This is a genomic window from Negadavirga shengliensis, assembly GCF_042652345.1.
GTDB lineage: Bacteria > Bacteroidota > Bacteroidia > Cytophagales > Cyclobacteriaceae > Negadavirga > Negadavirga shengliensis.
In genome coordinates, this window is sequence record NZ_JBHSJJ010000014.1 from 57,672 (window position 1) to 115,342 (window position 57,671).

At 44.7% G+C, this 57,671-nt stretch carries 50 protein-coding genes (2 of these 50 cut by a window edge); 14 read left to right on the plus strand and 36 right to left on the minus strand.

Translation table 11 applies throughout. From position 1 onward, the window contains the following. Positions 1-441, minus strand: the 5' portion of a protein-coding gene (locus tag ACFPFU_RS19730; RefSeq protein WP_377067318.1) for a class I SAM-dependent methyltransferase. The gene continues 105 nt to the left of window position 1, outside the view; 441 of the gene's 546 nt are visible here — the first part of the coding sequence; the start codon lies at positions 439-441; its stop codon lies off the left edge, out of view. 271 nt (positions 442-712) lie between these two features. Here ACFPFU_RS19730 and ACFPFU_RS19735 point away from each other — a divergent pair, with 271 nt between their 5' ends. The 5 genes from ACFPFU_RS19735 (at position 713) to ACFPFU_RS19755 (ending at position 7,716) form a co-directional block, all read left to right on the plus strand. After that, on the plus strand, positions 713-2,389 hold the full coding sequence (locus ACFPFU_RS19735; protein WP_377067320.1) for an amidohydrolase family protein: 1,677 nt from the start codon (positions 713-715) through the stop codon (positions 2,387-2,389). 2 nt (positions 2,390-2,391) lie between these two features. Continuing rightward, complete coding sequence (locus ACFPFU_RS19740; protein WP_377067322.1) at positions 2,392-3,774, plus strand: amidohydrolase; 1,383 nt, start codon at positions 2,392-2,394, stop codon at positions 3,772-3,774. A 45-nt stretch (positions 3,775-3,819) separates the two neighbouring features. Then, a complete protein-coding gene (locus ACFPFU_RS19745) occupies positions 3,820-5,115 on the plus strand; it encodes an amidohydrolase family protein (protein WP_377067324.1) in 1,296 nt (431 codons plus the stop codon). 61 nt (positions 5,116-5,176) lie between these two features. Continuing rightward, entirely contained in the window at positions 5,177-6,349 is a 1,173-nt protein-coding gene (locus ACFPFU_RS19750) for a C40 family peptidase (RefSeq protein ID WP_377067326.1), read from the plus strand. 170 nt (positions 6,350-6,519) lie between these two features. Then, on the plus strand, positions 6,520-7,716 hold the full coding sequence (locus ACFPFU_RS19755; RefSeq protein ID WP_377067328.1) for a DEAD/DEAH box helicase: 1,197 nt from the start codon (positions 6,520-6,522) through the stop codon (positions 7,714-7,716). A gap of 15 nt (positions 7,717-7,731) precedes the next feature. On the opposite strand, the gene ACFPFU_RS19760 is transcribed toward ACFPFU_RS19755, so the two are convergent. Further along, positions 7,732-8,598: a serine hydrolase gene (locus ACFPFU_RS19760; RefSeq protein ID WP_377067330.1), complete on the minus strand. Its 867-nt coding sequence runs from the start codon at positions 8,596-8,598 to the stop codon at positions 7,732-7,734. Positions 8,599-8,774: 176 nt separating this feature from the next. Here ACFPFU_RS19760 and ACFPFU_RS19765 point away from each other — a divergent pair, with 176 nt between their 5' ends. Then, complete coding sequence (locus ACFPFU_RS19765; RefSeq protein ID WP_377067332.1) at positions 8,775-9,773, plus strand: nucleoside hydrolase-like domain-containing protein; 999 nt, start codon at positions 8,775-8,777, stop codon at positions 9,771-9,773. 406 nt (positions 9,774-10,179) lie between these two features. Here ACFPFU_RS19765 and ACFPFU_RS19770 read toward each other — a convergent pair whose 3' ends face one another. Further along, entirely contained in the window at positions 10,180-12,333 is a 2,154-nt protein-coding gene (locus ACFPFU_RS19770; RefSeq protein WP_377067334.1) for a xanthine dehydrogenase family protein molybdopterin-binding subunit, read from the minus strand. Between the two features lie 2 nt (positions 12,334-12,335). Continuing rightward, on the minus strand, positions 12,336-12,791 hold the full coding sequence (locus tag ACFPFU_RS19775; protein ID WP_377067336.1) for a (2Fe-2S)-binding protein: 456 nt from the start codon (positions 12,789-12,791) through the stop codon (positions 12,336-12,338). Between the two features lie 352 nt (positions 12,792-13,143). Between ACFPFU_RS19775 and ACFPFU_RS19780 the strand changes: the two genes are divergently transcribed. The 5 genes from ACFPFU_RS19780 to ACFPFU_RS19800 all read left to right on the plus strand — a co-directional run bounded on the left by ACFPFU_RS19780 (position 13,144) and on the right by ACFPFU_RS19800 (position 18,973). Continuing rightward, the gene (locus ACFPFU_RS19780) at positions 13,144-14,136 is read left to right on the plus strand and encodes a GlxA family transcriptional regulator (RefSeq protein ID WP_377067338.1); all 993 of its coding nucleotides are present in this window, start codon (positions 13,144-13,146) and stop codon (positions 14,134-14,136) included. A gap of 263 nt (positions 14,137-14,399) precedes the next feature. Further along, positions 14,400-15,509 (plus strand): hypothetical protein, encoded by a 1,110-nt coding sequence (locus ACFPFU_RS19785; RefSeq protein WP_377067340.1) that lies wholly within the window; start codon positions 14,400-14,402, stop codon positions 15,507-15,509. A gap of 301 nt (positions 15,510-15,810) precedes the next feature. Next, on the plus strand, positions 15,811-16,974 hold the full coding sequence (locus ACFPFU_RS19790; protein WP_377067342.1) for a COG1470 family protein: 1,164 nt from the start codon (positions 15,811-15,813) through the stop codon (positions 16,972-16,974). A gap of 3 nt (positions 16,975-16,977) precedes the next feature. After that, entirely contained in the window at positions 16,978-17,967 is a 990-nt protein-coding gene (locus ACFPFU_RS19795; protein ID WP_377067344.1) for an ABC transporter ATP-binding protein, read from the plus strand. Then, on the plus strand, positions 17,930-18,973 hold the full coding sequence (locus ACFPFU_RS19800) for an ABC transporter permease (protein ID WP_377067346.1): 1,044 nt from the start codon (positions 17,930-17,932) through the stop codon (positions 18,971-18,973). Before ACFPFU_RS19795 ends, ACFPFU_RS19800 begins: the two co-directional genes overlap by 38 nt. Positions 18,974-19,024: 51 nt before the next feature. On the opposite strand, the gene gndA is transcribed toward ACFPFU_RS19800, so the two are convergent. From gndA to ACFPFU_RS19845, 9 genes are all read right to left on the minus strand, one after another. Then, positions 19,025-20,923 carry an NADP-dependent phosphogluconate dehydrogenase gene (gndA, locus tag ACFPFU_RS19805; protein ID WP_377067348.1) on the minus strand — a complete coding sequence of 633 codons (1,899 nt, stop codon included), beginning with the start codon at positions 20,921-20,923 and terminating at the stop codon, positions 19,025-19,027. A gap of 319 nt (positions 20,924-21,242) precedes the next feature. Then, a complete protein-coding gene (locus tag ACFPFU_RS19810) occupies positions 21,243-23,588 on the minus strand; it encodes a GMC family oxidoreductase N-terminal domain-containing protein (protein ID WP_377067350.1) in 2,346 nt (781 codons plus the stop codon). Beyond that, positions 23,572-25,308, minus strand: coding sequence for a metallophosphoesterase (locus ACFPFU_RS19815; protein WP_377067352.1), 1,737 nt, complete (start codon positions 25,306-25,308; stop codon positions 23,572-23,574). The genes ACFPFU_RS19810 and ACFPFU_RS19815 overlap by 17 nt, the downstream gene beginning before the upstream one ends. Then, complete coding sequence (locus ACFPFU_RS19820; RefSeq protein WP_377067354.1) at positions 25,298-26,740, minus strand: patatin-like phospholipase family protein; 1,443 nt, start codon at positions 26,738-26,740, stop codon at positions 25,298-25,300. The genes ACFPFU_RS19815 and ACFPFU_RS19820 overlap by 11 nt, the downstream gene beginning before the upstream one ends. Next, the gene (locus ACFPFU_RS19825) at positions 26,727-27,134 is read right to left on the minus strand and encodes a DUF4345 family protein (protein WP_377067356.1); all 408 of its coding nucleotides are present in this window, start codon (positions 27,132-27,134) and stop codon (positions 26,727-26,729) included. The genes ACFPFU_RS19820 and ACFPFU_RS19825 overlap by 14 nt, the downstream gene beginning before the upstream one ends. Further along, entirely contained in the window at positions 27,134-27,544 is a 411-nt protein-coding gene (locus tag ACFPFU_RS19830) for a patatin (protein WP_377067358.1), read from the minus strand. Before ACFPFU_RS19830 ends, ACFPFU_RS19825 begins: the two co-directional genes overlap by 1 nt. A 1-nt stretch (position 27,545) precedes the next feature. Further along, positions 27,546-28,040, minus strand: a complete 495-nt coding sequence (locus ACFPFU_RS19835) for a hypothetical protein (RefSeq protein ID WP_377067360.1) — start codon at positions 28,038-28,040, stop codon at positions 27,546-27,548. Between the two features lie 33 nt (positions 28,041-28,073). Then, entirely contained in the window at positions 28,074-28,958 is an 885-nt protein-coding gene (locus tag ACFPFU_RS19840; RefSeq protein ID WP_377067362.1) for an acetoacetate decarboxylase family protein, read from the minus strand. A gap of 7 nt (positions 28,959-28,965) precedes the next feature. Next, positions 28,966-29,976 carry an alpha/beta fold hydrolase gene (locus ACFPFU_RS19845; protein ID WP_377067364.1) on the minus strand — a complete coding sequence of 337 codons (1,011 nt, stop codon included), beginning with the start codon at positions 29,974-29,976 and terminating at the stop codon, positions 28,966-28,968. A gap of 169 nt (positions 29,977-30,145) precedes the next feature. Between ACFPFU_RS19845 and ACFPFU_RS19850 the strand changes: the two genes are divergently transcribed. Continuing rightward, the gene (locus ACFPFU_RS19850; protein WP_377067366.1) at positions 30,146-30,613 is read left to right on the plus strand and encodes a YybH family protein; all 468 of its coding nucleotides are present in this window, start codon (positions 30,146-30,148) and stop codon (positions 30,611-30,613) included. A gap of 10 nt (positions 30,614-30,623) precedes the next feature. Here ACFPFU_RS19850 and priA read toward each other — a convergent pair whose 3' ends face one another. The 3 genes from priA to ACFPFU_RS19865 are packed head-to-tail and all read right to left on the minus strand — an operon-like array spanning position 30,624 to position 36,199. Further along, positions 30,624-33,143: a replication restart helicase PriA gene (priA, locus tag ACFPFU_RS19855; RefSeq protein ID WP_377067368.1), complete on the minus strand. Its 2,520-nt coding sequence runs from the start codon at positions 33,141-33,143 to the stop codon at positions 30,624-30,626. A 39-nt stretch (positions 33,144-33,182) separates the two neighbouring features. After that, positions 33,183-35,207: a thioredoxin domain-containing protein gene (locus ACFPFU_RS19860; protein WP_377067370.1), complete on the minus strand. Its 2,025-nt coding sequence runs from the start codon at positions 35,205-35,207 to the stop codon at positions 33,183-33,185. 5 nt (positions 35,208-35,212) lie between these two features. Beyond that, positions 35,213-36,199: a GSCFA domain-containing protein gene (locus ACFPFU_RS19865; protein ID WP_377067372.1), complete on the minus strand. Its 987-nt coding sequence runs from the start codon at positions 36,197-36,199 to the stop codon at positions 35,213-35,215. A 229-nt stretch (positions 36,200-36,428) separates the two neighbouring features. Here ACFPFU_RS19865 and ACFPFU_RS19870 point away from each other — a divergent pair, with 229 nt between their 5' ends. Further along, on the plus strand, positions 36,429-36,677 hold the full coding sequence (locus tag ACFPFU_RS19870; protein ID WP_377067374.1) for a hypothetical protein: 249 nt from the start codon (positions 36,429-36,431) through the stop codon (positions 36,675-36,677). A gap of 46 nt (positions 36,678-36,723) precedes the next feature. On the opposite strand, the gene rplI is transcribed toward ACFPFU_RS19870, so the two are convergent. The 6 genes from rplI to apaG all read right to left on the minus strand — a co-directional run bounded on the left by rplI (position 36,724) and on the right by apaG (position 40,254). After that, a complete protein-coding gene (rplI, locus tag ACFPFU_RS19875; RefSeq protein ID WP_377067376.1) occupies positions 36,724-37,167 on the minus strand; it encodes a 50S ribosomal protein L9 in 444 nt (147 codons plus the stop codon). Between the two features lie 41 nt (positions 37,168-37,208). Next, positions 37,209-37,460: a 30S ribosomal protein S18 gene (rpsR, locus tag ACFPFU_RS19880; protein ID WP_377067378.1), complete on the minus strand. Its 252-nt coding sequence runs from the start codon at positions 37,458-37,460 to the stop codon at positions 37,209-37,211. Next, on the minus strand, positions 37,457-37,828 hold the full coding sequence (gene rpsF, locus ACFPFU_RS19885; protein ID WP_377067380.1) for a 30S ribosomal protein S6: 372 nt from the start codon (positions 37,826-37,828) through the stop codon (positions 37,457-37,459). Before rpsF ends, rpsR begins: the two co-directional genes overlap by 4 nt. Before the next feature lie 82 nt (positions 37,829-37,910). Then, positions 37,911-38,831, minus strand: coding sequence for a hypothetical protein (locus ACFPFU_RS19890; protein WP_377067382.1), 921 nt, complete (start codon positions 38,829-38,831; stop codon positions 37,911-37,913). 252 nt (positions 38,832-39,083) lie between these two features. Then, complete coding sequence (locus ACFPFU_RS19895; protein ID WP_377067384.1) at positions 39,084-39,857, minus strand: O-methyltransferase; 774 nt, start codon at positions 39,855-39,857, stop codon at positions 39,084-39,086. 10 nt (positions 39,858-39,867) lie between these two features. Next, positions 39,868-40,254, minus strand: a complete 387-nt coding sequence (apaG, locus tag ACFPFU_RS19900; protein ID WP_377067386.1) for a Co2+/Mg2+ efflux protein ApaG — start codon at positions 40,252-40,254, stop codon at positions 39,868-39,870. 73 nt (positions 40,255-40,327) lie between these two features. Here apaG and ung point away from each other — a divergent pair, with 73 nt between their 5' ends. Beyond that, on the plus strand, positions 40,328-40,990 hold the full coding sequence (gene ung / locus ACFPFU_RS19905; RefSeq protein WP_377067388.1) for a uracil-DNA glycosylase: 663 nt from the start codon (positions 40,328-40,330) through the stop codon (positions 40,988-40,990). Positions 40,991-41,667: 677 nt separating this feature from the next. Here ung and lepB read toward each other — a convergent pair. The 14 genes from lepB to ACFPFU_RS19975 all read right to left on the minus strand — a co-directional run. Then, positions 41,668-42,744: a signal peptidase I gene (lepB, locus tag ACFPFU_RS19910; protein ID WP_377067390.1), complete on the minus strand. Its 1,077-nt coding sequence runs from the start codon at positions 42,742-42,744 to the stop codon at positions 41,668-41,670. 12 nt (positions 42,745-42,756) lie between these two features. Further along, positions 42,757-43,479 (minus strand): 4-hydroxy-tetrahydrodipicolinate reductase, encoded by a 723-nt coding sequence (gene dapB / locus ACFPFU_RS19915; RefSeq protein ID WP_377067490.1) that lies wholly within the window; start codon positions 43,477-43,479, stop codon positions 42,757-42,759. A gap of 2 nt (positions 43,480-43,481) precedes the next feature. Then, complete coding sequence (locus tag ACFPFU_RS19920; RefSeq protein ID WP_377067392.1) at positions 43,482-44,066, minus strand: DUF5683 domain-containing protein; 585 nt, start codon at positions 44,064-44,066, stop codon at positions 43,482-43,484. Positions 44,067-44,110: 44 nt separating this feature from the next. Continuing rightward, positions 44,111-45,049: a ParB/RepB/Spo0J family partition protein gene (locus ACFPFU_RS19925; protein ID WP_377067394.1), complete on the minus strand. Its 939-nt coding sequence runs from the start codon at positions 45,047-45,049 to the stop codon at positions 44,111-44,113. 15 nt (positions 45,050-45,064) lie between these two features. Continuing rightward, entirely contained in the window at positions 45,065-45,844 is a 780-nt protein-coding gene (locus ACFPFU_RS19930; RefSeq protein ID WP_377067396.1) for a ParA family protein, read from the minus strand. A 6-nt stretch (positions 45,845-45,850) separates the two neighbouring features. Then, positions 45,851-46,534, minus strand: a complete 684-nt coding sequence (locus ACFPFU_RS19935) for a metal-dependent hydrolase (protein WP_377067398.1) — start codon at positions 46,532-46,534, stop codon at positions 45,851-45,853. Between the two features lie 220 nt (positions 46,535-46,754). Further along, positions 46,755-48,569, minus strand: coding sequence for a membrane protein insertase YidC (gene yidC, locus ACFPFU_RS19940; RefSeq protein WP_377067400.1), 1,815 nt, complete (start codon positions 48,567-48,569; stop codon positions 46,755-46,757). Positions 48,570-48,626: 57 nt separating this feature from the next. Then, a complete protein-coding gene (locus ACFPFU_RS19945) occupies positions 48,627-50,246 on the minus strand; it encodes a CTP synthase (protein ID WP_377067402.1) in 1,620 nt (539 codons plus the stop codon). A 275-nt stretch (positions 50,247-50,521) separates the two neighbouring features. After that, the gene (locus tag ACFPFU_RS19950; protein WP_377067404.1) at positions 50,522-51,841 is read right to left on the minus strand and encodes an enolase C-terminal domain-like protein; all 1,320 of its coding nucleotides are present in this window, start codon (positions 51,839-51,841) and stop codon (positions 50,522-50,524) included. Between the two features lie 21 nt (positions 51,842-51,862). Continuing rightward, positions 51,863-52,738 (minus strand): 2-hydroxy-3-oxopropionate reductase, encoded by an 876-nt coding sequence (locus ACFPFU_RS19955; RefSeq protein ID WP_377067406.1) that lies wholly within the window; start codon positions 52,736-52,738, stop codon positions 51,863-51,865. A gap of 175 nt (positions 52,739-52,913) precedes the next feature. Continuing rightward, positions 52,914-54,077 (minus strand): mannonate dehydratase, encoded by a 1,164-nt coding sequence (locus tag ACFPFU_RS19960; protein WP_377067408.1) that lies wholly within the window; start codon positions 54,075-54,077, stop codon positions 52,914-52,916. A gap of 43 nt (positions 54,078-54,120) precedes the next feature. Then, a complete protein-coding gene (locus ACFPFU_RS19965) occupies positions 54,121-55,551 on the minus strand; it encodes a GntP family permease (RefSeq protein ID WP_377067410.1) in 1,431 nt (476 codons plus the stop codon). Between the two features lie 4 nt (positions 55,552-55,555). Then, positions 55,556-56,341 (minus strand): HpcH/HpaI aldolase family protein, encoded by a 786-nt coding sequence (locus ACFPFU_RS19970; RefSeq protein WP_377067412.1) that lies wholly within the window; start codon positions 56,339-56,341, stop codon positions 55,556-55,558. Between the two features lie 61 nt (positions 56,342-56,402). Next, positions 56,403-57,671, minus strand: partial view of a SusD/RagB family nutrient-binding outer membrane lipoprotein gene (locus ACFPFU_RS19975; protein WP_377067414.1) — the 3' portion only. The gene runs 255 nt beyond the window's last position; only the last 1,269 of its 1,524 coding nucleotides appear in the window; its start codon lies off the right edge, out of view; it ends in the stop codon at positions 56,403-56,405.

Below are 57,671 nucleotides of genomic sequence, written 5' to 3' on the forward strand. Positions count from 1 at the left end.
ATAACAAATTTGGATAAAGAAGCCGTGGGGTTTTAAAAATTGGCTGCTCTTTTTATAGATCATGCTTCTGGTCTCCTTAGGAATAAGGCTAAAGGGAAGAGAAGAAAGGATCAGGTCTATGGTTCTTCCTTCCAGGTATTTGTCCATGTTTTCAGCCGAATCACAGATGATTTTAACATTTTCCCCTCTGAATTGTTTTTTTAGATTTTTGCAGAAATTTTCACTGATTTCAAAAACCAGAAGCGTGGCGTCATCATCCATTCTATCTATAATCCCCTTCGTAATGCTCCCATCTCCTCCCCCCAACTCCACTATGGTTTTGGCACCTCTGAAATTTGCAAAAGATAACATTTTGTTGACCAAAGATTTAGAACTAAAAGTAATGGCACCTGTGGTCTTTATGTTGGTAAACAGCTCCTTGAAGAGAGAACTTTTATTCATTGGGATATTTAAAATTAACTGCCAATATAACTATTTTTTTTTACAAAATTTAAGTAAAAATCCAAATTTGCACCGAGTAAAATAAATCCTTTCAGGCCGCTACTTATATTCTTTTCAGCGGAATAGAGAAAATTTTTCTCCCTTACAGCGTCAGGTATCAAAATGAAGATAATTACCATTCTTCTACCAAAAGCAGACTTTTGAAGAAGAAAGTTTACATATCATTCCTTGATTCATTATTTTGCCCCCCAGTTTCTAAAAGCCTATTTGAATGCCATCAGTCATCTGGAGACCTTTTGTGGTGATCTTACTTTTGACCCTTCCGTTATCCGGAACGATATCATTTGCCCAAAGCGACAAAACCGGAGAGAGAAGGGTAAGCGATACCTATGTAATCACCAATGCCACGATAATTCCTGAACCCGGGAAAATCCTTACCAGGCAACACCTGCTCTTTTCAGAGGGGGTAATCAAAGATATTGGTGATGACATTCATATCCCTGCCCATGCACAAAAAATAAAAGGGGACACGCTTTTTTTATATCCCGGGTTTATCGATATGGCCAACAAAATAGGGGTAAGTAAGCCTAACATCCCGGAAAAACCGGCCGATTTTGACCCGTCAAACCCTCTACCTGAAATTGCCGGCATCCATCCGCATTTCAGCGTACTGGATCATTACTCCCAAAATAACGACCAGGATGCTGATTGGCGAAAACTGGGGTTTACCATAGCACAAAAACTGCCGATGGGCAATGGTATGCTTCCGGGAACCACAGCGGTGGTCCTTTATGGCCATAAAGACAAAAACAATATACTGGATGAGAAGCATTCCCTATACGCCAAATTCAGTACGGTCGGAGGAGTGTATCCCAATACTACCTTAGGTGTCATGGCCAAATGGAGGGATTTATACCATAATGCCGGTCTTCACAGCACGCACACAAGCCACTATTCCAGTAACCGTATCTCCATACGACCTGAACAGAATAAAATATTGGAGGCCCTATCCCCCATATGGGAAAAGCAACTTCCGGTTCTTTTTGAAGTCTCCAATGAATTGGAAATGAGGAGGGCTATCAAGCTTAGGGATGAAGCTCCGTTTCATCTGGTACTGAACGGTGTGAATGAGGGAGAACAACTCCTTCCTATCATCAGGAAAGAAAAAATCGACGTTGTCCTTACCCTGAATCTGCCGAAGGATAAACATGGGTCAAATGAAGATCAAAGTCCGGAAGAAACGCATGCTGATTATGAAGCAAGATTGAAAAGATCGAAAGAGGCCTATCATAAAGCGCTGTCGCTGGCGGGTGAATACGAAAAGGCTGGGATTCCGTTTTCATTTACGACCAAGCATCTGGCCAAAAATGACTTTTTTGACAATCTTAAATTAATGATAGAAAAAGGTCTGTCAAAAGACGGTGCTTTGGCAGCGCTGACCATTAATCCTGCCGGTTTGCTTGGACTGGAATCAAGGGCAGGCACCTTGGAAAAAGGAAAGATGGCCAATCTCATTGCCCTGACTGACACGTTATTTCATGAAGATGCAGAAATATCCTTTGTGGTAGTAGACGGTTATCTTTTCAAATATGAGACAAATAACGGGAAGAATGGGAAGAAAGATGAATCCCAATATTGGACTTATACTGCCGAGACAGATGCCGGTACTTCCCAAGGCCACTGGAAACTGAATAAAACAGCTGATGGTTACGAAGGGACCGTTACTTATGATGACCCGGACGGCGGCGGCGAAAAGAGCGTGCCCATGCAGAATATAAAGGTAGATGCTACCCGTATGAGGTTTGAATTTCATGTAGATGCCGGTGGAAACAAATTGTTTATCAAAATAGACGGAGATATAAGCGGCGATGAATTGACGGGAAAATTAAACATCATTGATTTCGGCAGTTTTCCCATAAAGGCCAAAAAAACGGAAAAACCTGATTGAGAATGAGAATAGGATTGATAGTCGGTATATTTTTACTGTTTGGGGCGTTACCCGGCTTTTCTCAAACAGAAAACGGAGACGTTTTGATAAAAAATGGCACCGTAATGACCATTACCCATGGCGTATTGGAAAATACGGATATCCTGGTGGAAAAAGGCACCATTACAAAAATCGGCCGGAACCTTAATGTTAAAAAAGATATCCAAATCGTAGATGCTTCAGGCAAGTACGTGATGCCTGGGATTATTGATGCCCATTCGCATATTGCCCTGGATGCGGTTAATGAGGCAAGCAGCCCAATCACCGCGGAGGTAAAAATGGAAGATGTAGTCAATCCTTTCGATGTCGGCATCTATAGGGCTTTGGCGGGCGGAGTGACCATCTCCCACGCCATGCACGGATCGGCCAATGTCATTGGCGGTCAAAACATTACGCTAAAGCACCGTTATGGCACGTTTGATCCTGCAGCGTTGTTGATGGAGGAAGCACCAAGGACTATCAAATTTGCCTTGGGGGAAAATCCAACCCGCGTGCATGGGAGGGGAAAAAACCTCCAACCAAAAACAAGAATGGGGGTAGAAGCCGTCATCCGGAACGGCTTTGAGGAAGCGATTGAATACAAGAAAAAATGGAATAAATACCACAATGCCGTTGCCAAAAAGTCCAATGGTGTCCCCCCACCGGTTTACAGTTATAGACTGGAGACCCTGGCAGATATCCTTGAAGGTAAAATCATCATCCATTGTCATTCATACCGGGCCGATGAAATATACATGTTGATAAAGCTGTGCAGGGAATACAATATTGATAAGATCGTGTTTTCACATGTTAACGAAGGTTTTAAAGTGGCTCCGGAACTCGCCAAATACACGATGGGAGCATCCATCTTTTCCGATTGGTGGGCCTATAAATTTGAAGTGTACTATTCCACAGCCTTCAACGCCGCTGTGCTTACCCGCAATGGCGTGATCACCTCCATTAATTCTGATTCGGGGGAAGTGATCCGCCACCTTTACCATGAAGCCGCCAAATCACAGCGCTACGGGGACCTGAGTGATGAAGAGGCCCTGGCCCTGATCACCATCAATCCTGCCAGGCAGCTGGGAATAGACCGGTTTGTAGGTTCTATAGAAGAAGGAAAGCACGGTGACCTGGTTATATTTGACCAGCATCCCCTTTCTATCTATGCCGTACCGCAAATGACCTTTATAGACGGCATTGCTTATTTTGATATAGAAAAAGACAAAGATGATCAAAGACTTAAAATAAATCCCAATGAAACCGTAGAACCGGTATATATCAAAGAGCATCAGCATAATTGCATGCAGAATGTAGATTTCTATTTCACAAACTTCGGCAGAAGCCTGTTCGAACATAGGCATTAAACCTTCAATAAATCCACCGGTATTGACGATAGAAAATAGCAACATATGAATAAAGCAAGGTTTGTTTTCATCATCCTTTTTTTTGTACTGGCCTTTCAAGGTTTTTCCCAAATTGAGGGAGAGGTCGTGAAGCCCGTTAAAGGGCATTTTTTACTCCGAAATGCCACCCTGTTTACCGTTACCCAGGGCATCAAGGAAAACACCGATCTTGAAATAGCCCATGGAAAAATCGTAGCCATTGGGCAATCCCTGCCTATCGGAGAGGCTACGGTGATCGACTGCGGGGGCAAATATATTTACCCTGGGTTTATTGACGGGGGGAGCCGGCTGGGCTTGGTGGAAGTAGGGTCACTGGCGGAAACCCAGGATTACCTGGAAATAGGTAACGTAACCCCCCATATGATGGCCCTGACCGCCATCAATCCCAACTCTGTAGCCATTCCTGTTACAAGGGTCAGTGGGGTTACCAATACGCTTACGGTCCCTCAGGGGGGGTATTTTCCGGGAACTGCCGCATTGATCAGCCTGAATGGTTACACTCCGGACCAGATGTATGCAGGATACCAGGGTGTGGTACTGAGGTTTCCCTCCACTGCCAAAAGAAGTACGTATGACAACCGAAGCGACGAAACCATTAGAACCGAAGCTGAAAAAGCTTTAAAAAACCTGAATGAAATATGGGAGCGGGCAGAAACCTACCATACACTCAAACAAGCCGGTGGCGAGCTTCCTTATTACCCCGAGATGGAGCAATTGTCCAAGGCCGTTTCAGGGGAATTGCCCCTACTCTTGGAAGTAAATTCAGCTAAAGACATTGTGGCTGCTTTGGCTTGGCTCAAAGACAAGAATTTAGATGTTATCCTTACAGGGGTTTCCGAAGGCTGGAGGGTTGCTGATAAAATAGCTTCCGCTAAGCTCCCGGTGATAACAGGTCCTGTGCTATCCCTACCCAGCCGGAATTCGGACCGGTATGACGCCGCATACACCAATGCGGCCAAGCTGCATAAAGCGGGGGTAAAAGTAGCCTTAAGAACGGATGGTGCAGAAAATGTAAGGAACCTGCCCTTCAATGCAGGCTTTGCCGCGGCCTATGGAATGGGCAGAGAGGAAGCGCTCAAAGCCATCACCATAAATCCCGCAGAGATGTTCAAAGTGAGTGACCAACTCGGTTCGCTGGAAACCGGCAAAAATGCTACCCTTTTTATAGCTGATGGGGATCCTTTTGAACCGAAGACCCAAATTATCCACGTTTTCATTGATGGCTACAAAATCCCGATGACCAACCGACATATCAGGTTGTACCAGGAATTTTTGGACAGGGGGTTTGACGATGCAGAATAATGGTTCAGAAACACCTTCTTTGATATTTTTTTATAATTTTAGAAGGTAAATCGTATTCAGCATGAACACTATCAGGAAAGCATGGTCTGTTTTATTGTTCCCCATTTTGGTTTCTGGCTGTGAGCCGGGAAATCAACAAGCGGAAATTAAGGAGGAAATAACTCACCTGCAAAAAAAACATGCCCCGGATAAACGGGTGGCTTTGTTTGAAGTGGAATGGAAAGATGGTAAGTTAACGGGAGAAACAGACCTTCCGGAAGCCCATTTAGAACTGCTTCAAAGGCTGGATGAGAAAAACATTGGATACAAGGATGAAATAAAGGTTTTGCCTGAACCGGGGCTTGGAAACCAAACACAGGCCTTGGTAACCCTTTCCGTAGCCAATATCCGCAGTCAGCCAAAGCACTCGGCGGAACTGGCCACACAAGCTTTAATGGGTACCGCCCTAAAAGTCCTGAAAAAGCAGGATAGCTGGTACCTTGTGCAGACACCTGATAAATACATCTCTTGGGTAGATGCAGCAGGAATCCATTTAATGACGGCAACAGAGATGCAAAGATGGGTTGATGTCCCTAAGCTGGTTTGTACTGAGATGATTGCCTATGTTTACCAAGATGACGAGTTGAACAATAAAGTCAGCGACATTACGGCTGGAAATATTCTTGAGATGCTCGGTGAAACCCCCCATTCTTATACAGTAATGTTGCCAGACGGAAGAAAGGGGCATATGAAGAAAACCGAAGGTGTAACCTATGAAAACTGGGTCCGTACAAGGCTTGCTTCTGATGAAAACCTGATCCGGACAGCCAAAGATATGATGGGAGCACCTTATCTCTGGGGAGGCACATCACCGAAAGGGGTAGATTGTAGCGGCTTTACGAAAACCATCTACTTTCTGAATGGTATGGTGATCCCGAGAGATGCGTCCCAGCAGGTAAATGAAGGGGAGGAAATTGATCACCGGAAAGATTGGAGTCAATTGCAGGTCGGGGATCTCCTTTTTTTTGGAACACCCGCTACTGAGAGCAGCCCAGAGCGGGTAGTCCACGTAGGGATGTGGATAGGAAACAAATCATTTATTCATTCCAGAGGGCGGGTGAGAATCAGCAGTTTTGATCCCGGGGATGAAAACTTTGACGAATACGAATTAAACAGGTACCTCCGTACCAAAAGAATAAGAAACCATGCCAGCAACAACATTTTTAGTGTAAAAGATTTAACATTCCTTCTATAGTCAGGGCATGGCCACCGGCTATTATGATACCTGGCTTTTTAAGCTCGGTAAATTCCCCTACCTTTGCACGACATTTCAAAAATTTCAAGGCGGGTTGTAAGCCGATATAGAACTTTAGCCTACTGATAGAGAACCTAAACCTTTGTCAGTCCATTTTAAGACTCAGCCACATGGCATTTAACAATTTAGGAATTATAGATTCGATCCTCAAGGCGGTTGCCGACGAAGGATATACCACTCCCACTCCCATCCAACAACAAGCTATTCCTCTGGTTCTCCAAGGCAGGGATCTTTTGGGCTGTGCCCAAACCGGCACGGGAAAAACCGCCGCTTTTTCCATTCCCATTCTCCAGCTCTTGAGCCAGCATAAACAGCGGAAACCGGGAATCAAAGCATTGATCCTTACCCCCACGCGGGAATTGGCCATACAGATCAATGAAAGTATTGCCGCCTATGGCAAATTTACAGGACTTCGCCATACGGTTATTTTCGGAGGGGTGTCCCAGCTTCATCAAACCAATGCCCTGAAAAGAGGGGTGGATATTTTGGTTGCCACGCCGGGGAGATTGCTTGACCTGATCAACCAAAAGTACATCGATCTCAGAAAACTTGAAATTTTTGTTCTGGACGAAGCGGACAGGATGTTGGACATGGGCTTTATTCATGATGTCAAGAAAATAATTGCCTTACTCCCCGCCAAAAGACAAACTTTGTTTTTCTCGGCCACCATGCCTCCGGAAATCCAAAAATTGGCGGATTCGCTTCTCACGAAGCCAGCCCTGGTGGAAGTAACACCACCCTCTTCCACAGTGGACAAAATCGAACAGCGACTTTTTCTCACCAACAAAACCGACAAAGGTAAATTGTTGCTTCATCTCTTAAAGGACCGTAAGATTGGCTCTGCTCTGGTGTTTACCCGGACCAAACATGGGGCAGACAGGGTGGTAAAACAATTGCTCCGTGAAAAGGTCAAAGCCGCCGCCATACATGGCAACAAAAGCCAAAATGCGAGGCAAAATGCCTTGAATGATTTCAAAAGTGGTAAATTACAGGTACTGGTGGCTACGGACATCGCCGCAAGGGGAATAGATATCGATGAACTGGCCAACGTGTTCAACTATGACTTGCCCAACATCCCCGAGACCTATGTGCACCGCATAGGCAGGACCGGAAGAGCTGGGAATTCCGGCTTGGCCATGTCGTTTGTGGATGGGGAAACTTTAAAGGAATTAAAAGACATCGAAAAATTAATCGGAAAGAAAATTCCGGTGGTAGAGGATCATCCCTATCCATTTGAAGGGGTTATGAAAGAAGAAGCCATACCTAAACCAAAAAAGAAATCCAACAGGAACTGGAGAAGAAGGTAATTATTTTACGATAGCTCATCCATCTCCCTCAAAATACCGCCATAGCAAACCACTGATCCTCCTTTGCAGCTCATAGGCTTCGTTGTCTTCCTCCCACCTTTGATCTTCATTGTTTTTGGTGGCTATATAAAAAACGTAGTCCCCATTGGGGGCATTGACCAATACCAGTTCTGACCTTGAGGCGTTGACCATTCCCTGCTTGGAAGCAGTCTGAATATGGGGAGGTATGGCCGACAAGGCATATTCATCATAAAAGATATTGCTCATCAAACGGTACATCCTCCCGGAAGCGGCGGGACTGATGACCTCACCCTTTCGAATACCGACCAGCAACCGGGCCATTTCCCTGGGAGTGGTCTGGCCCCAGCCATATTTTTTCCAGATATCTTCTCTACCGGAAGTGCGGGAATTCACCCGTGTATGTTCCAACCCGAGACTTTGCATGATTTCGTTGATCCTTTCCCCTCCTCCAGCCAACGCCTGACACCACAAAGAAGCGGTGTTGTCGCTGTAAGTGATCATTAGAGACATCAAAACACTGAGTTCGGTTTCGGTACTGTCCACAAAAAACTGCATCAACCCGGATCCCCCATACTTAATGGAGTCCCTGTAAACCAGTTTTTGATGGTATTTCAGTTCTCCTTTCTCTATTTTATCCATAACCCCTACCAGAATAGGCACTTTGACAATACTGGCCGTGGGAAAAATAGTATCTGCATGAATAGCTGCCTCCTCCCCTGTTTCTAAGTGCAATACGTATATGCCCACATCTCCCCGGAAACCCAACACCTCCTCCTCCAAAAGCTGTTGAAGGTTAACTGACTGGGAAAATGAATATTGGAAAAACAAAAAGGAGAAAGCCAAACAAAATACGTTGTACATATAAATGGGTTTAAAGACCCAATTTATGAAAATCTGTATATAAAGCACTGCAAGACAGTTTGGAACTGCACAGCGAGCATCCAGTTTTAGGAGAAATTTCTTGAAGCGGCATTGTAAAGTTTTGAGTAGTAAAATAAAATGCTTAAAATGAAATGTAAGTCAAATCCCTAATCTACATGTATAAACTGTGTATATCACTTGCCTTGTTTCCGGTTTTTTATCATGCCAATGCGCAAAAAGAGCAACCAAAAGTTTTTGTTTTTACTGACATACATATCGGTAGCGGGGATCCGGATGACAGGCAGTCCTTGGTCCATTTATTATGGTATGCGGACGAATTGGAAATAATGGGCATTGTACCTGATCGGTGGAATACGCAAGGACTGGAAGCCTGCCAGATGGCAATTGAAGCTTACCGGGCGGATTTTACCGAATTAGGTTTAAAACAACGAGGATATCCCTCCCCTGGAAAGATTACTGGCCTCTTGGCCAAAAATGCTGCTGATGCAGCGGACCGACTCAAAGCTGCCACGGAAAATCTCAACGGGCATCCCCTCTATGTTTTGGTCTGGGGGAATATGATCAATTTCGGAAAAGCCCTCAACAAATACCCGGAAATAGGTAATGAAATCCGGTTAATTACAATAGGTACAGGACTTAAATACGGCCCAGAAGATGAAGTTCCAGGAGAGGATTGTAATACCCCCAACTGGAACGGACCTGGTAGAAATGAAGTTTACAATGACCCGAGGTTTTCGGATATGTGGTGGCTGGAAATCAACTGGACCTATAACGGTATGTTTTCCGGGGAGGGGCCCAAAATGATGTTCGAAAAGTTGGCAGAATATGGAGAAATGGGAAAACATTTGAAGTTTGTCACAAAAGACCACCTTTGGGCCCAGTATTTCAGGGTTGGCGACACGCCATCGGTACTTTATTTAATAGATCCCGGTCATGACCCTGAAGACCCCACCCAAAGCAGCTGGGCAGGAAAATACAAAAGCCATTTCCGCAATTTCGTCCTAACTATTACACAGACGATAATGGAGAAATCGAATGGAATTACGCAGACCCTTGTCAGACTTGGCATAACCTTGAGGCCATGTACGCATACAACAAATCAACCTTGGAAGAAGAAAGAGAGGGAATGTACCAGGGATTGCTCAAAAAATTAAACAAACTTTATAATAGGTAAACTCTTTTTCGGGAGAGGGACACAGTGGATGCCATGCACGCAGCCTGGGAAACAAATCCTATGTCCAAAAACATCCCGTCCCGGAGGATAGCCGAAGTTACACTTTAAGCCTGACCTCATCAGGTAAAAACGCCGTGAGTCTTTCCGAAGGTTACGCGGATCCCTTAAAAAAATATTCCATCAATGTGACATGGGGGAAAAAGAGCAACTTTGAATCAGTATCGCCAAGCTGATCAGGAAACTGAAACAAGTAGGCATTATTTCCGTACAGCGTACTTGTCACAACCGCCGGTTCTTCACCAACAAATCAGGTGGATTCTTTTGTAACCTGCTGCCACAACCCCTGCACGACGAAGACATCAGGATAGATTGTGCCGAGTTTGAAATCACTGTTTCAGGGCGGCCAGTACCTTTTCTGGAGTAAAGGGCATGTGCCTCAATCTTTTGCCTGTAAGATTGGCAAAGGCATTGGAGACCAAAGCACCCATAAAGGGCAAACCGGCCTCCCCTATGCCTGTTGGCTTTTCTGATGAGGGAACGATTTCAATTTCAATGTGTTCCGGCGCATCCTCCATCCTTAATATGGGATAATTATGGAAATTGGTTTGCTGCACTTTCCCATCCTTGAAAGTAATGGACTCCATCAATACACTGCTCAATCCCATGACCAGAGCCCCTTCCATCTGGTATTTGGCATTTGCAGGATGCACAACCGTACCCGCGTCCAATGAGGCCCAAATCCGGTGCACTTTAATTTTACCTGTATTTTTATCAACTGATATTTCACAAACCCCGGCAGCCAAGGACCCGCTTCGTTCAGCAAAACCCATCCCCATCCCTCTGTCTTCGGGAACAGGGCTTCCCCAATTTGCCATTTCAGCCGCGGTATCCAGAACTTTAAGCGCTCTGGGATGATTTTTCATCAAATCCCTTCTCAATTGGTAGGCGTCTTGTTTCAATTCCCCCGCCACTTCGTCCATAAAAGTTTCAATGGCAAATTTATTGGGTCCATGACCTACTGCCCGCCAATGCTTTGTCCGAACACCATGGTCAATGTTACGTACTTCTATGTGTTTGTTTGGAATATCGTAAAAAGGAATATCAGCTCCTGATCCTAAGAGTCCTCCCCCTGTACCGATGACCACATGTTTCCAGGCATTGATCTTGCCCGTATGGTCTATTCCGGCTTCCAGTTTTTGCAAAGAAATGGGTCTGAAAGCACCGTATTGAATATCATCTTCCCTTGTCCATTGAAGCTTTACGGGAAGCTTTACGGCCTTGGAAAGGTCAACGGCCTCCAATACATAATCAGCCATAGACCGCCTCCCAAATCCACCTCCCAGGTAATAAGTATGTAAGTTTACGGACTGAAAATCTATACCCAAGTGGTCGGCAATGGCAGACCTGGTTCCGTCAGCCGCCTGGGTGCCCACCCATACTTCTGCCGAGTTTTCCTTGATATGGGCTACGGCATTCAACGGCTCCATTTGGGCATGATAGATGTAATCGTTTTTATAGTCTGCCTGTACGATCCTGCTGGCCCTAAGGATTTCACTTCCCATATTCCCGGCTTGCGAAATGATGTTGCCCGTGTGGTCAGATTTGGCCATTTCCTCATAGGCTGAATAAGCAGATTCACTGTTGTGATGCGAGGCCTCCACCTCCCCTATCCAGTCGATCTCCAGTCTCTCCTTCGCTTTTAAGGCAGTCTCCATGCTCTGGGCCACTACTCCTATCCCATAATCTAAGGGTACTATTTCCAGGACACCTTTCATGCTTTCTATCTCCCCTCTGTTTTTCAGCTCGGGTTTTGTTCCGTTCACAGGGGATCTTTTCACCATGCCGTATACCATGTTTTCAATATGGACATCCCCTGAAAACAAGGCAGTACCGTCAACTTTGGAAGGAATGTCGTAGCGTTGAAACGTTTTGCCAATCAGTTTGAAATCCTTCGGATTTTTAAGTTCGCTGTCCGGAATTTCCGGAATGTGTTCAGGTATTTTCGCAAACTTCACGATTTCCCCGTAAGCGATTCTTTTCCCAGTTCCTTTATGTGTCACCAATCCGGAATCTGTTTCCAATTCGCTACGCTTTACCCCCCATTTATCGGCAACATTTTCCAGTAGGATATACCTGGCCTGGGCACCTGCCTGCCGTAGGTTCTGAAAGTGGCCGCTTACTGAACGGCTGCCCACGGTCAGCATGCTGCCTCCTCTTTCTCCTCCCCATCCTATGCCATATGTTTCCGGTTCCACGGGTGCACTTTCGATTTTAACTTTTGTCCAATCCGCATCCATTTCTTCCGCGAAAATGGCCGGCAATGCGGTCATTGTTCCTTGTCCCATTTCTGAGGCGGGGTTGTATATCGTCAACGTGCCATCTGCATCCAGATGGACCCATGCTGTAAGTTGCATGCTCCCGTTTTTGGTGGCAACCATTACCCCTGGAATGCCTATAGCGGCTATCATAAAAGTGATGCCTCCTCCTCTCTTCAGAAAACTTCTCCTTGAAATCCCGTTAGTTACTGCTTGCTTTTCCATATTCAGGCGTTTTGAATGGTTTTTTCGATAGCTTTCAGGATCCTAAGGTAAGTTCCGCACCGGCACAACACCCCGTTCATATGTTCAATGATCTCCTTTCTATTGGGACTGGGATTTTTATCCAGCAATGAAGCAGCCTGCATGATCTGGCCTGAATGGCAATATCCACACTGCGGGACTTGCTCTTCTATCCAGGCCACCTGCAACGGATGCGACCGGTCTTTTGAAAGTCCTTCAATCGTGGTAATGGCTTTTCCTTCAACGGCAGCGAGTGGCGTGACACAGGCCTTAATGGGTTTACCATCCATATGTACTGTGCAAATACCGCAATGAGAAGCGCCACAGCCATATTTTGTCCCCGTAAGTTGAAGCCTTTCTCTCAAAGTCCATAAGAGATTCGCCCCTTCTTCCGCAGTGACTTGAACAGTTTTCCCGTTTAATACAAATGAAACCGTCATGAGTAGGGTTGGGTTAATTGGTTAAAATGACAACTGATTACCTATTCCTCTCAAAGAAGAAGTAGGTGTTCCAATGGATCAGAAGCTTAGCTCGTTCAGCTTTGCAAGCCATTGAAAATCATTAAATTAAAAAATATTAACCAAAAGTCCTTCTAATTTCGGTAAAAAGTGCGGGGATAAAGGCCCATATTGACCACGACACCCTTGATTGGAATCATGAAAATCCAGTAATAAATCCATTCCGGAAGCCAAAAGGGAAGAGCTATGCAACGTCTTTTTGGAAAAATGGCACGGATGATTCCTACACCTTAAAGAAGTTGGTTACGACAGGGAGCTTCATTATATTTATAAAATGAAAACCGTATCCATCATCGTTCCGGAAAATGCTGTGCCAGCCGCTATTGTGGATCCCCAGTATATGTTTTCGGCCATCAACATGTTTTATAAAAATGCGGGCCAACCTCCTTTTTTCAACGTTCAACTTGTGGGACTTAACAGAGATATCCGCTTAAATAATGGGTCGGTCAGTTTTCACCCGGATGCATTGATTCAGGATGTAGCACACACAGATCTTATCATTATTCCTGCAATCAGTGGGGATATAGAAGCTGCCATTGCCGCCAACCAAGGTTTTCTTCCCTGGATTGTCAGCCATCACCGGCAGGGGGCTGAGGTAGCGAGTCTATGTATTGGGGCATTCCTTTTGGCAGCCACAGGCTTATTAAATGGAAAGACCTGTTCTACCCACTGGCTCCATGCCGCTGCTTTCAAGAGGATGTTTCCCGATGTAAAAATGGCAGACGACCGGGTAATTACTGACCAAAACGGCCTATATACCAGCGGTGGGGCCAATGCCTATTGGAACCTCCTGCTTTACCTGGTGGAGAAATATACGCACAGGGAGATGGCTATTATGGCCTCCAAATATTTTCTTCTCGACACCGCAAAAAAAAGCCAGTTACCCTTTGCCATGTTTAAGGGCCAAAAGAATCATGGGGATGACCTGGTCTTGGCAGTACAGGAGTACATAGAAAACCACTTCGACAGTAAAATTTCAGTAGAGTGGCTTGCTGACCGCTTTGGGGTGGGCAGAAGGACCTTTGAACGGAGATTTAAGAAAAACACAGCCAATTCTATCATCGAATATATTCAGCGTGTACGCATAGAAGCTGCCAAACTTCAGTTGGAGGAGGGTCAAAAACAAGTCAATGAAGTAATGTATGCCGTGGGGTATAATGACCCAAAAGCTTTCAGGGAAGTTTTTAAAAAATATACAGATATGTCACCTGTGGATTATCGACAGAAATATACGAGTGAAGTATACCATCTGGGCAAAGCAATATAAAGCTGAGTTCGATTGACATTACTTCATTTGATTTTCGATTCGGATTGGTATTTTCATCCTTGGGGTATACCACAGAGGACACAGAGAGTTGGGAGGGGGTTGGGTGGGATAAGAGTAATTCCACCCGCTAAGCAGGTTTTACTGCTGTTAAAAATTTTTGATAAACAGAGTCGAAACTCAGGTTATAAAGGCAGATTTTTTTCACGACCGAGCAACCTCTATTCTGATTTTTCCATCTAACAGAAAAAATTTCTGACTGAATAATGAATAATCCAAAAAAAAGCCTTGGTATCTGCCTGATGGTTTTGGCATTCCTTGCCTGCAACGTGGACGAAAACATGAAGCCCGGTTCTCCCGAACAGCAAAAAGTAAGAGCGAATTTTGACATTCCATCCGCTACATTGATGGAAAATACTTCGGAAGGCCTCATGGTACAAATCAGCCTCTCTGATCCAGTACCCAGCGAGGGAAGTATCACGGTTATGCTTCACAATCCACAGAACAACGATCTTTTTTCCCTTTGGCCCTCCCCTGACGACGAAAATAAAATCCATCTCCCTGCTGAAAAAGGAGTCACTTCTGTAACGTTTCAGGTACTACCTGTAAATGACGGGGTCATAAAAGGTCACTCCTCATTGACATTTGAGATAATCCAAACCACAGGTTCTTTGATGTTAGGCAAAGACCTAAACTTTGAACTTGAACTTCTGGATGATGAACTTTCAGGCAAACTGAAAGCCCATGAAACCCTTGGACACTGGAAGGCCAAAAAATTGTTCGAATATCATCCAAGCGGCAAAATCCATAAAGTGTTTTGGGAAACCGAAACACCTATGAAGTACAGCGGTGTCAATCTATACAAGTATGATGAATGGGAGAAAGTTGTTGTTATCGAAGAAGAACCCGGAGGAGCGACAGTAGTATTTTCATATTTAGACAATAAGATCATCAAATCAGAAAAAAAAGTAGATGAATACCTCCGGTCCTATACCCATTATGATTACAACAGTGCCGGAGAACTCATAGGACAAACGATGTATGAACGTCAACTAAATGGAAATCTGGACATCAGTATTCATACAGTTTACACATACCATAGCAGCGGAAACATTCATTCCATTAAACAAATGGTTCCTGACGGGCCAGAAAACTGGAGACTACTGACCCAATTCACTTTCGGGGAATATATAGACAAACCTAATCCAGTGCCTTATTTCGATGTTCTCCCAAATATCAATATCCAACCTAACCTACCCGGAAAGGTTGTCGTCGAAACGGGGGGACTAGCTTGCACTATCAGCTGGGTTATACTTACGATGTCAAAGGCCTCCCTGTCTCCAGGACGGCTACAGGTCAGGGCAGCAGTGAGCTGACCATTTATACGTACTACTAAATCAGCAAAGAAGTAGAGGTACCGAATCGGATCATAATGGAGATTGTATGTTATACAGACAAAGTCTTTCTAAAAATCAATGAGCGGGCATCTAACGATCACCTGTATTTAAGAACATACTTACTATATAATTTCACATACCCCACAGAAACTCGTTTCATAAGCCTAATATACCGATAATTCAGAAGATAATTTTTTAACAATTTTTAACATTTCATGGATTTCAAAATTATTCGCTGGATTATAGTTTTGAACTTTGTACCAAAAGTCATTAAGAGATTATGAAAGGTTTTTTACTGTCCACAAGTACAAACAGGTTCATTCTTATCATGATCCACATAGCGTGGATAAACGCGTTAGGTGGCCACACTGCACATGCCAATAGTGTGGCTTTGTATACACCCTATACGGAATTATCCGTACCACCGGGTGAATCCATTGACTACAGCATTGAAGTAATCAACAACAGTGGCAGCATAAGAGATGTGGCAATCTCCTTGAGCGGTCTCCCGGAGGGATGGGACTATTCTCTGAAATCAGGCGGATGGAGCATAGGGAAAATATCCGTGCTGCCAGGTGAAAAGAAAAGCCTGTCACTTAAAGTTGAGGTACCGCTCAAAATCGAAAAAGGCACTTATAATTTCAAGGTAATTGCCAGCGGATTTACCGTATTGCCGTTAACGATAAATGTCTCGGAAACGGGTACTTTTAGGACGGAATTTACTTCCAATCAAGCCAATATCGAAGGACACAGCAATACCACTTTCACCTACAATGCCAAGCTGAAAAACATGACTGCAGAGCCCCAATTGTATGCATTAAGATCCAATGCTCCCAGGGGATGGAACGTGAATTTCAAAGCTAATGGGAAACAGGTAAGTTCTGTGAATGTAGAGGCAAACCACACGCAGGACTTAACCATAGAGGTGAACCCTCCCAGTAAAATAAAAGCAGACACCTATAAAATCCCTATCCAGGCTTACACCAATGCCTCATCTGCTGATCTTGAACTGGAAACGGTGATCAAAGGGTCCTATGAGATGGAACTGACCACGCCTACAGGGCTTCTTAGCAGCAATATCACTTCGGGAGGAGAAAAACGCGTGGAGTTGTTGGTCAGAAACACTGGCTCTTCTCCTATTTCCGGCATCAAACTGGACCGCAAAGTACCCGTTGATTGGGATGTAATCTTTGAGCCCAATGAGATAAGTTCCCTTGAACCAGGTGAAAACACCAAGGTCTTTGCCACTATCAAGGCATCCAGCAGGGCAATACCTGGTGATTATATGGCCACATTGGAAGCCCATACGCCGGAAGTGACCGAAAGGGCCTCCTTCAGGGTATCTGTAAAAACATCAATGGTCATGGGCTGGTTTGGGTTTACGGTGATACTGGTCGTACTGGGCGGTATATATCACCTGTTCCAGAAATATGGAAGGAGGTAAGCAGTGGATCACATCATCGAGTTAGTTGAATTGACCAAAAAGTACGGTGATTATACAGCCGTGGACCGGCTGAATCTGAAAATCAGAACAGGGGAGGTTTTCGGACTACTCGGACCCAATGGGGCGGGAAAATCCACCACCATCCTGATGATGTTGGGTTTGACAGAACCCAGTTCCGGAAAAGCCTGTGTCTGTGGCATTAATGCCACCACCCATCCGGTTGAAGTAAAACGGAAAGTGGGCTATCTCCCGGAAGATGTAGGGTTTTATGAAGATTTGACAGGTATGGAAAATCTGCTTTATACCGCCCGGCTAAACGGAATGCACGGAACCATCGCACAGGAGAAAGCCTCTGAACTCTTGGAAAAGGTGGGATTAGGCAAAGACGCGAACAAAAAGGCCGGAAAATACTCCAGAGGGATGCGGCAGCGGTTGGGGTTAGCAGATGTATTGATCAAAAACCCTGTTGTTATCATCTTGGATGAGCCCACCTTGGGTATAGATCCTAATGGTGTCCGGGAACTATTGGAACTGATCCAAAAACTTAGCCGGGAAGAGGGTTTGACCGTCTTGCTATCTTCACATCACCTTCATCAAGTCCAACAGGTATGCGATCGGGTAGGCTTATTTGTCAGTGGACAACTTAAAGCCGTGGGCAATATCCAAGAGCTATCCAACCAGCTTTTTTCAAACCATAACTTTATGATCCAAGTAAAAGTAGGTGGTTCCCCTGCCCTCTCTAAAAACGGACTGCACACCGCACTTCTCCAATTGAAAGCTGTAGAAAAAATTGATAAGCAGACAGAAGGGTGGATTAACATCGGCTGCTCTGAGGATATTACGCCTGTCATAGCTCAGACCATCGTAGATGCAGGAGCAGAATTGTACCATCTGAGCAGAAAATCCTATGGTCTGGATGATATTTATCAACTTTATTTTGAAGGAGGAAAGAAACATGAAAATCATACGCCAAGCCAAACAAACGTTATCTGAGCTGGTTCGGGATAAACGAACACTGAAATGGTCTCCTCTACGGACAAGTCAATGGAACACCCATCACCCATTCTGGGTGATCGTTCATAAGGAAATTTCTGATCATGTGCGAAGTTGGAGACTGACAATATTGGCTGCAATTATCATCATCGCCTGTGCCGGCTCTTTAATAGCCGGCTTGATGAACTTCCGCGAGGCCGTAAAATCCGCCGACTCCGATGATGCGTTCTTTTTTCTGAACCTCTTCACCGCTTCAGGGAGTGGGCTTCCTTCTTTTGTGGTGTTTGTTAGTTTTTTGGGACCTTTATTGGGTATAGGATTGGGTTTTGATGCCATTAACTCGGAACAAAACCGGGGTACCCTTGGAAGGATAATGGCCCAACCCATCTACAGGGACCATTGGATCAATGCCAAATTTACCGCCGCACTTCTGGTAGTCAGTATCCTTTTCTTTGCCCTCGGTTTTTTGGTATTGGGCCTTGGACTTATAAAAATAGGTATAGCTCCCACTGTAGAAGAGTTTCTACGCATCATGTTGTTCATCCTGGTAAGCATCTTTTACGTGGCATTTTGGCTGAACCTTTCCATCTTTTTTTCAGTTAGATTCCGACAGGCGGCCACTTCTGCCCTCTCCTGCATCGCAGTATGGCTGTTTTTGACAGTATTTTACGGTATCATTGTCAATATGATCGCCAAGGTGGCTGCTCCTTCGGAAATGGCCACACCCCAAGAAATCATACGGTACCAGGAATTTGTCATAAACCTCCTTAGGATTCTTCCCAGCCAGTTGTATAGTGATGCCACCACCACCCTGCTTACCCCGTCCATAAGAAGCCTCAGCCCACTTACCTCGGAACAAATTTATGGCACGATTCCCAGTCCCCTTCCATTGGGGCAGAGTGTCATGTTGGTTTGGGGTCAACTTACCGGACTGATATCAGCCACTGTGATTTGCTTCGCTATGGCTTATTTGTCTTTTATGAAAAAGGAAATCCGGTCCAGATAGCCCGTGCTGTTTAGAGAGAAAGATTATATATAAAGAAATCGCTCATCCAAGCTATTCAGACCAGCGGGTATGAAAATATGTAGAGGGATCAGCGTCCATCCGCTGATAGGTGTGGGCTCCAAAGTAATCCCTTTGGGCCTGTATCAGGTTGGCCGGGGAACTGGCCGTAATCGCTCCCAGGAAATAATTGATGGCGTTGGAAAGGACAGGAACAGAAAACCCATGTTGCAATGCCTGGCCTACCACATAGGAAAGATCCTGCTGGTAACTTTTAAGCGCCGTCACCGCTTCATGATGAAACAATAAGCGGCTATTTTCTTTAAAAATATCCGCCAATTCCTCCATCATTACCGATCGGATGATGCAGCCATTGGTCCATATCCTTGCTATTTCCGAGAAGTCCAGCCCCCAGCCGTTTTTCTCGGACACTTCCAGCATCAGGGCAAAACCCACATCATGATTGATAATCCTACAGGCCTGGTAGGCAGCCTGCAAGCGGTCAATGAACTTGTTCTTGTCCTCCAAACCCGTCAAACGCTCCGGGTTATATAAACCTGAAGCGATGAGTCTGAACGGCTTTTTTGCTGAAAGATTTCTGGCCATCACTGCCTCTGTCAGTACACCATAAGGGACACCATATTCCAAAGCTGTATTGACTGACCATCCTCCGGTTCCTTTTTGGGCGGCCTGATCCAGTATTTTATCCAGTAAAAGCTCTTCCCCTTCATACTTTCCAAGAATATCGGTAGTAATGTCCAAAAGATAACTTCCCAGGTCGGTTTGCTGCCAGGATTCAAAAATGGACGCAATTTCTTTTGGATCAAGATCGAGATAATACCTCAATAAATAATAGACTTCTGTGATGGCCTGCATTTCTCCATATTCTATGCTGTTATGGACCATTTTTATAAAATGTCCAGACCCCTCGGGACCTACATAAGCCGTGCAGGGCCTGCCGTTTTTGTCTCTGGCAGCCATTTTCTCAAAATAAGAGGCTACCAGTGCATAGCCCTCTTTTGTTCCGCCAGGCATAATTGAAGGTCCTCTTCTCGCCCCCTCTTCTCCTCCTGACACGCCTGCGCCCACGTAATGTATGCCGTTGGATTCAAGTTGCCTATGCCTTACGTTCGTATCCTTATAAAATGAATTTCCTCCGTCAATCAAAACATCACCCGGTTCCAGAAAAGGCAGCAATTGTTCAATCTGCATATCCACAGCATTACCTGCCGGGATCATCAGCATGATTTTTCTTGGAGAGGACAGAGAATGGATGAATTTATTGAAATTATCAAATGCCCTTATATTAACATATGACGGATTGTCCTCCAAAACCCGTTGAGCAATTCCTTCTTCACTGCCCTCTACATGCCGGTTATATATAGAAAGCTGCACATTTTTATCCGCGAGATTAAGGGCGAGACTTTTTCCCATTACCCCCATGCCGATTATTCCGAATTCAGATTTGGTTTCCAATGAATTGATTTGTTCAAAAATGAAATTGACAATTGATTCGGGAGAAGACCTGATGGATACACGAATCCCGTAGTTGGGGATATCCAAGGTATCAAACTGTGAATTTAGCAACGCGGGGTTCATAAAATGCCCGACCCTGCTGTTCAGTCTTTCCGCTATCAGTGATTTTCCTCCGTCCAGCAATACCCATTGTATATCGGGTACCACCTGTAATATTTTCCTGTATTTTTCATTCAGGGCAGAACAGGCCACCACGGCCCCTTCGCTTTTGTCCCATTTAATGATATTATCCGCAATATTTTCCAGCCATGGAATCCGATCCTCATCCGTCAGCGGTATCCCTTTATTCATTTTATTTTTATTGGCTTCCGGATGGAAATTATCACCGTCAAAAAACGGCATTTTCATCCTTCGGGCAAGTAATTCCCCCACAGTACTTTTGCCACTGCCCGTTACTCCAAAAACAATTATAATCATGCCCGAAATTAATAAAAATTATCAAATTTTGATGTATACACCCAAAATCCTGTATCCTATCAGTCCATTTGAACAACCAAAGCAGAGTTTTGGGTATCAAATAAACTGATCCTAACCTCTGTTTGACGTTGCTTTATATAGGTTTCCATTCCTATAGGGATTTTGTCATGGTTTTTGCTTGGTTCCCCCGCAAAAACGCACGCCAAAATCCTGTAAAATCCGTTCCATAGCGTCACCTGCTATGCGGGTTTTATTACGTTGAAAAAATACCCGGCAAGCGGTTTTCGTCCTTCTGCCGGATAGGTTGGAAACGGTAAATTTAAGAGCCGAACCTGAAATAGGTATCAAACACATGGCCGGCAAAAAACCTACCAAAGGTGCTTACCGCTTTGAGTCCTTCCCTTTTGTTCTGTGCATGAATCGCTTTGATGGTCTTTAACTGCCGGATCAAGTCAGCTATTCGAATCACCAACTTACCTTTCCCTAAAAGCTTGCCCTCTGAAGAGTATCCTTCATACAAGTTGATAAAAAGTGTCGTCGTATCTTTCCACACGTCAATCACCCTGTCGTTGTACACATCTTTGAAGCCTTCAAAATAATAATCCGTTCCTTCCTTGCTTTTCAAATGGGCTGTGTATGCCATTTTTTTTCTGTCGGGAGCGGCTGGGTTTTCGATAAACAGGTTAAACTGTCCTCTCAAAGCGGTCATGGGATAGGGGGATATCGCCGGAGCCAGCATGGTGCCGACCATCTTAGCAGGGTGATCCGGGTCTTTCACAAAATCATTGATATCCTCGGTTTGTATGGTCAGCGTGAATTCAAATTCGCTCTTTTCCTTTTTACCCTTTTCAAATCCCACACCGTAGTCCTCCAATTCCCCCAATCCAAAAAAGCCACGCATGGTTTCGGTAAACTGGACACCCGTACCCTTAAAAGAGGTATCCTGATCCTCTATTTTGGGGGGATCAAACTCATAGGATAGTGGCCACCCTCTTTCCTCCGCGATCACCTTGCAACTCCTTTCGGCAAGGGCACTGATGGTCAGCAGGGGATTGGTCCCCACCGGTCTGGGGATCACCGCCCCATCCATGACGAAAAGCCCCTGGTGTAAAGCGGTGCCTGTTTTTTCGGAAAATACCTGCCCCTTATGGTCCACTACACCTTCTGAAGCATCATCAGCCATACCGCAACCCCCTAAAGGATGTACGGTTACCAAATCATAATTCATCAATCTGTTCCAGGTAGGGTTGGGAATTTTGGTGCCTCCCAATGCTTTGGTGGCACTTAAGATTTCCCCATTTACCTTATGAAAAATTTCCTGCTTTCCCACGCCGCGCCAGTTGATACTCAATTTCCCGTCATTCAATTCCATTTCCCCATTGCCATCATCATGGGTCATCACCAGGTAAATCTGGGTATTGTCCACCGCCCCATGGTAGGGGCCCATTACCAGACTTTTCAGTTCCCGCCATTTTTCCCTCAGATAGTCTCCTATTCCCCTGTCAGTGTCTTTGCCCACCAGCCTGGAAAAAGTGATCAGGGATTTGGCCATGATGCCCCGGATAGGGCCGGGTACCGTACCTTCCTCCAATGTCATCCCGGAATCCAGTTGTTTCCTTTCCCTCATATCTATCACACTGGTAATGCAAGGGCCTACTTTAGCGACCTGATCCGTCCCCCGGTTACCTAGGCCTATGCCGTGGATAGGCACATCATTATTGTATCCAAAGCCCAGTACATCTCCATTACCGGTAAACCTCTTTCCCAACCTATCGGAAAGCCGCAGTCCATGTTCCGCCGAACGCAACAGTATTTCTGTAGAGCCTAGAGATCCTGCGCTCAGGATCACATTTTTGGCCGTGACAAACATCAAGGGTGCATCAAAGTTTTCCCTGCCTATATTGACGGGATGAAAAAAAACCCGCCAGAAATCCCCTTGCTTCTCCAGATACCTCACGTGGATCTCTGTAAAAATATCCGCTCCATGGTTAAACGCATCAGGAAGGTAGTTCATGGCAGTGGTATTTTTTGCCCCTACATTGCACCCGGTCACACAATCCCCACAATTGGTGCACTTGGCCTGCTTGATGCCTACATGATTTTGCTTATCCTCAAATGTCACATTGATATCCAGTAGCCTGAAAGGTTCTGACATAAATTCGGCTGATCTGCGCATGGCTTCCGTTTTCTTCAAAACGGGATAACCGTTGGTGTTTTCCGGATAAGGATTGGGTTTGAGCATCTCCCAGGCCCTTTTCATGCCCTCTTCAAAGGATTCCAAATCATCCCGAATGGCCTCAGGCCAAGCCCTGTCGTTCATTACCCTATCTTCAGGCCTGATGGATACGTTGGCATTCACCAAGGAGGTCCCCCCCAATCCACAACCTTTAAAAACATTGATGCCGTTCCCTATGGTGAATTCATATAGCCCGTTCCGGTTGATCCCCGGGGATTTGCCTCTGATAAAATTCATCTCCCCGGCTGCCTGCCTAAGGTTGGTGGGAAACTGGCCTGGCAAAAATTCTTTGCCTTTTTCCAGCAAACATACCTGTTGGCCGCACCGGGCCATTCTGGAAGCAGCAATGCTGCCCCCGTAACCTGAACCTACAACTACAAAATCATACTCGGATTGCAGTTCTGTTATTGGCTTAGACAGTTTTTTCATTTTTGATAATTATGGGTTTTTCTATGAGCGAATAGTCTACAGGCCCCCCTTCAAACCGGGGGTTTTCTTCTGTACCTACATTTTTCCAGTCAGTGACTATCTGGTCCACCCCGATGGGATAGATGGTCAGGGCATCTTTGGTCAGATGAAGCCTCAGAAAATTTTTATAGCCTTCCCACCTGTAGGACGAGGCCGCTTCTGTGATGTGGTTTTTTAAAACCAAAACACTAAAAGTCAGATATATTCCAAAAATCACGGCACTGATGATCCCGCCAATGATTACCATTTCAGCGGAAAACAACAGTACCTGTTGAACATTGTTGACAGGCAGCTCCAAATGATGGAGGTTAATCCGGGAAAACCACCAGATCAACAGATAAAAGTTTGCCAGGTGAAGCAATCCGTGTATTCCTCCTGCCAGGTAATTCCATTTCTTTTTTCCACACTTTACATCGGTAAACATCACGATGCCTATCAACAGCATAATATTCAGAAAAACCGCCCCCGGATTATGCGCTGTTCCTTCTGCGATTACCGCCAGAAAAGGTTGAAACCCTCCATTGAACAGCTCTATTGATCCAAGCTTTTCCATAAAAGTCCCCCCCTCAAATGTCTTTGTTTGCAGTATCCACGAAGTGAACAGATGAAGTATCCCGAACAACACCAACATGGTCAGGCTATAAAAAGGAAACAAAAGGTTCAAAAAACTCAACCTCACCGAAGTGGCTTTTGAGGGAAAGACCTGCTGCAACTTAGCACTGTGGCCATCAATGGGGCTGATCTCATCTTTAAGCGTATGGGTTGGGTGTAAAAATGCGCCTCCTCCACCTGCGGTTATCAACTGGCATATTCTGTTTCTTTTGGTAGTTTCTTCATAACGGGCATAATGGTGAAGATCCCCCGTAAGGATGGTGGTGACTTGGATGTTTTTGTTTTTTTCTTCGTAGGCTTCATCATCCTTTCCATACAAGACCCTGTCTATGAAAAATTTGAACCTTTCATGGGCGGTGTTGGCTTGGTCAAAAGACCGGAAGACCCACGAAGGTTCTGCGGTACATAGGATAATCTTGGACGATGCGGTGAAATGGTTTTGCGCGATTTCCTTGAAATAGCAGATTTGTGGGTAGTCGATATCGGCATTGAGTTGAATATCAACTCCAATCAGCCAATAATCATGCGGCAGCTTCAAAGCAAAATAACTTCTGGTCTGTCGGGTCAGCCAGTTGCCCAGGGATCTTTTCTGGGTAAATAACCTCAGAAAATTGGTAAGACCGTCATACCAGTCGTGGTTTCCGGGGATTGCATAGACGTCGGGCCTTCCTTTGTCCTCCTCATTTTTTGGAAAAGCGGCGTTGTAAGGTCCTCTCAGGCGGTTCTCATACTCATCCATTTCAGGTGTAGGATATATCTGATCTCCTCCCATCACCAAAATATCTCCTCTTTTAAGAGGCTTCCCTTCAATTTCAAGTTGGTCCTTCGCCAAAAGATGGGCCAGCGTATAGGTGGGATTAAAGCCATCCCCCAGGTCAGAAATATAGTCCACCCAGATTTCTTCTTTATGGGAATAATCAAACGGCAGGGTCTCCTGATCCAAGGCAGCCTGCATTTCCCTTCGGTCCGCAAAATTGCCAAACAGACTAGAAAGTACTGTCTTTACCCCGGTAAAAGCCAATTGTTTGGGATCATACCAATTGACCATTGGTTTTTTCTCAAACTTCATAATCCATAAATTTTGACATCATAGCATATTTTTTTAATAACCCCCCTTTGGTTCCATCCCTTCTTCTTAAATGGGTTGAAAGCAATGCCTTTACCCTATCCAAAAATGACTGATACAAAACACACTCACAGACCGGTTTTGGATTCACGCCGGATTTCGGATAAATCAAAAAGCTGGATTTCTTGAATTCCAAACCCATCATATAACTTATAGCCCCTTTTAATACCCATTCTACCCTCAACCTATAAGCTGTTCCGGTGATGATCAAATCCGCCTCAGCCTCCAAAATAATATTTCCATTGGTATTTCTTTTCCGAATAATATGAAAAAAAACAGGGGATTCAGTTTTCAAATTAGCTATAAATACGCTGGAAAACAAATCCAAATGATACTCCTGTTCTGTATGTTCCGCGAACCGGAAATAAACGTAGTAACGCAACTTGGTGCTTTTTCCTCCCCATTCAATGAGATTGACAAATGTCCCCCTGAATGAAAGCACATCCCCTGTATCCGGGGTTTTCGTTACTTGATTGTCCATAACTTCCCCATCCCCGGGGCAATTATGCAGATAGGTTTTGGCGTGCTCGTAGCCCATATTAATGAGCTCCCTGGTGCTGACCCTGTTAAAAAACAGATCGGAATCCAGGGGTAGTGGGAAAGGGGGCTTGATCACAAATAACTTGATGGGTTTTTTCTGCCCATAGACAGCTTCCCCTTGGGATATCAGGTGATTCAGAAGCTTTATCTGCTCAAACTCTTCCCACAAGGCACCGTTTGCACTCATCTCAATGGAATGTACGTATTGGTGCAATGCCCCTCCCAGATAGGACGGATAGTTGCCGATTGCCCATACAAGCCATATTTCCTCCGCCCCTCTTTTTACTGCTTCCATCAGGTTGGCGTCTTTTATCCACACCGCATCAATGTACCAGTCACCGTTGATTTTGATAGCGGGCATAAAAATAGGCAAGGATACGCCTGCTATCAGATGGTCTTCGGTAACCACCGGTGCAGGGATGGCTTGCACGCTTTTTTCGGTAAAATTGCACACGTTAAAGGTAACCGGCATTTTAAGTTTATGGACCGATTCCATCTTAATCCCTAAATGGGGAAAGACCTTCTTCCTGATGTTATCCGCGTCCCCCATACCTTCCATTTTCCAGAGCTTCAGGTATTCACCCACGCGCCGGGTGGACAGGAAGTATTTGATCTTCAATTTCCGCCATCTCTGCGCGATCGTGCGGCTATCCAGCCCTGACGCCAACATGGCACTGTTAAATATCCCTCCAGAGGTGCCATCTGCATGATGAAATGTCATACCTGCTTCCTCCAATGCCATTAATACGCCTGCCTGATAAGCCACCCTCATGCCCCCACCGGCCAAAACCAGTGAGCGCCTTGTATCAGCTTTATTTGACTCACCGATAAGCATGGGAGAGGGTTTTTCGGGTATGAACGAATATGATCAACCATCCAATCGCTTCATAAAACAAAAAGAACATGCTGGGCCAATTCGGGCTTCCGTCCAACAACCAGGAACTTATTCTTCCAAAAATGCCCATTCCCATGGCAAACAAAAACAGCACATTCCATTTTTGATGATGGAATATTTCATCCCTAAAAGTCAGGGCCCAAATGCCGAAACCCATTTCAAGGCCTCTTAAAAAACGGTATTGACTGAGCATGTTGATACGGGATCTCTCATCCAGACTGTGTAAATCAAGTTCCATCAACATTTTAAACTCTATATTGACGTACCCGATCATTCCCCATGCGCCTGCCAGCACCACAAGACCCAAATAGGTAAAAAAGAAAAATCTGGCCATCACTCCCATTGTTTCAATTTTTGCATATAATACAACATGACAAAACCTGAAAAGAAATCAAACAAAGCCACTCCCAATGCCAGAATGGAAAACAATCCGTTAAACACGCCCAAGGTCACGGCGAGAAATGCCCCAAATTTTTGAAGCGCTGCCCACAGCAGGATGACCTTACTGGTACGGGAACTGTATAATGTATGCAGTACCATGCCTCCAAACAATGCCATAAACATTCCTATAATAGCAAAAAAATGAGCCATGGCCGGGGACACTTCCCCTTTGCCGACTATCCCCAGAATAAATTCCGGAGTAAACAACTGTACAAGGCCCGATAATACCGTGACCATGGAGATCACCACGACGAGTAGTTCAATGAACGTCTGGCTTTGAATGGTTTTGGACGGTTTACCCATTTCAGGTTCTTTGGTATCTGGGTTTGGACTTTGCTATAAAGAAATACATGGTTATCCCCCACATGAGGGTCAGTATGATCCACCTCAGGTCATTCAAAAGCATCCATTCATCCAGCAGCTGCTGCAATGTAGCTTCGTCGGAAACGCCTTCTTTGAACTGATTATTTACCTTTTCAATAAATGCCTGCTGCACAATGACCGGTATCAACAAACCCGGTATCCAGGCAAGCGGTACCCAACGCAATCCGGTATTCCATTCCGTGACCAGCATCACCACCAGGGCTATCGCCATAATGGGGATCGTAATAAAGAAAAAACGGGTTGCCAAATCGGTTTGAGGGATGATCGCATCATAATAATTTTCAAGATTAAGTGTGCGGGGATAATTTGGAAACCAGAAAAAATGCAGTGACCAAAACAGACCTAAGTACACAGACGCACAAAAGAAGATGTATGCATTATTGAGGTCAATCAAAGTTTTCTTTAAAGGGCTCATAGGTTAAAGGATAATTGAATGATAATAAAAGCGTTAAATCCGGTATTTTTCATAATCAGTATACGTGGGAGGAGCAGGCCATTCTTCGCTTAATCCCAGATGGTAGACCGATTCCAATCCTTCCGGCATGATGGAAGGAGGTTCATCGTAAGTCATGAACCAGCACTGAAAATGATCATCCAAAATGCCATTGGTAGAGGGCATATAAATGGTAAAGAAGGGGTCGGAATTAATATCGATATCCCGCAAATAGGAAACATTCGGATGTTCGCCGATATAAAGTTTAGCCTTCGCTTTTCCGAAAAGGTTGATTCCCGCCTTGGTCTGAAAATAGATATAAGAAGCCATCAACATGTTCCTGAACCTGCAGTAATTGGTAGCGCCGATCTTCACTCTCAGTGAAGGGGAGGTTGGTTTCTCGATTTCTATGCGGAAGGCAAACTGTCCGTCTTTTTCGTACTGGCTGCTGACGGTATGCTCGTTTTCAATAAAATCAAGGCTGGCAATATGTTTGGGCATACCCCAAATCCCCTTACCTCCTTTTACGGAAATTTCAGTGCTCACCGGCAGATCCAAAATATACTGGCCGGTACCGTATTGTCCTACAAACAGCGTATTGAGCAAGCGGGGAGCAGGTTTACGGCCGTGGGTACAGCCTATGGCAATGCTGTATTCGATATATTTACCGATACTGGTCTCAAGGTAATTGATGACAGTTATCAGTAAAACTGCCCTGCCGTTTGGCAATCGCAAGGCATGAATTTCATTGCCTGGCAGGAGCGCGTTGGCTTTCTCCCAATCACAGGAAAACCCTGCCATTAAGGCGGGGGAATTGCTCGCGCTTATAGGCATTTTATAAGGAATACCGTCTACCAAGGCATACCTGCCTGTATACTTTTTGATTCTTTTCGGTGGCATGGAACTGTTAGCCTAAATCCAATTCTTTAATCATTAATGGAAACACATCTTTATGCGCATTTTTCCCAAAAAATATATCCAAATGGCTGTACTCATCCATCAAGTATAATTTGTGGAAACCCTGTTTCTGGTTCTCCAGATATTCAAAAGTCCGCTCCTGGCTTTCCGGGAGAAAACATTTATTCTTCACACCTCCAAAAAGCACAATTCTGGCATCTGTTTTTAGCGGATTCGCATCATACTGGGTACCATTGCCCGATGATACAAGTACCCCTTGTTTAACACAGCTACGGATATGTTTGAAAAAAGAGATGGGTACATGGGCAAATTCATACTGAATCCAGTCCATCGTTTTCTCATCAAGGTTTTCCAATTCCCACAATGCCGGAAACCCCGAACCATAAGTAAAACTCACCAACTTACCCACTGTGGTATCCGCTTCCCAATGAGTTGCTTTTACAATTTTTTTGATCACCTTCGATTTAAAATCCGGGGCATCTAAGCCCCATTGAGGATTGAGGTAATTAAAAAACTTACCTACAAACGGCAAAAACATATTAAGTTTAAAAGCGGAAAACCGGGGCACCACAGGATGTAGGGATACCGCGTTGCTGATAATTAAATTCACTTGGGGCAGTAAACCCATGGCCGCCGAAATCATGAAACTGGTACTTCCCTGACAATGGATAATGGCTTTTATTTCCTCACTCCCCGTTAATTCAACCACTTTCTGTACCGCCGCCGGGTGATCGTTTTTTGCCACAAGGTCCAGATCCCATTCGTTGGGCTCCAGCAGAATGCTTCCCCTCCAGTTTTCAAGCCAAACATCATAGCCCGCCTCCGAAAGCATATGGATGATGTTTTTATGAGTAGGGGGATTGAATATGTTGCTGCTGACTCCCGCGCCATGTACCAAGAGCACGGGACCTTTGGTTGGATTGGGGGAAATAAAATGTTTCAGGTTGCACTTGAATCCATCTAAGGCATCAAATTCTATGGTATCAAAACGGCTCTTCATAATACGCTTTTTCGCTCTGTTAATTTAACCAAATAAAAAACAATAAAAAACTAATCAAGCCACCATATAATCAAACAAAATGATGCTATACTAAACAAAATCTACCAAATACCAATTATCATATAAATCCCTTAATTTTGAGATATATTTTCATCGAAACCCAATGACTATGACTGCTTTTAACCAAATCATTTTAGCTATTATTCTGTTCTTACTACTTAGCCAATGCGGATCTTCGAATAGTACCCGTGAGGAAGATATTCAGGCTATAAAAGCCATGAGCAATGCCCGGGCAAAGGCCTTTAATGAGGGAAATGCAGCAGAAATTGCCAGGCATTTTACGGAGGATGCCTCCCTGATGGCACCCGGAAAACCTACTCAAAACGGTCCTGAAGCTGTGCAGGCCTATTATCAAAGTATTTTTGACGAATACGATACCGAATTGGAAAGCGGCTATGAGGAAGTTAAGGTGGATGGTGATCTGGCGTATGGAAGGGGGTTTGCCAAAGTAACCTTACACCCCAAAAACGGTGGTGCACCGATAAGGTCCACCTCCAAATACCTCAATATTTTGGAAAGACAGCAGGACGGTTCCTGGAAGACCACCCATGACATCTGGAACGGCAATGAAGAGTGACATATGCCCGTTAAGCAGGGTCCACATCCACAATTATTCTGGCCCCTTTGAAGTCTTTTTGGGAATTCAGAAATACGGTCTTTTCCACCAGTTCCTGCTTGAATAGGGTTTGGGCATTCCCGGTCCGGTCAAGCTTGGCCCACAGCTCGTAGATATATTGGTTCTTAATCTTAGCGACCAGCCCCTTTTCCGGGCCTAAAATTATTTTCTTTACCTGTATGTCCATCAAAAGGTTCCTAAGATTTTTGGCGGTTTTTTCGGCTACGAACCTGTCCTTGTGTTTTACAGTTATCTTGATGTTTTTAACAAAGGGGGGATAAAAAAAACGCTGTCTTTCAGCGATTTCCTGCTGATAGAAATCAATGTAATTTCCTCTGATAATCTGATTGAAAATCAACTGATCCGGCTTTCGGGTTTGAATGATGACGTGACCCATTTTGTCCCTTCTTCCTGCCCTACCGGCAACCTGGGTAATCTGTTGAAAGGCCCTTTCCCCAGAACGGAAGTCCGGAAAATAAAGGATCCGGTCCGCATCCACTATGCCTACCACAGTCACTTTATCAAAATCAAGCCCTTTTGTAATCATCTGGGTGCCAACCAATATATCAATATTTCCGGCACCGAAATCCTCCAACAGCCGCTGGTAGCCATATTTTGAGCGGGTGGTATCCAAATCCATCCGTGCGATTCTGGCTTCGGGAAATAAGAGGGAAAGGTTTTCCTCTATCCTCTCCGTTCCCGTTCCTACACTGGAAAGCTTTTGACTCCCACAGGCATGACAACTGACCGGCACTTTGTCTTTAAAACCACAATAATGACACCTCAATTCCTCTCCAAACTGATGGTAAGTAAGGCTGACATCACAATGCTCACATTGAGGTATCCATCCACATTCGTCACATGAAATATAGGGTGCATACCCCCGCCGGTTTTGAAAAATCAACACCTGTTCCTGCCGGTTGAGCGCCTCCTGGATTTTCTCCCTCAATAACCTGGTAAAATCCAGCTTTAGCAGGTTCTTTTTCTTGTCCTGTAGTATATCCGCTAAATGGAATTTGGGAAGCTGCGCTTCCCCGTACCGTTGATCAATAAACACATACCCATATTTCCCGTTTTCTGCATTGTGGAAAGACTCAAATGCCGGGGTGGCGCTTCCAAGCAGCGCATTGGCCTGATGCAGCCAGGCCAACATGACAGCAGCATCCCGCGCATGAAACCGTGGTGCAGGATCAAATTGCTTGTAGGAAGGTTCATGTTCCTCATCCACAATGATTAACCCCAAGCTGTCAAAGGGTAAAAAAATGGAAGAGCGTACCCCCACTACAAAGTTGTATTTGCCTTTCAGCACCCCCTGCCACACTTCCACCCGCTCGTTATCAGAATATTTGGAATGGTAAACCCCCATCTGGCTGCCAAATACGCTTTGAAGTCTGGTTACCATATGGGTAGTGAGTGCGATTTCAGGAAGCAGCAACAGCACTTGGGAGCCGCTTTCCATCACTTCCCTGATAAGCCGGATATAAATTTCCGTTTTACCGCTTCCGGTGATCCCATGCAGCAATACGGTCTGCTTGGATTCAAATTGACGTTTGACAGCTTCCAGTGCTTCTTCCTGAAAACCGGAAAGGCCCATCCTGTCGTGGTCCACCATGCGGTCTTCAAAACGGCTAATGGTCACCTTAAACTCCTCAAACACCCCGTTTTTTATCAAAGTGAGCAGTGAGCTCGGTGAACAACCTCCTTCGGTGACGGATTTTTTTATCAAACCCTTATCATTCAATTCCGGTTGATGAAATACAGGAACCTGCTGCAGGTACTTAAGCAGTACCTCTTCCTGTTTAGGTTTTCCCGCTATGGTTTCGAAAAGTTTCTCCAACGCTTCCTTGTTCTCTACATAAGCGTTTTTCAGCCGGATCCTTGTCTCAATCTTTGGAGTATATTTCTCCTTTAGTTGTTCGTACACCAATATCGCCCTCTTTAAGAGCAGGCTTTTGATGATTTTATGGGTGGACTTGGATTCCAAAAGATGTTCACAAGCCTCTACACTCAGTTCATCCCGCTTTTCCAATGCTTCCAGGATGATCCATTCCCGGTCATCTATGGGGATTCCTGGGTTTTCGAGGTCAAAATCAGGATGCAGCTGAACTTTGCTTTCGGTGCTGAGCTTAAGGCCGCTGGGCAGGGCTGCATTCATCACTTCTCCTATATGGCAGCAATAATAGCCGGCCATCCAGTTCCAAAATTTTATCTGAAGGGCATTCACTACGGGAAAATCATCCAAGAGATCCATAATGGGTTTGGCAACGTATTGCGCCGGTGGTTTTTGGTGCACCTTTCCCACGATGCCTGTGAGGATTTTTTTCTTGCCAAACTGCACAATGACGCGGAAACCAATCCCAATTTTATCTTGGATTTCATCAGGCACCCTGTAAGTGAACCACTTGGGTATGGGCACCGGAAGGATAACATCAGCAAATAAATTCTTTGATTCTTTTTTTACAGATGCTGTCTGGCCAAATAAATCTTCCAAAAGCCTATTGATTAAAGTTCATTTATACAAAAAAACAAGTTAAAGCTTCGGCAACTGCGGAAGAGCCTCCTCGATCGCCGTGACCGGTCTTTGACAGGTTTTGTTGAAGCACACATAAATAAGTGCCTCTCCGTCTTTATTTTCAGTTTTATCAGACAATAAAGGTATCTCTTTATCCGCGGTATCGGAAGCAGCTATCACGCTATTTGGGTGATAAGAACGATGTAAGCCCAATGCTTTTTGCTTTGCCCCTCTTCCTACAACAGCTATTTCAGCTGTAGGCACCAGCTGTTCCAGATACAGACTGGCCCAGTTAGCCATAAACCCGGGCTCCTTGATCAAAATGCCATGCAATAGGCCCAACATCTTTTTCGCCTGTTTTTGGAAAGGCTCATGGTAATAATACAAGCCCAACTGATGGAGGTTTCTGGCCATCATGGAATTACTGGACGGGATCACGTTGTCAAATAGTTCTTTTTTATTGGCTATCAGTTTTTCTGCGCCGGGGTCATTGAAATAAAACAGATGATCTGTCCGGTCCAAATAGCGCTGAAGCGCTCCCTCCGTCAATAATTTAGCCCTTTGCAACCAGGCCCCGTCAAACCCGGTCCCGTACAGATCAAGGAATGCCTGGATCACGGCGGCATAATCTTCCGAAAAAGCCGGGGTATAGGCCTCGCCATGTTTATAATTTCTGTAAAGGCGTCCATCCACCACCATTTCAGACCAAATGAATTCCCCACATTTGCGGGCCATTTCCAAAGCTTTCTTATTGCCGGTGGCCTTGTACACCTGGCTTAGTCCCGAGATGGCAAGGCCGTTCCATCCGCTGATGATTTTATCATCCAGGCCCGGCTTGATTCTGTTTTCTCTTACCGCAAGCAAACGTGTTTTGATTCCGGCCAACCTTGCTTTCAATTCATCCGGCTTTAAACCGGCTTGCCGGGCGTTTTCGTCATAAGATGTTGTCTGAAAAAGAATATTTCTGCCAGGTTCCCAGTTCCCCTCTTTTTTTACAGCATATACGTTGCAAAACCAGGCCATATTCTCTGCCAAGTGTTCAGTCAGTTCTTCATGGGTCCATGTATAGTATTTCCCCTCTTCCCCTTCGCTGTCCGCATCCAAGGCCGCATAGAAACCGCCTTCGGGATCAGTCATTTCGCGCTCAAGCCAGGTAACCGTTTCTTCCAGTTTCTCTTTGTAGAAATCATCTTTACTGTATTGATAGGCTTTGGCATAAAGGGAAAGCAGCTGTCCGTTATCATATAGCATCTTTTCAAAATGGGGGGCAAACCACTCACTGTCCACACTGTACCTGGCAAACCCTCCCCCTATGTGATCATAAATACCTCCCATGCCTATTTTTTTCAGCGTGAAAAGTACTTTTGCTCCCAGATCAGGGTCCTCATTCAAAATGGCCAGGTCCAATAAAAATGCCCAAATCGCCGGCATGGGAAACTTGGGGGCCCTTTTCAGCCCTCCCCATTCCGGATCAAAGCCGCGGATAATGTCCTCCCCTATTTTCAACAATTCGGCTTTGGATAATCCCTCCTTCTCTTCCTTTAGCCCATATTTTTCAATGGTCTCCCTACTCAGGCTCCTCCCAAATCCTTCGGCGCTTTCCAATAACTGCGCATGTTGATCAACAAAAGCCCGGCTAATGCTGCCAAGTACCTGGATCCAGTTTTTTTTGGGAAAGTAAGTCCCTCCATAAAAAGGTTTCTGATTGGGCATCAGGAAAACATTCAAGGGCCATCCTCCCTGTAATCCCATCACCTGCACCGCCTCCATATAGATATTGTCCAGATCAGGCCGCTCCTCTCTGTCTATCTTGATGCAGACAAAGTTAGCGTTCATCATTTCAGCCACTGCAGCATCCTCAAAGCTTTCCCTTTCCATTACATGGCACCAATGGCAGGAAGAATAGCCTATACTGACCAGTATCGGCTTATTTTCCCTCTCCGCTTTGGTCAACGCCTCTTCCCCCCAGGGAAACCAGTCGACGGGGTTGTGGGCGTGCTGTAACAGATAGGGGCTTTTGCTGTGGATCAGTCGATTGGGCATGGCGGTTATGCTGTTTGTTTTATTTGTTTGTCTATGGCTTCCATTTCTTCAGAATAGTCCAAATAATCCGGCATTTCGGTTATTTTTTCCAGCAATCTCATCAGGAACTCCTTGTGGGCATTTGACCGGGGATTGAAAGGTCTGTGGCTTAGGGCTTGTTTTACATTTTCCACCCTTTTAAGTAGCTTGCTGGTCCCGCTGTCAAAGTAGCAAGCTTTAAAATGTTCCCACACATAATCCTCCGCCGGACCGGAGGGGTGAATCATGTCCGGTTTATAAAACCTGTAATCCCTGAGATCATCCATCATCAATTCATAGGAAGGAAAATAAGATACTTTTTCAAAATCCTTCTCTAAACGATGGCAAAGTAGCCTCAATTGGCTTTTGCTGACCTGATTCCGGAGCATTCCCTCTCTGATGTGTCTGACGGGGCTTACGGTAAGCACTATTTCCACGTTGGGATTATGCGCCATCTGCAACTGGAAATAGGTTTCAAAAGCAGCCATCATTTCGTCCGGCTCGAGCATCCTCCTAGCAAACCGTGAGGCCGGTTGTTTGTGACAGTTGGCCACCAAGGCCTTTGGTTCCAATAGCTCAAAGACAAAAGCGGTTCCCAGTGTGATAAATACATGGCTTGCTTCCAAAAGGCACCGTTTTACCAGCCGTTGGGTGTCTCTTAACAACAGCAACAATTCCTCCCGAGAAGAGGCATTGATTTCAGAATGCACCTGATAGTGAAAGTACCTTTCGTCTTTGGCAAGCACCAAGGTTTCCGGAAATTCCTTATCCGACAAAGCATTGCTCAGTAGAGAAAAAAGGGAAACCGGGTTATAAACCACGCCGTAGGGATTAGCCAGCACTTTGAATTTTCCCTGAAGAAGTTTATCGCCGATTATATCTGAAAAACAGGAGCCGATGCTTAACACTTTCTCCTTATGGCAGATCTTTCTCTCACATGCGGGTATCTCAAATGTAGTTCTGAACACTTCCATAATTTATCCTAAAGAGAGATTAAAATTAGCACAAATTACAGGGCTTTGCTATCAAATAGGTTAGAATAAAATCATCCCACAGGTCTTTAATTAATTATCAATTCATCAACTATGTTTATTCATTGTTATTAAATAATTAATAAATAAACTCTCTATTTGCATAATAACAAATAAATACTGAATATTGCCCTATATATACTAACAATCATCCTAACTCAATAAATTCATCATGAAAACAAGCGTATTAGAAAAAACCGTTGAAAGCACTATTGAAAAACTGAACAAGTTAAAACTCGACGATACATTGACTGCAGAGCTGCAATGGTGTCTCGGGAGCTACAGGCACGACAAAAATCCGGAAGGATTATTAGAGAAGTCCCTTATTGCCCTGACTTTATTGAAAGAAAAAAGAGAAGAAAACAGCAAGGCTGTTTCTAAAAAACTGATAGCAGATTTGGAAAAGTTGGTTGTAGACTAAAAAAGCCAGGAAAATTCCTGGCTTTTTTAGCTATATGCAGTAAAGCTTATTCAGCAACTACACTGAATTTTACGTTGGTTTTTACTTCCCGGTGCAAATCAATTTCTGCTTCAAAGTCACCCGCGGAAGTAACAGGCTGGCTGATGGAGATTTTCTTTCTGTCCACATCAATGCCTTTCTCTGCCAGGGCATCTGACAACTGCAAAGTGGTCACTTTCCCAAATATTTTACCGGATTCACCGATTTTGGCTTTGATTTCCAAGCTTACCTTTTCTAATTTCTCAGCAATGGCTTCGGCCTCTTTTTTGATTTTATCGGCCTTATGGGCAGCCTGCTTGATATTTTCTTCCAGAATTTTCTTATTGGAAGGAGTAGCCAAAACGGCGAAACCTTGGGGGATCAGGTAATTCCTTCCGTAACCTGGCTTTACATCTACCAAGTCATTTTTATAACCGAGTCCTTTTATATCTGTCTTTAAAATAACTTCCATTATTGTATTAATTTAATTGGATGAATGAAACCATCTTAGGATTATTTCAATCCGTCTGATACATAAGGCAACAGGGCTAAATGCCTGGCCTTTTTGATAGCTTGGGCCACTTTCCTTTGGTATTTGGCGGAGTTCCCGGTAAGCCTTCTAGGAAGTATTTTTCCTTGTTCGTTTACAAATTTCAACAAGAAGTTGGGATCTTTATAATCGATATACTTGATCCCCAGTTTTTTAAACCGGCAATATTTTTTCTTGTTCTGTTCTCTGTTGATCGGTTCGTTTTTTAATGTCATTTTGCTGGCTCCTCCTTAGCTTCTGATTTTTTGTTGAATTCCCCTTTTCTTCTTCTTTCAGCATATACGATGGCGTGTTTATCCAATGCTGTGGTCAAAAACCGGAGAACGGTCTCATCTCTTCTGAATTCAAGTTCAAATTTCTTGATCACAGTAGGATCCGCGTTGAACTCAACCAACACATAAAACCCGGTACTTTTCTTCTGGATGGGATAGGCGAGTTTCTTCAACCCCCAATTTTCCACATTAATAATTTCTGCCCCCAATTCTTTTAACAAGCCTACATACTTGTCAACGGTATCCTTCATCTGGATTTCAGACAAAACGGGAGTAAGGATGAATACCGTTTCATAATTCTTTTGGAACATTCTTTTTGTTTTTTTAATTAAACTTCCTAAAAACAGATCGCAAAATTAGCGTTTTTGATCCAAACAACAAAATAGTGTGGGCCTATTTTACCTCAAAAGTTCTGCTGCCAATCTCCTCCCCATCTGAAAAGATCCTAATGGTATAAACCCCTTTCGCATAATCCGACTCCTTTTCATAAAAATAGGTCAGCTGCTGCTTCGTGTTATTGAACACGATGTCTTGTTTGGCAGTAAAGAATTCTTCCCTGCCATCGATTTCAAAAGTTCCGGATCCTTTTGCGATATCAAAAATAACCTGGTCATTAGGCCCAAGCACCTGCACGTAGATATCCCTCGTTCCAGCCGGGGCCACCTGGTTGTCGGCGATATGGAAGGATATTTTCAGTTTGGAGAGTTGCCTGTTTCTAAACTCATCCTCTCTTTCCCGGCCCCGTGCATTCACTGCAGCCACCGCAATATTTTCCGCCCTGAGTTTGGCTGCCAGGTTCACTTTTTCAACCAACTCTTCAGCCCGGATATTGAGCTTCACCACTTCCTCCTCAATTTCCGCCTTCGAACTTTTCAGCTCTTTGTTTTCTGTATATAGCTGTTCGTTCTGCTCTCTCAATCTGACAATATCGGAATCCTTTTCCTTCAACAGTTTTCCATAACTGTCTATTTGGGCGTTCAGCTTGGTTATTTCCTCGGTAGTTCTGCTTCTTTCGAGATTCCTCTCTCTGATCAATTGTTCCCGGATGGCTACCAGGGAGTCTACATTTCCGCCCAGTTTTTCTATTTCCTGAATCCTAAGATCCAATTGAAAAGTAATGGAATCCAAACGAATATTCAGATCACTGTTTTCTTCCGTGAGGATAAGTATCTCTTCGTTCTTCTGATTTTTTTCTTTATGATCCGAAAAAAGTCGCCATCCACTGATGAGCACCAACAAGATCAAGACAATGATCAGAATATTTTTACCCTTTTCCGTGTTGATTATTTCGGACTTGCCCTTTTCCTCATTCATTATGTGTAAATTTTTAATATAGGCTAATGTGTATTACAGATATTATTATTTGATATTCAAAAACCAACCGATAACAATCCAAGTGCAGCGTAGCCCTGGTTTAATAGAAAGTACAATCATAATATTATGCAATTTTTAGACCAATTCTTATACATTTTTAAAAAGAGATGATCTTACCACAAATAACGGTGATTATCAGCTAATTACTTAATTCAAAGCAAAAATAAAAAAACGGTTATACCAAAAAAAACCTCAGTAGTATAGAATACGGTTACCACGCTGCACTGATGGGTTGAAAAACAACACGCCACATTCAAAAAAATCCAAACTTAAAGTCACTCCTGAAAAGTCTTTTACCGTTTCCCAGGCCTTCTTCATGCCTGAAGACCAATGGATGTCCCCGATTACCATAATACTTTCTGCATGCAGGTAGGGCCATATCATCTGACAATACGCCAGCGTGGCCTCATAAGTATGGTTCGCATCCAGAAGGGCAAAATCAACCGGCAAACCTTTCTTTAAAACAAGGGGCAGGTTACCGGTTATGTCCCCCTCCACAAAATGTATATTCTCTTTCCCATCAAGCAAATTTCTGGCCAACGCCACCAACGAACCGGCCCCTTCAAAAGTATACAGGTCCCCTTTGGTCACCTCCGCCAAATAAGCCGTATTTAATCCCACACTGGTACCCAATTCCACTACCATGTGCGCAGGAGTGGACCGGCACAAAAACTGATAAAGCAGGGAATATTTCAACGGGCTGCTGCTATAACGTGTAATCGAGGAGAGTTTGCGCCGATTCCCTGACAAAAACCGGGATCCTGCCCCCATATCCTTTATCTGCACATATTCCTTACTCCGACGCAGTGCTCTTCTTCTTTCCTCCAGGACGGGATTTCCTTTTTTATTTTTCTTTCTATAATTCAGAAGTGACGTATATAAATGATAGAGGAACGGAGATTGAAGGCTGTAGGCGCTTTCCCGTAAAAAAAAATATTTGCCATATTCCCAAAGATGAAAAAACAATAGCAACCGGTTAATTATCAAAAACATCAGCTATCAACTGAAACTCCGGAATCCCCACTTCGATGATTTTCCCATCCATAAGCTTTTCCACCTCATATTTACCTTTCATTTTTCCCATTCCTGACCGCAGGTTACAACCGGAAACATATTGATGGGTTGCCCCTGGTTCAAGAACAGGCTGTTGCCCTACCACACCGTCTCCCTCTATGATTTTAAGCGTTTCACCTGCGTCATATATTTCCCATCTTCTCCGAAGCACCTGTATGGTGGCTGGGCTGTAGTTTTCTATGGTGACTTTGTAGGTAAATACAAAATGATGCTGATGAGGACTGGAAAATTCCTGCTGATAAGTCGATTCTACGCTTACTTTTATCCCTTCCGTGATTGCAGTTACCATTTTGATTTTGTCTTTCAAAAACTTATTCGAAATTTAGGGTTTGGAATCAAATATACCAATTTATATTATTTAAATGGACGTCAAAATTGAGAAAACCTGGAAAGAAATGCTATGCCAGGAATTTACTAAACCCTACTTTGAAAATCTGGTAAATTTTGTAAAGAATGAATACAGGTCCAAAATCATTTATCCTAAAGGTAAAGATATATTCAATGCTTTCCACCATTGTCCCTTTGACCAGGTAAAAGTGATCATATTGGGTCAGGATCCTTACCATGGACCCGGACAGGCACATGGCTTGTCATTTTCTGTGCAGGAAGGTATCCCCTTTCCTCCATCACTGGTTAACATTTTCAAAGAGTTGAAAGAAGACACAGGTACTCCCATCCCGCCCCATGGCAACCTTGAAAAATGGGCAAAACAAGGAGTGCTTTTGCTTAATGCCACCCTCACCGTAGAAGCCCATAAGGCAGGAAGCCACCAAAACAAGGGCTGGGAACTGTTTACCGATGCGGTGATCGAACAGCTGGCTGTTAGAAAAGAAAACCTGGTTTTTATGCTTTGGGGAGGCTACGCGAAAAGAAAAGCGGACAAAATCCCCCCAAACAGGCACCTTAAGCTCTATGCCCCCCATCCCAGTCCACTGTCTGCCCATAGAGGCTTTTTGGGATGCAGGCACTTTTCCCAAGCCAACGCCTATCTACGGGAAAACGGGATGAATGAAATAGTTTGGTAACGGGAAATAGAAAGTCTTCGTTTTGCTGTGGGGCATTGGTCTTTTGCGGCCTCTGATGGGGTTGAATAGAGCGGCCTCGATTACAGCGAAGCTAACGGAATATCGTCACAAACGACCTTACGGATGCTATTGCAATGAATGTGACCTGTCATATGACAAAATCATCTCAACGGCTTTTGTCTGGAAAAACGGATATTGATCAATTCGATTTGCTTCTTTCTTGGCTTGAGCCGATATGTTGCTTTTGGCTTTTCTCCGGTATCTCCGGATACTCTCTGAGAAGCTCAAAAAAACCGAAAGACTGGCGAACAAACTTGCTGACCTCTTATTCTGTAAAATGGGTTTCAAGGTAGACAATGATCTTTGCATAACCTGTTTGGACGCGCTTGGTCCAAACAATATCTAAAGCCATTTTTTATATTTTGACATCACTTCCTTGTGGGGAGTTACCTCGTCATGATCTGCTTGGGCAAGACCTTCTGCTATTTCGGCCCGCTCTTCCGCGTCGATCTTATCCCACCAGTCCGCTTCTTTTTTTTCTTCAAAGAAATGAACTCATTAAGTATTTTGACATCATTAAGCCCAGCAATCCATTCTATCAATCGCAATTTCTCTGCCTGAATGTCCATATCAATCCGTTTTTTTCAAAACAACAATTTATTGGCTCAATCCATTCTTCAATGGATGGATTTGAAGAACCGGCTCCACCTGATTTTGTTGAACATGGACTTGTGTTTTTCCAATGAAAGCCACAAAAACCAGGCTTTGCCCACCACGTGATCTTCGGGAACAAAACCCCAAAACCGGGAATCAAGTGAATCATGACGGTTATCTCCCATCATAAAATAGTAATCCTGACGAAAGGTATAGCTGTCCTGCCTTTGCCCGTCTACATACAAATCATTGCCTTCTATATTCACATTTTTCAGTCCTTCAAATTTCTCGATGGTATAGCCATATTTACGGACGTTATCCTCATCCAACGGGATGGTCCAGCCTTTTGCCGGAACCTCCAATGGACCGTAATGATCCTTGTTCCATCCAAAAAATGCCCCATCGGGGAAGATGTTCGGATCCCCCTGACCCGGTTTGTTGGTTCTTTTTTTCACAGAAGAAACCGCAGGCGATTTTTCCAATTCTTCTACCATTTCGGCCGTAGCAAACACGAAATATCCGGAATTATCAGAAAATGGATAATAGCTGTCCGGGTTGATGCCGTAACGGTCAAAGAATTCCATATTCAGTGTTCTGTTGGTCATCACGTCATAAGAAAACTGCATTTCCCCGGGATTTTCTGTAGGAGTACCGTTGATGTATATCTGGGTATCCCGGATCTCAATCACATCTCCCGGAATGGCCACCGCTCTTTTGATATAATTGGTTTTCAGATCTGCAGGGTGCCAATATTCCTCGGGATAGTTGAATACGACCACATCATTTCTTTCAATACTGGAAAAGCCAGGCAACCTATAATAGGGCAATTGTATGGCATCCGAATAGGAAGGGATTTCCGTCCCCCATATCTTCTGGTGGGTCAAAGGTACCTGTAGAATGGTTTTGGGGATTCTGGTTCCGTAATGCATTTTGCTCACGAAAAGAAAATCCCCCACCAGCAGTGATTTCTCCATGGAAGCAGTGGGGATGGTAAATGGCTCCAACAGCAACCACCTTATCAAGCTGGCTGCTATGACTGCAAATAAAAGGGCATCCACCCATTCTCTTATAGCTGATTTCCTCTGGTTCTTTTTGCTCATTTTCCGGTTTTATTAAAAGGTCAAAAAATCATTCATATCCAATACTCCCTTTTTGTCCTTTATCCATTCGGCCACCAATACGGCTCCCAATGCAAATCCTTCCCTGCTGTGGGCAGTATGTTTAATTTCAATGTCGTCTATTTTTGAGTGGTACGTGACGATATGGGTGCCGGGAGCAGGATCTATCCTCTTTGCTACGACAGGAAGTTCCTGATCTTCAACCTTTTCCTCTTTAACCAACTTCCAGGTTTTAACCTTTTCCATTTCTTCAATGATTCCTTCAGCCAATGTAATGGCGGTCCCACTGGGTGCATCTTTTTTTTCCGTATGGTGAACTTCTTCCATGCTTACTTGATAATCACGCTGATCGTTCATAAGCCTGGCCAAAAAGCGGTTGACTTTGAAGAAAATATTAACACCTATACTGAAATTGGAAGCATAAAAAAACGCACCTTTTTGCGCTTCACAAAGTTTTTCTATTTCGGGTTTCTTTTCAAGCCAGCCGGTGGTGCCACTTACCACAGGTATATTGTTTTGCAAACACCATCGGATATTGTCGTAAGCTGCCTCCGGTTGGCTGAATTCAATGGCTACATCCACTTTGGCGGTGTCCAGCGTTTCCAGGTCACTTACATTTTCTATGTTAATTCTGGCTGCTATCTTATGTCCTCTTTCTTCGGCAATTTGGGAAATGATCCTGCCCATTTTCCCGTAACCCAAAATCAATATGTTCATCATCAAAATTTTATTTTCAAAGATATTCCCACCGAGGCACTGGAGGCCATAATTGGTTCTACCGATGGTTCTATTTTAAAACTCAAGTCGTCACTGACATCAAAACCGGCCAAATGCGCGTCCACAAATGCATCAACTGCCCCAAAAGCGTAGATGGCGCCAAACACCAAATATATGGCGTCCCTATTCCTCCTCCAATAATTAACGTTCCTCACGATACCGTCCTGATTGAGATTGGGAAATGGATTAGGTTCTGTTCCTTCCCTAATGATATCCAAAGCAACCAGAAAACGTTGATACCTCCTATTATTGAATTCCAGAAAGTATATCGAGGTAATCACTCCTCCATATAATATGGGAAGTTTCCATACTTTTTCATTATAAACCTGACCAGCTCCGGGAAGCAGCAGAGACAGCCACAAAGCTTTATTCGGATCCTTGTATTTTGGAGAAGTTTCCTCAGGTAGCGTCTCCTCCTTTCTTTCCACCGTATCACTTTCTACCTGTGCATTCCCCTCACAGATGCCCAAAAATAATAAAATAAAAACTACAATAGTATTTCTACTATAAACTATTATCCGCTTCATTCCATCCCCCTCCATAAAAAACCCGGCAAAGCTCACGGTGGTGGTCAGATCAATTCAAGAATTTCAAGAATACGGTTAAGATCACTGGTGGAGTGAAATGGAATCTTGATCTCGCCTTTGTCCTTAGCATCTGCCTTTAAAGAAACTTTAGTGCCAAAATGGGAAGCCAGCTTTTGTTGCAGTTTATTGATCTCATATTTTTTTACAGGATCCATTGTCCCTGTTTCCGGTCTCTCCTTTTCCTCCCCGCTGTTGTTAAGCGCTTTCACCAAGGCCTCAACTTTCCTCACACTCAATTCTTCGGCCACAGTCCGTTTATAAATGGCAAGCTGCCTATCCACATCCTCAATATTGATGAGCGCCCTGGCATGGCCCATGCTGATTTTCTGGTCCCTGATACCCGCCTGGATATCAGGAGGAAGCTTCAATAACCTTAGGTAATTGTTTACCGTAGTCCTGTTTTTGCCGACCCTATCTCCCAACTGCTCCTGCTTCAAATCACACTCTGTCAACAACCGCTGGTAAGAATGTGCTATTTCGAGGGCGTTAAGGTTTTCTCTCTGGATATTTTCTATAAGCGCCATCTCCAGCATCTGCTGGTCATTGGCTGTCCTGATGTAAGCAGGGATTTTTTCCAATCCTGCAAGTTTAGAAGCCTGAAATCTCCTTTCTCCTGAAATCAACTGGTACTCGTTGTCAGCCAGTCTCCTTACAGTAATGGGCTGGATAATCCCCTGCACGGCTATGGACTCAGAAAGCTCCTGCAAAGCTTCTTTATCAAAATGTGTCCGTGGCTGGAAGGGGTTTACCTGGATTTCTCCGAGAGGAATCTCGAATATCCCGGCCACGGGATTAGCGGCTTTTTCTGTCTCTGCGTTACCCTTTTGAGGAGAGTCCTGAAGCAATGCCCCCAGTCCTCTCCCCAAAGCGCTCTTCTTCTTGCTGCTTTTGTTGGTTTTGACGTTGGTTTTGTTTTCAGCCATGCTGTATTTCTTCTATCAGTTTACTTTAGCCATGCCGTTTTTTGTGGCAATTTCGTTAGCCAGGTTAAGGTAAGACACCGCCCCCTTTCCCGTAGCATCAAATGCGACTGCCGGCATCCCATAACTTGGAGATTCACCCAATTTGACATTTCTCGGTATAATGGTTTCGAAAGTCATATTCTTAAAATGCATCCTGACCTCTTCCACCACCTGATTGGAAAGTCTCAATCTAACATCATACATGGTCAAAAGAATCCCCTCAATTTCAAGTCCCTGGTTAAGGCGGGTTTGTATGATCTTGATGGTATTCAGCAATTTACCCAGACCTTCCAATGCAAAATATTCACACTGAACGGGAATGATGACGGAGTTGGCAGCTGTCAATGCATTGATCGTAATCAAGCCAAGTGAAGGCGAACAATCAATGATCACAAAATCATAATCTTCCCGTACCTCCTGGATCACTTCCTTCATTTTTTCCTCCCGGTTATCCAGGTTCACCATTTCCACTTCAGCTCCTACCAAATCGATGTGCGAAGGAACCAAGTCCAGATTCTCAATTTCCGTATGGATGATGATGTCCTTAATTTCATCTTCGTTTACCATACATTCATATATGCTGGTACTGATGTTTTTGGGATCATATCCGAGGCCTGAAGTTGTATTGGCCTGGGGATCTGCATCTATAACCAACGTTTTATATTCCAAGACAGCCAAACTGGCCGCAAGGTTCATAGCAGTGGTTGTTTTACCAACCCCACCTTTCTGATTTGCAATCGCTATTACTTTTCCCATTATTTCTTAAAGGGTGATACTTTCTCCAATATTAAGTAAAACCAGTTCTTTCCCGGCAGTTGTTGCTGTTTTTTTTGCGTGGTCCTTATCTATTTCCACATAAGGGAAGGTGTCATAATGCATTCCGATGATTTTGTCCGTGCCCACAAAATCGGCGGCCCTCACCGCATCTTCGATTCCCATTGTAAAATTGTCTCCGATCGGCATGAGGGCAAAATCAATTTCAAACTCATCCGCTATCAGCTTCATGTCATAAGTAAGGGCCGTGTCCCCCGCAAAATAAAAAGTCCGGGATTCGCTTTGAACCACAAAACCTCCTGGATTGCCGCCAGGACTTCCATCGGGGAGGGTGCTGCTGTGGATAGCGTTAACATATTTCACTTTCCCAAAATCAAATTTTTTAGCCCCACCATGGTTCATCGGATGAACGTTTTCAATTCCCTTATCCTGAAACCAGCTCACCACTTCAAAATTTGAGACCAAAGTGGCGCCACTGCGTTTGGCTATACTTTCCACATCTGCTACATGGTCACTATGACCATGGGTTACCAATATAAAATCCGGATGGAGATCCTCTGTATTTATGTCTTTGGCAAGTTCATTAGGTGTAATGAACGGATCAAATAAAACCTTTTTACCCCCAATTGTCGCAATAAATGCAGAATGTCCTAAATAAGTCAATTCTATCATGTCCTTTGTCAATTTTAGTTCACGAAAGGTTTACAAATATATCATTTAAATCGAAACTACAGAGAGGAATTTTTCCAAATGAGGGTTCATCCAACCCATAAATCATTCAATTTAAACGGTTTAAAACATTTTATTAAGGACAAAGATTGGGATTAAAAAGTTACGATACAAAAAGAGGGACATGTAATCCATGTCCCTCCGGCCGTTTTGTGAAAACTTATCACATCTTTTTTCTTTTCTTTTTTGGCGCTGTGTTTTTTGTTTCAGCAGCCTTCATGGCCTCTTCCAATCTCATTTGGAACTTTGATTTTTTCTTGTTGGCATTCTTGATTTTGCTCTCTTCGATTTTCTGTCTGATTTTATCGTCATCCACAAATTGCTTGATCAAAGCCTGCTGCCCAAAAGTCACCATATTGGAAACAAAATAGTAGAAGCTCAATGCTGCTGGAAAGGAATTAAGCACAAACATGAACACTACCGGCATGATATAACCGATGTTTTTCATTGGTCCCTGTGCTGTGGTCAGCTGGTTATTGAAATGCGTATAAGCCAACTGTGACAGCGTCATCAAGAGGGTAAACAAACTTACATGCGCGCCATAGAAAGGAATCGTGAAAGGCAGATTAATGATGGAATCGTAAGTAGAAAGGTCATGTGCCCAAAGAAAGGACTCCTGCCTCAACTCAATGGAGTTCGGAAAGAAAAAGAACATCGCCAAGAGGAAAGGCATCTGCAGCAGCATCGGCAAACACCCGGAGATGGGACTCACCCCCAACTTGCTGAAAAGCTTCATCTGCTCCTGCTGCATCTTTGCCTGGTCTTCACCGTACTTCTCCTTCAGCTCATCAATTTCAGGCTTGATCACCCGCATTTTAGCCATGCCGATATAGGACTTATAGGTAAGCGGCAACAAAAACAACTTAATGATGAAAACAATCAGGATAATGATCACCCCGTAATTGTCGAAGAAGTTTTCCAACCAGTGAAACAGGTTTACGATGATGTATTTGTTTACCCAACTCACAAAAAAGTACCCCATGTCCACGTTCTTGTCAAAATCAGGGGCCACTCTCCGAAGGATGTTATAATTGTTGGGGCCAAAATAGTAGCTCACTTCGCCATCAGTGGGCAGGACCAGTGTGGCATACATGTTCTTTTCCGCTGATTCATCCAGCGGCGTATCCTGTGCCAGGTTTCCGCTTTGGAAACTATCATGAGCGATAATACCGGAAGTGAAAAAACGCTGTTTAAAGGCGACCCACTTAAGCGGCTTGCTCACCTGATCGGCATCTTCGGAATTACCGGTAGTCAGGTAATCATAAGAGCCATCAACCGTATAGTAATTCATGTAGGTCTTCCTTCTGGATTCTTCGAGGTCTCCTTCCAACCGCTTCAGTTTACTTTCCCAGTTTACCGTAAGATTTTGATCCGCCAGCTGATTGCTCAACCCTTCTGTGGTCAGCCTATGGTTTAATAAGAAACCTTTCTCCGGAAGTGTATAAACCCTTTCCAGCCTTCCTGAGCCGGTATTGGCCGTGAAGACAACCTGCCTGGCGGATTGTCCATCCACCTCTGAGCTCCTTTCGGATGCTTCGAAAAAAAGCCGGTTAACACTCAGGTTCCCCTGGGATGTATTAAGCTGGTAATCAATGGTACTGCTTTCGGAATCCATCAATATCAAGGGATTTTGGGCCCAAGTCTTGAAGTTCTTCAGTTCCACATATTTTATTTCACCCCCTTTGCTGGAGAATATTACTTTGATGTCCTGATTTTCCAGCACGACTTCCTTTTCCACACCTTGTGTTAAAGCGGCAAAAACACCGTACTGTTGACGGAGTCTTTGGTCAGTCACACTGTCCACTTCATCTGTCCGGAAAGTGCCGTTCTCTTCCCCATCTTCATCATAAGACCTTAACTCTGTCTGTGAAGGAGGGGTCTGCTGTTCGGCCGGTTCCGGCGGATTCGCAAAAAAGAGAGAATATACCAGAATGACCGCCGCGAAAAGGATAAGTCCTGTCGCTTGATTTTTATCCATAATTCAATAATTTATTCATTGGGCACGGGCCCTTAATTTTAGCTCTGAAATGATGGTTTATTTGTCCTGTTTTCTGTCAGAAACCGCTTTGATAAAGCGCACAAACAAGGGATGCGGATTGAGAACCGTACTCTTGTATTCCGGATGAAACTGAGTCCCCAAATACCAGGGATGGTCTTTAAGTTCTATGATTTCCACTAATCCTGTACCAGGATTCCTCCCTGCTGCCAACATTCCTTTTTCTTCAAATTTACTAAGGTATTTATTATTAAACTCATACCGGTGCCTGTGTCGTTCCGTTATTTTTGGTTTGCCATACGCTGTGCCTGCCTTGGTACCCTTCACCAGTTCACATGGATAAGCTCCCAGCCTCATGGTACCACCCATCTGGGTAATGGTTTTCTGGTCTTCCATTAGGAAGATTACCGGTTCCTTGCAATCCGGATCCATTTCAGTGGAACAGGCGTCCTTCAACCCCAACACATTTCTGGCAAACTCAATAACGGCAATCTGCATTCCCAGACAAATCCCAAAATAGGGAATGAGATTCTCCCGGGCATATTTAGCTGCCTCAAGTTTACCATCCACACCCCTTAAACCAAAACCCGGCGCAACCAGGATCCCATCCATTTCACCAAGTTTTTTGTCTACATTGTCCTTGTTGATCTCCTCCGAGGAGATCAGGTGCAAATTTACCCTGCATTCCAACGATGTCCCCGCATGGATGAAAGACTCGATAATAGACTTATAGGCATCAGGAAGAGATACATATTTTCCGACCAACGCGATTTCCACTTCCTGGGTAGGGTTTTTGAGTTTCCCCAAAAACTCCTTCCACTGTTCCAACTCCGTATTCGTTTTGGAAGGTATTTTTAACCTGCTCAACACCCTCTCATCAAGTTTCTCCTTTTTCATGAGCAACGGGACATCATAAATGGATTCCGCATCCATGGCTTCTATGACACAGTTGAGTTGCACGTTACAGAATAAGGCGATCTTCTTCTTCACATCGAGCGGGAGATGCATCTCCGTCCGGCAAACCAAAATATCCGGTTGTACCCCTGCCTCCAAAAGCTGTTTGACAGAATGCTGTGTAGGCTTGGTCTTCAGCTCTTTGGCCGCCGCCAAATAGGGTATAAGCGTAAGATGAATTACCAAGAAGTTATTGGGACCCAGATCCCATCGTGCCTGCCTCACCGCCTCCACAAAAGGCAATGATTCAATATCTCCCACACAACCCCCTATTTCCGTAATGATGACATCATATTTTCCATTCTGTCCCAACTTGTAGAAGTTGTTCTTGATCTCATCGGTTATATGGGGAATTACCTGCACGGTTTTGCCGAGATATTCCCCTTTTCTCTCCTTGGTAATGACATTGTTGTAAATCCTTCCCGTCGTCACATTATTGTCCTGGGAAGTTGTCGTATTCAGGAAACGTTCATAATGACCTAAATCAAGATCGGTTTCCGCACCATCCTCCGTTACGTAACACTCCCCATGTTCATAAGGGTTAAGGGTTCCCGGGTCAATATTAAGGTAGGGATCAAATTTTTGGATGGTCACCGATATGCCTCTGGATTGTAACAGTTTGGCAAGAGAAGCAGCAATTATACCTTTTCCAAGTGATGAAGTAACTCCACCCGTGATAAAGATGTGTTTTGTAGACGAGGCCATAAGAACGGTTGTATGAAATTTTGTTTAGATTCTTATGGGGCTCAAAATTAGACAAAATTATTGATTTGATGACGGTGATTAGCGGTAAAATTTTGTCAGTTCTAACAGTGGTCCTTTAAAGGTTTAATTATCAATTCTATGATTGAATGCCAAAACATAAGGCATAAATGTTTAAAAAAACCACTATGGGCACAAAACATCAAGATTATCCGTACGAAAAACCATATGGGAGAAAATGCCGAAATAACAAACTCCAGACATTCACGGACAAATCCTTACCACCTTACTGGTTGAAAAGACCATTCAGGATGTATCTTTTTCATTTCGGTTTCATCATCCCTTTTCCTGAATCCACAGCGAAGGTAATTTTGGTGGAGTCTATCCAAAACATCCCTGTCTATTTCCACCCCTAAGCCCGGGCCGGCAGGCACGGCCACTGCTCCTTCTTCAAATTTTAACTTTCCTCCCTTTATCACTTCGTCCGGTTGCCAGGGATAATGGGTATCCAGTGCATATGGCATATCAGGTAAAGCGGCACCCAGATGCACCATCGCAGCCAAAGATATACCCAGGTGGCTATTGGAATGCATGGACAAATCTCTGCCAAATGTCCGGCAGATGCGCGAAAGCTCTATGGAAGCCCGCAATCCTCCCCAAAAATGGTGATCGCTCAATATGATATCCTCGGCCCCTAACCGTATACTGGAAGGTATGTCGTCAAATGATGTCGTACACATGTTGGTGGCCAGCGGAGTACCCAGCTGCTTTCTTAACCAAGCCATATTTTCCTGACCTCTTACCGGGTCTTCCAGATATTCAAGGATGGGCTCCATTTCTTTACCGTACCGGAGCGCGGTCTCGGGTTTCCATATGGCATTGGGGTCAAACCTTAAAGGGATTTCGGGACCGAATTCCCGAAAAAGCGCATGCATACTATCTACTTCCAACCTGGGCTCAAAAGCGCCTCCCTTCAACTTGATGGATTGGAAACCAAAATCCTTACACATTGCCTGAGCCTGTCTGACGATACCTTGAGGATCCACCGCTTCCTCCTGTCGTGCCGCGGCCCATCCGGCTTCCCCCGGGGATTTGCCAAAACCCTGCTCCCCCCCGGCACCTTCATACTTAAAAAACAGATATGCTGCAAACGGTACCCGATCGCGCATTTTACCGCCTAACAGATCCACAACAGGACGGTTGATTATTTTGCCAATGATATCCAGGCATGCGACTTCTATCGCGCTGAATACATGGACCAATTTCCGTTGGTCCCAAGGCGTGTCTCCCCTTTCCATAGCGGACTCTTTCCCAAAAAAACGGTCCAGACGACGCTGTATATCGGACAGGTGAAAAGGATCACTCCCCACGATAATATCTGCGGCATTCCCCAAAGACTGGTCTATTTGTTCATTTCCCGGAATCTCGCTGATTCCGCTTACGCCATCCGCGGTCACCAATTCCACAATGGTGCGCAGCGCATAGGGTGCATGCAAACCCGCCGCATTCAAAAGCGGCGGATCCACAACGGCAATGGGGGTAATGCGTATTTCCTTTATGACAGGACCTTTTTTGGCACTAAAATTTGCAATTTGCATAGGTATGGTGTCTATAAAAAGTTATTCAAGGTTGGCCAATTTTTCCATTAACAACGCCAGGGCACTATGGTCTTTTTCGCCTTGATCAGATGCCAATACAGCATCCATATGACTCGCCACCAAAGCAGAGCCGTAAAGCGGTACAGAAAACTCCTTACCCGCCATCAGGGCGATATTCATGTCTTTTCTGTGTAATTTGATTTTAAAACCGGGATCAAAGTTCCTGTCAATGATACGCTGGCCATGGAGGTCCAATATGCGGCTTTGGGCAAAGCCTCCCAACAAAGCTTCTCTCATCTTTTCAAGGTTCACACCCGCTTTTTTTGCCAGGGTGAATGACTCCGCCACCGCCTGTATGGTCATGCCCACAATCATTTGGTTACAGGCTTTGGTCATTTGGCCTGCCCCGGCATCCCCTATGAGGACCGCACTTTTCCCCATTACTTCAAAAAGCGGCTTTACTTTGTCAAAAGCTCCCTGACTTCCTCCCACCATGATGGAAAGCGTTCCCGCCTCCGCTCCTACCTGACCACCGGAAACCGGTGCATCCAATGCCTCAACCCCTTTCTCTTTCAGAGCCGCATCTATTTCCCTAGCCGTGGACGGGGAAATGGTAGACATGTCTACGAAAACAGAACCGGGTTTGATGCCATCAAGAACACCATCCTTTCCAAGAACTACTTCCTTTACCTCCGGAGAATCAGGCAACATTGTAATCACTATTTCTGAGTTTGCCGCAACTTCTTTACAGGTGGAAAATGCTTCCGCACCCTTATGGGTCAAATCCCCCGCAGCCTTGTTCTTGTCCAGCACAATGATTTCATAGCCCGCCTCCATTAAATTCAAGGCCATCGGTTTTCCCATAATTCCTAATCCTATAAATCCTATTCTTTGCATGGTTAATTGGTTTTATTAAAAATATTGGTTATCAGTTATTTACGTATTTAAATTTAAGTCAAAACTATAATGGTTCAGCGCCTGCTTTCAATGAGCCAACGCGGGGTAGTATCCTCAGGAGGAGTACATCCTTAACCCATGCCTGAACTGTAACAGAAGGTGTCCGCCTTCTTTTTTAAGCGTCATCAGATACAGCCTGCAGCAAAGCAATGATATAACCGTAAGCAAAAGAAAACGCCTGAAGGTTAGCTCCTTCCGCTTCGTGATAAGGCACATGGTCGGGCATCACCATACCATCATATTCCACATCCCTCAAAGCCCTCACCACATGGAAGAAATTCATGTCTCCGTTATCCGGATAAACTTCCTGAAAATTATTCCAGCCGCCTTTAATATTTCTTAAATGCACGTTGAAAATCTGTTTTCGGTTTCCTACCCAATCGATAATAGGGAAAATATCATTTTTGGGATCTTTCAAGCCCTCAGCTATGGATCCAATACAGAAATTAAAACCGTGATAGGGACTGTCATATAGCTGGGCAAACCGCTTTATTCCCTCAAACACATCCGGGCTATTCCATCGGGTAACACCCCTAAATCCCTCTGGGGCAGGAGGATCCGCAATGTGGTTGGCGAGTTTCACTTTGTATTCCTCTGCCACAGGGAGTATTCTATCCAAAAGATAAGTAATTCTTTCGAAAATCTCATCAATTCCCACGTTTCCCGCCACCGTAAGCGGCTGTTCGGTTTTCAGGGCTTCTTCATAGTTCCATGTACTGTAGGTTGCATTACCACGCTTGGGATCAATTGTTCTTGCCGTTCTCAATACCGGCAAAATCGTGGTATTATAATTCAACAAATGTACTCCGGTTTTAGCCGACACTTCTATCATTTGTTGCACCATCTCAATCTCTCTGTCCCGTTCAGGGCTTTTGCCTAACATGATATTGGGTACGGAGACCCTGTCGATCCCGGCGGAGGTCAATGGAAGGTGATAGGCATCCAGGCTAATGCCGTATTTCTCACATGCCTCTCTTTTCTTTAGAGAATCCTCCAGGTCCCACCCTTTTCCTTCGATAAAAGCCGGCATCCCTCCGTCCAGATGATAGACACCATGCCGGGCCTTGAATGCCAGGTTCTCCTCAGAAGTTCCACCCGATTGACATCCAACCTTCATCAATACTTTGGGAACCGCTTTTTTAGGTTCTTTTTCGCTGTTGTTTTCACTTGAAGCACACCCTGTCAAAGCAGTGCTTCCTGATGCTACTGCTCCGGCTGTTCCCGCAGCAAACAGCTTTACAAACTTCCTTCTCTGGAGATCATTTGATTTTTTTTTCATGGTATCCTGGGTTTTAATATTCATAGTGAACTAAATCATACAATCAATTCAATGGCAATAGTTTGGCAGCGATCATGACCACGAGAAGACCGGCCACTCCCATGATGGTCAACAATGGGGAAAAGGTCCGCAAAGCTTCCTTTTCCGTCAGATTGCTCATCTTGCAGACAATCCAAAAGCCGCTGTCATTCATCCAAGGGATCAGCTTGGACCCGCAGGCAATAGAAAGTCCGAGGTACAAATGGTGATAATCCAGGGTTGCCTGGGACATTCCTGACATAATTCCTGAAGCCGTGATCATGGCTACTGTTGCCGAACCCTGGGCCGTCCGTACCAACGCCGTGATAAAAAAAGCCAAGGGAATAAGGGCGATTTGGTAATCCTCTGTCATAGCAGCTATCCGCATGCTGATTCCTGTCTGCTGCAGCATAGCCCCAAATGCACCTCCGGCTGCAGTGATCAGTATGATCACCCCGCCGCTGGTCAAGGCTGCTTGAACAGCGCCTTTTAACGCTTCCTTCTCTTTGTTTTTCATCAAAAACAGGGTAAAGAGGGCGGCCAGCGCCCCAAGAATCAAGGCAATGTTTTTCTCCCCTATAAAATAGATCCCCTCCCATACAGGATTCCGCCCACTTGGCACAGCACCAACAAAAGTATCTATAGCGGCCCTCGCACTGATAAAAACCAGAGGAATCAAAATGGGAGAAAGAGAGAGGAACAGACCGGGCAGTTGGTCTTTACCTTTCTCAGCCAAAGATTGTATCTCTTTTAAGGGGGCATCAAGGGAGTCACGCAAAGGGATCTCCCATTTTTTATTGGCCCACACGGCAAAAACATACCCCGCCAAAATCGTTATCAAACCCACCAAAAAACCTCCTATCATCATCATGCCTATGGGAATGTCCATTTCAGCAATCAGAAACAGCGGACCAGGTGTTGGCGGGACTAGGGAGTTGGCCATGGCCGCTCCTGCAGTCACACAAAGTACGAGGAGCAAATAGCTTTTTTTCAGCCGCATTGCCATGGCTTTTGCCAAGGGAATCATCAGGTAAAATACTGTATCAAAAAATACCGGAATCCCGAGAAAAAAACTGCTGCTCAAAAAAGCGAAGGGAGCCTTACTTTCACCTGTAATTCCCAAAATTGATCTTACTATCCGTTCTGCCGCCCCACTTACCAACATACATTTCCCAATAATGGCGGCCATGGCTATCAAAATTCCAATCTGTCCGGCAGTAGTCCCAAAAGCGGTAGCCACACGCTCCCCAATAGATCTTTCAGCCAAAGTTGAGGCTTGGGCAGCAGATTGGCCTTTTTGAAGCGCATAAGCGACAATGGAAGCATCCGGGGTCATCCAGGCCACCACCAATGCAGCCAGCAGCAATGCTAAAAATGGATTCAATTTGAGCCCAATGATACCGCCTACCACGATGACCATTCCCACTAATAAAATAAAGAAGGGGTCCTGAATCATCAACCTATCTTGATTTGGGTAAAGAGGTTTTCTTCATGCAATTCAGGTTCTTCGCCAAATCCCTGGCTCCCTGGGCCACGAAAGTGGCATCAGACCCGCAGGCTATCAACTGTATCCCCATATCCTGATAAACCCGAAAATCTTCGGGGTTAAAGATGAGAATGCCAGTTGCTTTTCCAGCTCTTCTTGCTGCATCAAGAATTTTCCCCAGCGCTTCCTGAAATAAGGGATGATCTAATTGTCCGTAGATACCCAATGCCATACTCAGATCCGCGGGCCCGATAAACAACACGTCCACGCCATCTGTAGCCGCTATTTCGTCCAATTCATCCAATGCTTCCCGGGTCTCTATCTGGATCACACCAAGTATATTTTCCCTGATACCCGTGGAGTAGGCATCAAAGTTCAGCCCAAAACCCGTAGCCCTCACCATCTTGGCTACTCCCCTAATCCCTTGAGGCGGATAATGTACCCCTTTTGAAGCTTCTTCCGCTTCTTTGGCGGTTTTGATACGGGGGCACATAACACCTTCTGCTCCCAGGTCCAACACCCGGTGAATCCTTTCTTTCTGAAAACTTTCCACCCGCACAATAGCGGCAGCCCCCGTGTGTTCGAGTGCCTGAAGCTGGTGGAGCAGTATCTGCTGCTCCCCTGCTCCGTGTTCCAGGTCTATCAATACCCAGTCAAAACCGGACATGCCGACGATCTCCGCAGTTAAAGAACTGCCAAGGTTAAGCCAGCATCCGGACAAAGTTTCTCCTTCTTGTAATCTTTTTTTGATACCCTTCATTTGGTTTGGTTTATTGTTCAATTAGATTTCAGTAAAAAATAAGGATTATCCACCAAAATACCTATGGCACATCCCACCAAACCCTGGTATCCATGATATTCGGTCCCTGCCTGCTGACCGCTTGCTGTACATTGGTTGCATTGACGTTGATTTCGGCATCTGTATAAGTCAGTCTCCTGATAAAATCCTCTGTTTGAAGATCACTCCCCGGATAGTTATTGGGAGACAATATAGGATAGCCGCTTCTTCTGAAATTGGCCCAGGTCTCTGGCCCTAAAAGGAAGGTTGCCACCCAATATTGGGTATTGATCTGTTCGAGTTCCCTTCCTGGTTCCAGCGGGTTTGCCTGCAAATAGGCTTGGATGGCCCCTTCAGAAATGGCCACGGAAGCTCCGTAATTTGCCAGTTGCTCCATATGGGCTCTTATTCCATTTGAATAAAGTACTCCCGCATCACCCTGCGTCCAGCCCCGGTAAACCGCTTCAGCCAACAAAAGCTGGGTCTGCCCATAAGTCACCAAAAAACTGGGAGCCTGGGGATTGGCCATTCTCGTCCTATCCAGTTGACTGTAATCCCATAAGCTTACCAGGTTGCTGGCTTCTACCGCCTGACTGACCGTTGTGTTATCATATCCAAGAGGCATCCCTATTTGGATAGCCGGATCCCGGTTAGCCACACTTTCATTTTGGGAGGCGCCACTGCTGGCTCCTACATAGCGCACCGCTATGGAAGCCAACCTGGGGTCATCATTCTCCTGAAGAAAGGACACGAAATCCTCTGCTAAGTAAAAAAAGGCCGATTGTCCTCCATTCAACTGGGCTCCAATATTATTGGTGAAATCGGCGGTATGCCTGATAACGGCGTTGTCATCATTGGACATCATCAGTCCTCCGGCCACCGATTTAGCCACAAACTCCGCCGCCTTGGTCGGGTTGACCTTGGATAACCGCATGGCAGCCCTCAGCAAGAGCGAATTACCCAGCCGCTTCCATCTGTTCAAATCCCCGGAATACAAAACCTCACTGGGAACTCCAGGCCCTCCCGGGTTAATGGCCGCAGATGCTTCCTCCAATTCTTTTAAAATAGCATCATAAACCTGCTCCTGAGGGTCATATACCGGGTTGGTAATCCCTTCCCGAAAAACCTTCCCCGCTTCAAAATAAGGAACATCTCCATAAGTATCGGTCAAAAACATAAATGTATATGCTTTCCATATGCGGATCAACTGGTGGAGATTGTGATACTCAGGCTTGTCCAAAGTAGCATGATAAGCATCCTCCAGGTCCTTTATCATATTTCTGTACCCCCTCTGCCAATTGCCCGCGGCTAC

Coding starts and splice junctions, on each gene's coding strand:
- ACFPFU_RS19735 (WP_377067320.1), top strand. CDS start 713: ATGCCATCAGTCATCTGGAGACCTTTTGTGGTGATCTTACTTTTGACC.
- ACFPFU_RS19740 (WP_377067322.1), top strand. CDS start 2,392: ATGAGAATAGGATTGATAGTCGGTATATTTTTACTGTTTGGGGCGTTA.
- ACFPFU_RS19745 (WP_377067324.1), top strand. CDS start 3,820: ATGAATAAAGCAAGGTTTGTTTTCATCATCCTTTTTTTTGTACTGGCC.
- ACFPFU_RS19750 (WP_377067326.1), top strand. CDS start 5,177: ATGAACACTATCAGGAAAGCATGGTCTGTTTTATTGTTCCCCATTTTG.
- ACFPFU_RS19755 (WP_377067328.1), top strand. CDS start 6,520: ATGGCATTTAACAATTTAGGAATTATAGATTCGATCCTCAAGGCGGTT.
- ACFPFU_RS19760 (WP_377067330.1), bottom strand. CDS start 8,598: ATGTACAACGTATTTTGTTTGGCTTTCTCCTTTTTGTTTTTCCAATAT.
- ACFPFU_RS19765 (WP_377067332.1), top strand. CDS start 8,775: ATGTATAAACTGTGTATATCACTTGCCTTGTTTCCGGTTTTTTATCAT.
- ACFPFU_RS19770 (WP_377067334.1), bottom strand. CDS start 12,333: ATGGAAAAGCAAGCAGTAACTAACGGGATTTCAAGGAGAAGTTTTCTG.
- ACFPFU_RS19775 (WP_377067336.1), bottom strand. CDS start 12,791: ATGACGGTTTCATTTGTATTAAACGGGAAAACTGTTCAAGTCACTGCG.
- ACFPFU_RS19780 (WP_377067338.1), top strand. CDS start 13,144: ATGAAAACCGTATCCATCATCGTTCCGGAAAATGCTGTGCCAGCCGCT.
- ACFPFU_RS19785 (WP_377067340.1), top strand. CDS start 14,400: ATGAATAATCCAAAAAAAAGCCTTGGTATCTGCCTGATGGTTTTGGCA.
- ACFPFU_RS19790 (WP_377067342.1), top strand. CDS start 15,811: ATGAAAGGTTTTTTACTGTCCACAAGTACAAACAGGTTCATTCTTATC.
- ACFPFU_RS19800 (WP_377067346.1), top strand. CDS start 17,930: ATGAAAATCATACGCCAAGCCAAACAAACGTTATCTGAGCTGGTTCGG.
- gndA (WP_377067348.1), bottom strand. CDS start 20,923: ATGATTATAATTGTTTTTGGAGTAACGGGCAGTGGCAAAAGTACTGTG.
- ACFPFU_RS19810 (WP_377067350.1), bottom strand. CDS start 23,588: ATGAAAAAACTGTCTAAGCCAATAACAGAACTGCAATCCGAGTATGAT.
- ACFPFU_RS19815 (WP_377067352.1), bottom strand. CDS start 25,308: ATGAAGTTTGAGAAAAAACCAATGGTCAATTGGTATGATCCCAAACAA.
- ACFPFU_RS19820 (WP_377067354.1), bottom strand. CDS start 26,740: ATGCTTATCGGTGAGTCAAATAAAGCTGATACAAGGCGCTCACTGGTT.
- ACFPFU_RS19825 (WP_377067356.1), bottom strand. CDS start 27,134: ATGGCCAGATTTTTCTTTTTTACCTATTTGGGTCTTGTGGTGCTGGCA.
- ACFPFU_RS19830 (WP_377067358.1), bottom strand. CDS start 27,544: ATGGGTAAACCGTCCAAAACCATTCAAAGCCAGACGTTCATTGAACTA.
- ACFPFU_RS19835 (WP_377067360.1), bottom strand. CDS start 28,040: ATGAGCCCTTTAAAGAAAACTTTGATTGACCTCAATAATGCATACATC.
- ACFPFU_RS19840 (WP_377067362.1), bottom strand. CDS start 28,958: ATGCCACCGAAAAGAATCAAAAAGTATACAGGCAGGTATGCCTTGGTA.
- ACFPFU_RS19845 (WP_377067364.1), bottom strand. CDS start 29,976: ATGAAGAGCCGTTTTGATACCATAGAATTTGATGCCTTAGATGGATTC.
- ACFPFU_RS19850 (WP_377067366.1), top strand. CDS start 30,146: ATGACTGCTTTTAACCAAATCATTTTAGCTATTATTCTGTTCTTACTA.
- ACFPFU_RS19860 (WP_377067370.1), bottom strand. CDS start 35,207: ATGCCCAATCGACTGATCCACAGCAAAAGCCCCTATCTGTTACAGCAC.
- ACFPFU_RS19865 (WP_377067372.1), bottom strand. CDS start 36,199: ATGGAAGTGTTCAGAACTACATTTGAGATACCCGCATGTGAGAGAAAG.
- ACFPFU_RS19870 (WP_377067374.1), top strand. CDS start 36,429: ATGAAAACAAGCGTATTAGAAAAAACCGTTGAAAGCACTATTGAAAAA.
- rplI (WP_377067376.1), bottom strand. CDS start 37,167: ATGGAAGTTATTTTAAAGACAGATATAAAAGGACTCGGTTATAAAAAT.
- rpsR (WP_377067378.1), bottom strand. CDS start 37,460: ATGACATTAAAAAACGAACCGATCAACAGAGAACAGAACAAGAAAAAA.
- rpsF (WP_377067380.1), bottom strand. CDS start 37,828: ATGTTCCAAAAGAATTATGAAACGGTATTCATCCTTACTCCCGTTTTG.
- ACFPFU_RS19890 (WP_377067382.1), bottom strand. CDS start 38,831: ATGAATGAGGAAAAGGGCAAGTCCGAAATAATCAACACGGAAAAGGGT.
- apaG (WP_377067386.1), bottom strand. CDS start 40,254: ATGGTAACTGCAATCACGGAAGGGATAAAAGTAAGCGTAGAATCGACT.
- ung (WP_377067388.1), top strand. CDS start 40,328: ATGGACGTCAAAATTGAGAAAACCTGGAAAGAAATGCTATGCCAGGAA.
- lepB (WP_377067390.1), bottom strand. CDS start 42,744: ATGAGCAAAAAGAACCAGAGGAAATCAGCTATAAGAGAATGGGTGGAT.
- dapB (WP_377067490.1), bottom strand. CDS start 43,479: ATGAACATATTGATTTTGGGTTACGGGAAAATGGGCAGGATCATTTCC.
- ACFPFU_RS19920 (WP_377067392.1), bottom strand. CDS start 44,066: ATGAAGCGGATAATAGTTTATAGTAGAAATACTATTGTAGTTTTTATT.
- ACFPFU_RS19925 (WP_377067394.1), bottom strand. CDS start 45,049: ATGGCTGAAAACAAAACCAACGTCAAAACCAACAAAAGCAGCAAGAAG.
- ACFPFU_RS19930 (WP_377067396.1), bottom strand. CDS start 45,844: ATGGGAAAAGTAATAGCGATTGCAAATCAGAAAGGTGGGGTTGGTAAA.
- ACFPFU_RS19935 (WP_377067398.1), bottom strand. CDS start 46,534: ATGATAGAATTGACTTATTTAGGACATTCTGCATTTATTGCGACAATT.
- yidC (WP_377067400.1), bottom strand. CDS start 48,569: ATGGATAAAAATCAAGCGACAGGACTTATCCTTTTCGCGGCGGTCATT.
- ACFPFU_RS19945 (WP_377067402.1), bottom strand. CDS start 50,246: ATGGCCTCGTCTACAAAACACATCTTTATCACGGGTGGAGTTACTTCA.
- ACFPFU_RS19950 (WP_377067404.1), bottom strand. CDS start 51,841: ATGCAAATTGCAAATTTTAGTGCCAAAAAAGGTCCTGTCATAAAGGAA.
- ACFPFU_RS19955 (WP_377067406.1), bottom strand. CDS start 52,738: ATGCAAAGAATAGGATTTATAGGATTAGGAATTATGGGAAAACCGATG.
- ACFPFU_RS19960 (WP_377067408.1), bottom strand. CDS start 54,077: ATGAAAAAAAAATCAAATGATCTCCAGAGAAGGAAGTTTGTAAAGCTG.
- ACFPFU_RS19965 (WP_377067410.1), bottom strand. CDS start 55,551: ATGATTCAGGACCCCTTCTTTATTTTATTAGTGGGAATGGTCATCGTG.
- ACFPFU_RS19970 (WP_377067412.1), bottom strand. CDS start 56,341: ATGAAGGGTATCAAAAAAAGATTACAAGAAGGAGAAACTTTGTCCGGA.